Origin of the sequence: Micromonospora sp. DT63 (assembly GCF_049841615.1) — a bacterium.
Lineage (GTDB): Bacteria > Actinomycetota > Actinomycetes > Mycobacteriales > Micromonosporaceae > Micromonospora.
Genome location: NZ_JBNCKQ010000006.1, coordinates 224,278 through 280,001, shown reverse-complemented (window position 1 = coordinate 280,001; position 55,724 = coordinate 224,278). Strand labels below are relative to the sequence as shown.

Annotated in this window: 52 protein-coding genes (1 of these 52 running past the window's edge); 27 read left to right on the top strand and 25 right to left on the bottom strand. The window is 72.6% G+C overall.

The features are described 5' to 3' along the window. Positions 1-432, bottom strand: partial view of a TetR-like C-terminal domain-containing protein gene (locus ACLQ27_RS22700; RefSeq protein WP_357575663.1) — the 5' portion only. 138 nt of this gene lie to the left of the window's left edge; the window shows 432 of its 570 coding nt (coding positions 1-432); it begins with the start codon at positions 430-432; the stop codon falls past the left edge of the window. Between the two features lie 60 nt (positions 433-492). Between ACLQ27_RS22700 and ACLQ27_RS22695 the strand changes: the two genes are divergently transcribed. Continuing rightward, positions 493-984, top strand: coding sequence for an FBP domain-containing protein (locus ACLQ27_RS22695; protein ID WP_234588386.1), 492 nt, complete (start codon positions 493-495; stop codon positions 982-984). Positions 985-1,270: 286 nt separating this feature from the next. Here ACLQ27_RS22695 and ACLQ27_RS22690 read toward each other — a convergent pair whose 3' ends face one another. Beyond that, positions 1,271-1,804, bottom strand: a complete 534-nt coding sequence (locus ACLQ27_RS22690) for a GNAT family N-acetyltransferase (protein ID WP_234588387.1) — start codon at positions 1,802-1,804, stop codon at positions 1,271-1,273. A gap of 157 nt (positions 1,805-1,961) precedes the next feature. Here ACLQ27_RS22690 and ACLQ27_RS22685 point away from each other — a divergent pair, with 157 nt between their 5' ends. Next, the gene (locus tag ACLQ27_RS22685; protein ID WP_357497444.1) at positions 1,962-2,444 is read left to right on the top strand and encodes a MarR family winged helix-turn-helix transcriptional regulator; all 483 of its coding nucleotides are present in this window, start codon (positions 1,962-1,964) and stop codon (positions 2,442-2,444) included. A gap of 11 nt (positions 2,445-2,455) precedes the next feature. Continuing rightward, a complete protein-coding gene (locus ACLQ27_RS22680; protein ID WP_357575664.1) occupies positions 2,456-3,442 on the top strand; it encodes a pirin family protein in 987 nt (328 codons plus the stop codon). Between the two features lie 60 nt (positions 3,443-3,502). Here ACLQ27_RS22680 and ACLQ27_RS22675 read toward each other — a convergent pair whose 3' ends face one another. Beyond that, the gene (locus ACLQ27_RS22675; RefSeq protein ID WP_255787601.1) at positions 3,503-3,631 is read right to left on the bottom strand and encodes a hypothetical protein; all 129 of its coding nucleotides are present in this window, start codon (positions 3,629-3,631) and stop codon (positions 3,503-3,505) included. A 132-nt stretch (positions 3,632-3,763) separates the two neighbouring features. On the opposite strand from ACLQ27_RS22675, the gene ACLQ27_RS22670 reads away from it, so the two are divergent. Continuing rightward, positions 3,764-5,353, top strand: a complete 1,590-nt coding sequence (locus ACLQ27_RS22670) for a phospholipase D family protein (RefSeq protein ID WP_357497440.1) — start codon at positions 3,764-3,766, stop codon at positions 5,351-5,353. Here the strand turns inward: ACLQ27_RS22670 and ACLQ27_RS22665 are convergent. After that, positions 5,302-6,057 carry a hypothetical protein gene (locus ACLQ27_RS22665; RefSeq protein ID WP_234588390.1) on the bottom strand — a complete coding sequence of 252 codons (756 nt, stop codon included), beginning with the start codon at positions 6,055-6,057 and terminating at the stop codon, positions 5,302-5,304. The genes ACLQ27_RS22670 and ACLQ27_RS22665 overlap by 52 nt on opposite strands. Positions 6,058-6,435: 378 nt before the next feature. Between ACLQ27_RS22665 and ACLQ27_RS22660 the strand changes: the two genes are divergently transcribed. Next, complete coding sequence (locus ACLQ27_RS22660; protein WP_007458025.1) at positions 6,436-7,269, top strand: SigB/SigF/SigG family RNA polymerase sigma factor; 834 nt, start codon at positions 6,436-6,438, stop codon at positions 7,267-7,269. A 112-nt stretch (positions 7,270-7,381) separates the two neighbouring features. Here the strand turns inward: ACLQ27_RS22660 and ACLQ27_RS22655 are convergent, their stop codons facing one another. The 3 genes from ACLQ27_RS22655 to ACLQ27_RS22645 are packed head-to-tail and all read right to left on the bottom strand — an operon-like array spanning position 7,382 to position 10,170. Continuing rightward, the gene (locus tag ACLQ27_RS22655) at positions 7,382-7,972 is read right to left on the bottom strand and encodes a GNAT family N-acetyltransferase (protein ID WP_357575665.1); all 591 of its coding nucleotides are present in this window, start codon (positions 7,970-7,972) and stop codon (positions 7,382-7,384) included. Continuing rightward, positions 7,969-9,495: an APC family permease gene (locus ACLQ27_RS22650; RefSeq protein WP_357497435.1), complete on the bottom strand. Its 1,527-nt coding sequence runs from the start codon at positions 9,493-9,495 to the stop codon at positions 7,969-7,971. The genes ACLQ27_RS22655 and ACLQ27_RS22650 overlap by 4 nt, the downstream gene beginning before the upstream one ends. 48 nt (positions 9,496-9,543) lie before the next feature. Next, a complete protein-coding gene (locus ACLQ27_RS22645; RefSeq protein ID WP_234588405.1) occupies positions 9,544-10,170 on the bottom strand; it encodes a GOLPH3/VPS74 family protein in 627 nt (208 codons plus the stop codon). 184 nt (positions 10,171-10,354) lie between these two features. On the opposite strand from ACLQ27_RS22645, the gene ACLQ27_RS22640 reads away from it, so the two are divergent. The 3 genes from ACLQ27_RS22640 to hrpB are packed head-to-tail and all read left to right on the top strand — an operon-like array spanning position 10,355 to position 13,969. Continuing rightward, positions 10,355-11,179 (top strand): helix-turn-helix domain-containing protein, encoded by an 825-nt coding sequence (locus ACLQ27_RS22640; RefSeq protein WP_425868708.1) that lies wholly within the window; start codon positions 10,355-10,357, stop codon positions 11,177-11,179. A gap of 41 nt (positions 11,180-11,220) precedes the next feature. Continuing rightward, positions 11,221-11,421 carry a DUF397 domain-containing protein gene (locus tag ACLQ27_RS22635; RefSeq protein ID WP_425868517.1) on the top strand — a complete coding sequence of 67 codons (201 nt, stop codon included), beginning with the start codon at positions 11,221-11,223 and terminating at the stop codon, positions 11,419-11,421. A 28-nt stretch (positions 11,422-11,449) separates the two neighbouring features. Beyond that, on the top strand, positions 11,450-13,969 hold the full coding sequence (gene hrpB / locus ACLQ27_RS22630; RefSeq protein WP_425868706.1) for an ATP-dependent helicase HrpB: 2,520 nt from the start codon (positions 11,450-11,452) through the stop codon (positions 13,967-13,969). Between the two features lie 6 nt (positions 13,970-13,975). On the opposite strand, the gene ACLQ27_RS22625 is transcribed toward hrpB, so the two are convergent. Continuing rightward, positions 13,976-14,701, bottom strand: a complete 726-nt coding sequence (locus ACLQ27_RS22625; protein WP_234587811.1) for a PP2C family protein-serine/threonine phosphatase — start codon at positions 14,699-14,701, stop codon at positions 13,976-13,978. 273 nt (positions 14,702-14,974) lie between these two features. Between ACLQ27_RS22625 and ACLQ27_RS22620 the strand changes: the two genes are divergently transcribed. The 5 genes from ACLQ27_RS22620 to ACLQ27_RS22600 all read left to right on the top strand — a co-directional run bounded on the left by ACLQ27_RS22620 (position 14,975) and on the right by ACLQ27_RS22600 (position 21,189). Then, positions 14,975-17,584: a glycoside hydrolase family 9 protein gene (locus tag ACLQ27_RS22620; RefSeq protein WP_425868514.1), complete on the top strand. Its 2,610-nt coding sequence runs from the start codon at positions 14,975-14,977 to the stop codon at positions 17,582-17,584. Positions 17,585-17,660: 76 nt separating this feature from the next. After that, a complete protein-coding gene (locus ACLQ27_RS22615; protein ID WP_357497427.1) occupies positions 17,661-17,924 on the top strand; it encodes a hypothetical protein in 264 nt (87 codons plus the stop codon). Positions 17,925-18,210: 286 nt separating this feature from the next. After that, positions 18,211-19,461 (top strand): DUF222 domain-containing protein, encoded by a 1,251-nt coding sequence (locus ACLQ27_RS22610; protein WP_425868512.1) that lies wholly within the window; start codon positions 18,211-18,213, stop codon positions 19,459-19,461. 127 nt (positions 19,462-19,588) lie between these two features. Then, the gene (locus tag ACLQ27_RS22605) at positions 19,589-19,729 is read left to right on the top strand and encodes a hypothetical protein (protein WP_234587815.1); all 141 of its coding nucleotides are present in this window, start codon (positions 19,589-19,591) and stop codon (positions 19,727-19,729) included. Beyond that, on the top strand, positions 19,729-21,189 hold the full coding sequence (locus ACLQ27_RS22600; RefSeq protein ID WP_425868511.1) for an MFS transporter: 1,461 nt from the start codon (positions 19,729-19,731) through the stop codon (positions 21,187-21,189). Before ACLQ27_RS22605 ends, ACLQ27_RS22600 begins: the two co-directional genes overlap by 1 nt. Positions 21,190-21,249: 60 nt before the next feature. On the opposite strand, the gene ACLQ27_RS22595 is transcribed toward ACLQ27_RS22600, so the two are convergent. Genes ACLQ27_RS22595 through ACLQ27_RS22575 form a run of 5 tightly spaced genes read right to left on the bottom strand, consistent with a single transcriptional unit; the run spans position 21,250 to position 25,825 of the window. Further along, positions 21,250-21,507, bottom strand: coding sequence for a UBP-type zinc finger domain-containing protein (locus ACLQ27_RS22595; RefSeq protein WP_234587817.1), 258 nt, complete (start codon positions 21,505-21,507; stop codon positions 21,250-21,252). Continuing rightward, the gene (locus tag ACLQ27_RS22590; RefSeq protein WP_357497419.1) at positions 21,504-23,078 is read right to left on the bottom strand and encodes a Na+/H+ antiporter; all 1,575 of its coding nucleotides are present in this window, start codon (positions 23,076-23,078) and stop codon (positions 21,504-21,506) included. Before ACLQ27_RS22590 ends, ACLQ27_RS22595 begins: the two co-directional genes overlap by 4 nt. A 37-nt stretch (positions 23,079-23,115) precedes the next feature. Next, positions 23,116-24,081, bottom strand: a complete 966-nt coding sequence (locus ACLQ27_RS22585; RefSeq protein ID WP_234587821.1) for a TIGR03885 family FMN-dependent LLM class oxidoreductase — start codon at positions 24,079-24,081, stop codon at positions 23,116-23,118. Between the two features lie 52 nt (positions 24,082-24,133). Further along, complete coding sequence (locus tag ACLQ27_RS22580; protein ID WP_425868508.1) at positions 24,134-25,549, bottom strand: NADP-dependent succinic semialdehyde dehydrogenase; 1,416 nt, start codon at positions 25,547-25,549, stop codon at positions 24,134-24,136. A gap of 12 nt (positions 25,550-25,561) precedes the next feature. Further along, positions 25,562-25,825, bottom strand: coding sequence for a DUF6343 family protein (locus ACLQ27_RS22575; RefSeq protein ID WP_354858297.1), 264 nt, complete (start codon positions 25,823-25,825; stop codon positions 25,562-25,564). A 187-nt stretch (positions 25,826-26,012) separates the two neighbouring features. Between ACLQ27_RS22575 and ACLQ27_RS22570 the strand changes: the two genes are divergently transcribed. Then, entirely contained in the window at positions 26,013-26,864 is an 852-nt protein-coding gene (locus tag ACLQ27_RS22570; RefSeq protein ID WP_357497415.1) for a GDSL-type esterase/lipase family protein, read from the top strand. Positions 26,865-26,880: 16 nt separating this feature from the next. On the opposite strand, the gene ACLQ27_RS22565 is transcribed toward ACLQ27_RS22570, so the two are convergent. The 3 genes from ACLQ27_RS22565 to ACLQ27_RS22555 form a co-directional block, all read right to left on the bottom strand. Beyond that, complete coding sequence (locus ACLQ27_RS22565; RefSeq protein WP_357497413.1) at positions 26,881-27,636, bottom strand: EcsC family protein; 756 nt, start codon at positions 27,634-27,636, stop codon at positions 26,881-26,883. A 46-nt stretch (positions 27,637-27,682) separates the two neighbouring features. Then, on the bottom strand, positions 27,683-27,829 hold the full coding sequence (locus ACLQ27_RS22560; protein WP_007457988.1) for a hypothetical protein: 147 nt from the start codon (positions 27,827-27,829) through the stop codon (positions 27,683-27,685). Between the two features lie 106 nt (positions 27,830-27,935). Beyond that, positions 27,936-28,781 (bottom strand): peptidase M23, encoded by an 846-nt coding sequence (locus tag ACLQ27_RS22555; protein WP_357497411.1) that lies wholly within the window; start codon positions 28,779-28,781, stop codon positions 27,936-27,938. A gap of 401 nt (positions 28,782-29,182) precedes the next feature. Here ACLQ27_RS22555 and ACLQ27_RS22550 point away from each other — a divergent pair, with 401 nt between their 5' ends. From ACLQ27_RS22550 to ACLQ27_RS22535, 4 genes are all read left to right on the top strand, one after another. Further along, complete coding sequence (locus ACLQ27_RS22550; protein ID WP_234587836.1) at positions 29,183-30,103, top strand: proteasome assembly chaperone family protein; 921 nt, start codon at positions 29,183-29,185, stop codon at positions 30,101-30,103. Between the two features lie 37 nt (positions 30,104-30,140). Beyond that, positions 30,141-30,938: an exodeoxyribonuclease III gene (locus ACLQ27_RS22545; RefSeq protein WP_357497408.1), complete on the top strand. Its 798-nt coding sequence runs from the start codon at positions 30,141-30,143 to the stop codon at positions 30,936-30,938. Between the two features lie 48 nt (positions 30,939-30,986). Then, entirely contained in the window at positions 30,987-31,304 is a 318-nt protein-coding gene (locus tag ACLQ27_RS22540; protein ID WP_234587840.1) for an antibiotic biosynthesis monooxygenase family protein, read from the top strand. A gap of 71 nt (positions 31,305-31,375) precedes the next feature. Then, positions 31,376-32,251 (top strand): alpha/beta fold hydrolase, encoded by an 876-nt coding sequence (locus tag ACLQ27_RS22535; RefSeq protein WP_425868505.1) that lies wholly within the window; start codon positions 31,376-31,378, stop codon positions 32,249-32,251. A 144-nt stretch (positions 32,252-32,395) separates the two neighbouring features. Here the strand turns inward: ACLQ27_RS22535 and ACLQ27_RS22530 are convergent, their stop codons facing one another. Both ACLQ27_RS22530 and ACLQ27_RS22525 read right to left on the bottom strand, forming a co-directional pair. Further along, complete coding sequence (locus ACLQ27_RS22530; protein ID WP_425868503.1) at positions 32,396-32,992, bottom strand: class F sortase; 597 nt, start codon at positions 32,990-32,992, stop codon at positions 32,396-32,398. A 283-nt stretch (positions 32,993-33,275) separates the two neighbouring features. After that, complete coding sequence (locus ACLQ27_RS22525) at positions 33,276-33,959, bottom strand: hypothetical protein (RefSeq protein WP_425868704.1); 684 nt, start codon at positions 33,957-33,959, stop codon at positions 33,276-33,278. Between the two features lie 130 nt (positions 33,960-34,089). Between ACLQ27_RS22525 and trmB the strand changes: the two genes are divergently transcribed. The 4 genes from trmB (at position 34,090) to ACLQ27_RS22505 (ending at position 39,298) form a co-directional block, all read left to right on the top strand. Then, a complete protein-coding gene (gene trmB, locus ACLQ27_RS22520; protein WP_425868501.1) occupies positions 34,090-34,791 on the top strand; it encodes a tRNA (guanosine(46)-N7)-methyltransferase TrmB in 702 nt (233 codons plus the stop codon). A gap of 76 nt (positions 34,792-34,867) precedes the next feature. Then, positions 34,868-37,381 (top strand): DEAD/DEAH box helicase, encoded by a 2,514-nt coding sequence (locus ACLQ27_RS22515; RefSeq protein ID WP_357497400.1) that lies wholly within the window; start codon positions 34,868-34,870, stop codon positions 37,379-37,381. A 141-nt stretch (positions 37,382-37,522) separates the two neighbouring features. Beyond that, positions 37,523-38,167, top strand: coding sequence for a hypothetical protein (locus ACLQ27_RS22510; RefSeq protein ID WP_357497398.1), 645 nt, complete (start codon positions 37,523-37,525; stop codon positions 38,165-38,167). 228 nt (positions 38,168-38,395) lie between these two features. Next, positions 38,396-39,298, top strand: a complete 903-nt coding sequence (locus ACLQ27_RS22505; protein WP_425868500.1) for a hypothetical protein — start codon at positions 38,396-38,398, stop codon at positions 39,296-39,298. Between the two features lie 104 nt (positions 39,299-39,402). Here ACLQ27_RS22505 and ACLQ27_RS22500 read toward each other — a convergent pair whose 3' ends face one another. Genes ACLQ27_RS22500 through ACLQ27_RS22480 form a run of 5 tightly spaced genes read right to left on the bottom strand, consistent with a single transcriptional unit; the run spans position 39,403 to position 45,489 of the window. Then, a complete protein-coding gene (locus tag ACLQ27_RS22500; RefSeq protein ID WP_234587856.1) occupies positions 39,403-40,350 on the bottom strand; it encodes an ABC transporter substrate-binding protein in 948 nt (315 codons plus the stop codon). Beyond that, on the bottom strand, positions 40,350-41,336 hold the full coding sequence (locus ACLQ27_RS22495; protein WP_425868498.1) for an ABC transporter ATP-binding protein: 987 nt from the start codon (positions 41,334-41,336) through the stop codon (positions 40,350-40,352). The genes ACLQ27_RS22500 and ACLQ27_RS22495 overlap by 1 nt, the downstream gene beginning before the upstream one ends. Positions 41,337-41,356: 20 nt before the next feature. Beyond that, positions 41,357-42,454 (bottom strand): FecCD family ABC transporter permease, encoded by a 1,098-nt coding sequence (locus ACLQ27_RS22490; RefSeq protein ID WP_425868497.1) that lies wholly within the window; start codon positions 42,452-42,454, stop codon positions 41,357-41,359. Continuing rightward, positions 42,451-43,497, bottom strand: coding sequence for a FecCD family ABC transporter permease (locus tag ACLQ27_RS22485; RefSeq protein ID WP_425868496.1), 1,047 nt, complete (start codon positions 43,495-43,497; stop codon positions 42,451-42,453). The genes ACLQ27_RS22490 and ACLQ27_RS22485 overlap by 4 nt, the downstream gene beginning before the upstream one ends. 60 nt (positions 43,498-43,557) lie before the next feature. Continuing rightward, entirely contained in the window at positions 43,558-45,489 is a 1,932-nt protein-coding gene (locus tag ACLQ27_RS22480; protein WP_425868495.1) for a multicopper oxidase family protein, read from the bottom strand. Between the two features lie 130 nt (positions 45,490-45,619). Between ACLQ27_RS22480 and ACLQ27_RS22475 the strand changes: the two genes are divergently transcribed. Beyond that, positions 45,620-45,979, top strand: a complete 360-nt coding sequence (locus ACLQ27_RS22475; RefSeq protein ID WP_234587861.1) for a YciI family protein — start codon at positions 45,620-45,622, stop codon at positions 45,977-45,979. Positions 45,980-46,028: 49 nt separating this feature from the next. Here ACLQ27_RS22475 and ACLQ27_RS22470 read toward each other — a convergent pair whose 3' ends face one another. After that, complete coding sequence (locus ACLQ27_RS22470) at positions 46,029-46,397, bottom strand: cytidine deaminase (RefSeq protein ID WP_357497384.1); 369 nt, start codon at positions 46,395-46,397, stop codon at positions 46,029-46,031. 121 nt (positions 46,398-46,518) lie between these two features. On the opposite strand from ACLQ27_RS22470, the gene hrpA reads away from it, so the two are divergent. After that, positions 46,519-50,589, top strand: coding sequence for an ATP-dependent RNA helicase HrpA (gene hrpA, locus ACLQ27_RS22465; RefSeq protein ID WP_425868494.1), 4,071 nt, complete (start codon positions 46,519-46,521; stop codon positions 50,587-50,589). A 35-nt stretch (positions 50,590-50,624) separates the two neighbouring features. Here the strand turns inward: hrpA and ACLQ27_RS22460 are convergent, their stop codons facing one another. After that, the gene (locus ACLQ27_RS22460; protein ID WP_234587864.1) at positions 50,625-51,557 is read right to left on the bottom strand and encodes a LysR family transcriptional regulator; all 933 of its coding nucleotides are present in this window, start codon (positions 51,555-51,557) and stop codon (positions 50,625-50,627) included. Positions 51,558-51,640: 83 nt separating this feature from the next. Between ACLQ27_RS22460 and ACLQ27_RS22455 the strand changes: the two genes are divergently transcribed. Genes ACLQ27_RS22455 through ACLQ27_RS22445 form a run of 3 tightly spaced genes read left to right on the top strand, consistent with a single transcriptional unit; the run spans position 51,641 to position 55,024 of the window. Next, on the top strand, positions 51,641-52,324 hold the full coding sequence (locus ACLQ27_RS22455; RefSeq protein WP_357497380.1) for a succinate dehydrogenase cytochrome b subunit: 684 nt from the start codon (positions 51,641-51,643) through the stop codon (positions 52,322-52,324). 1 nt (position 52,325) lies between these two features. Then, complete coding sequence (locus tag ACLQ27_RS22450; protein WP_357497378.1) at positions 52,326-54,263, top strand: fumarate reductase/succinate dehydrogenase flavoprotein subunit; 1,938 nt, start codon at positions 52,326-52,328, stop codon at positions 54,261-54,263. Beyond that, positions 54,260-55,024: a succinate dehydrogenase/fumarate reductase iron-sulfur subunit gene (locus ACLQ27_RS22445; RefSeq protein WP_357497376.1), complete on the top strand. Its 765-nt coding sequence runs from the start codon at positions 54,260-54,262 to the stop codon at positions 55,022-55,024. Before ACLQ27_RS22450 ends, ACLQ27_RS22445 begins: the two co-directional genes overlap by 4 nt. Positions 55,025-55,724 lie beyond the last annotated feature (700 nt).

Sequence of the window (55,724 nt, the reverse complement as noted above, 5' to 3'; positions counted from 1 at the left end):
CATCCGGACGGCGTCGGTCTGGTCCGGCTCGGAGAGCCGGTAGCCGCGCAGGATCGCCCGGGTCATCTCGGCGTGCCGGACGCCCGCGCTCGCGGCGGCCGTCTCGGGGTCGAGGTCGATCTGCATCGCGGCGTAGCGACCCGGGTGCCGCGTCGCGTAGTCCCGGTACGCGTTGGCGAAGGCGACCAGCGCGTCCTTGCCGGCCCGGCCGGCGAGCGCGTCGGCGACCCGGTCGGCCAGCTCGGCGAGTGCCAGCAGCGCGATCCTGACCCGCAGGTCGTGTGCGCTCCTGATGTGGAAGTACAGGCTCGCGTCCTTCACGCCGAAGTGCCGCGCGAGCGCGGCGACTGTCACGTTCTCGACGCCCACCTCGTCGGCCAGGTCGGCCGCCGCCAGGGCCAGCCGCTCGACGGTCACTCCGGCACGTGCCACGCACCACACCCCAAAACTAGTCTCGTTAATCGCTTGCCTAGGAGAGCTAGGCTACTACCTATGTTAGCCCTCACCGAATCCGCCATCCGCGCCTCCTTCGTCAACTGCACTCAGGGCGAGGCGAAGCGGCTGGCCATACCGAACGATCTTGAAATGCGCCCCTGGGACGACCTGGACTTCCTCGGCTGGCGGGACGTCGCCGCGCCGCAGCGGGCCTACCTGATCGCCGAGGCCGACGAGGGCCTCGTCGGGGTCGCGCTGCGGGTGGCACCCCAGCAGGCCGGGCGGGTCCGGCGCAGCATGTGTTCCTTCTGCCTGACCACCCACACCGGCGACGGCGTGTCGTTGATGACGGCCCGCAAGGCCGGCCGGGACGGCCGGCAGGGCAACTCCGTGGGCGCGTACGTCTGCTCCGACCTGGCCTGCTCGCTCTACCTGCGCGGCAAGAAGAGGGACGCCGGGCGGCGGATCGAAGAGACCATCACCCTGGCCGAGAAGATCGACCGCACCACCGGTCACCTCACGGCGTTCCTGCGCCGGGTCACCGAGTGACGGCCGGCCGGCCCGCCTGCCTGCCTGCCTGAGCCGGTTGGCTCGGCCGGCCTGCCTGAGCGGGTTGGCTCGGCCGGCCGGTCCCGAGCCGGGGCCGCCCGGGTGGGTGCGCTCCTGTCGAGCTGCCCCATATCTGGGCCGGCCGTCGAAGACGCCGCCGCACAGCCCCGCCCGGAGATGCCCGCCCCATGTCTGGGGCAGCTCGACAGGCAGCGAGGTGAAGGTGCCAACCCCCTGACCCCGGCCGCCGCCCGACCTGGGCCGCTTTCCGACGGGCGTCGGCCGGCTAGCGGTCGGTGGCCAGGCGGGCGTGCAGGTGCTCGTCGTAGCGGCGGCCGTCGCCGTACTGGTACGACTCGCGCAGCGTCCCCTCGGCGAGATAGCCGGCCCGCTCGGCGACCCGGCAGGACGCCGCGTTGGCCACCGCGTGGCACAGCTCGACCCGGTGCAGCCGAAGGTCGTCGAACGCCCACTCGGTGAGCCGGACGACGGCTCGCGTCGCCACCTGACGCCCGCGCGCCGCCGGCATCGTCCAGTAGCCGATGGAGGCGTCGCCGTGGTGGATGTGGTGCAGCGACACCGAGCCGAGCAGCTGGCCGTCGGCGGCGTCGGTCACCGCCATGGAGGCGTGGTCGCCGCCGGACCAGTCGGCCCGGCGACGCACCCAGAGCAGGGCGGCGTGGTCGTCGACCGGGCCGCCGCCCTGCGGGTTCCACTGGGCGATGTCGGGGTCGCGCAGGGCGTCGCGCACCGCCGGGGCGTCCGCCTCCCGCCACGGGCGCAACAGCAGGTCGGCGGCGGCGAGCTCCACGTGTTCCACGAGGCCGCAGTCTGGCACAGAACGCCCCGGCACCGCCGCCCGATTGACCCGCGCTTTCTTCAAAACTGCACCAAGGGCGCCACCAACCGGACAGACGTGACGCAGGCAACGCGCAATAGCACTAGTTAAATTTTGAACTAGTGCTACCGTGGTGGACGTGACAGAGAGCCTGGACAGCACCCGAGCGGCCGCCTGGCGTGCCTACATCGAGGCCAGCCAGCGCCTGTTCACCCAGCTGGAAGACGACCTGCGCACCGACAGCGACCTCACCTTCGCCGACTACCACGTGCTGGTCCTGCTCTCCGAGGCACCGGGGCAACGACTGCGGATGGGCGAGCTGGCCGGCCGGCTGGTCTTCTCCCCCAGCCGCCTGACGTACCAGATCTCCTCGATGCAACGGCGCGGCCTGGTCAGCAAGGAGGCCTGCCCGGACGACCGGCGCGGCAGCGAAGCCGTCCTCACCGCCGCCGGGCTGCTCACCCTGTCCGAAGCCGCACCCCACCACCTGGCGTCGGTGCGTACCCACCTGATGGATGACCTCGACGACGCCGAGGTCGCCTGCCTCACCCGGGTCTTCGACCGGCTCGGCCGCCGCCTGCGGGCGACCCGGACCACGTCGAGCACCCACGCCACACGTTAAGGAGCCCCCCGATGCCCGCGATCACCGTTGACAACGTCCTCGTCCTGCCCCGCCTGCCCCAGCTCGACGAGACCACCAGCTTCCGCAAGGTCCGCACGGTGACCACCGCGCCCAGCGGCTTCGAGGGCGAGGGCTTCCCGGTCCGCCGGGCCTTCGCCGGGGTGTCGACGACCGACCTGGACCCGTTCATCCACCTCGACCAGATGGGCGAGGTGGACTACGCGCCGGGCGAGCCCAAGGGCACCCCGTGGCACCCGCACCGCGGCTTCGAGACCGTCACCTACATCATCGACGGCGTCTTCGACCACCAGGACTCGCAGGGCGGCGGCGGCACCATCACCGACGGCGACACCCAGTGGATGACGGCCGGCAGCGGCCTGCTGCACATCGAGGCGCCGCCGGAGCACCTGGTGCTCAGCGGCGGGCTCTTCCACGGCACGCAGCTCTGGGTCAACCTGCCCCGCGCGGCGAAGATGAACCCGCCCCGCTACCAGGACATCCGCGGCCGGGAGTCGGCCCTGCTCACCACGCCCGACGGCGGCGCGCTGATCCGGGTCATCGCCGGTGAGGTGGCCGGGCACCGCGGCCCGGGGTCGACGTTCACGCCGATCACCATCACCCACGTCACCGTGCAGCCGGGCGCGCAGGTCGACCTGCCCTGGAACCCCGACTTCAACGCGCTGGTGTACGTGCTCGGCGGGCGCGGCACCGTCGGCGTCGAGCGCCGGCCGGTCCGCACCGGTCAGCTCGCGGTGCACGGTCCGGGCGACGCGCTGCGCATCAGCGCGGACCCCACGCAGGACAGCAACACGCCGGCGCTGGACCTCTACATCATGGGTGGTCAGCCCATCCGGGAGCCGGTGGCACAGTACGGCCCGTTCGTGATGAACACCCGCGACGAGCTGCTCCAGGCGTTCGAGGACTTCAAGGCCGGCCGGCTCGGCGTCATCCCCACCGAGCGGGTGCCGCACACCGACGGCCAGGGCCCGCGTCCCTGACCCGGACCGACCGCTGAAACCGGCGCCGGCGCCCCGTCTCCCCGGGGCGCCGGCGCCGCCTCACGAGACCGCGAAAATCCCCGCGACGCCCAGAATCACCATCAGCAACACCGCTACCAGCGCACCCCGTTCGCTCTCCACCGCCGGCTCGCGGTACTCGGTCACGGGGTTCGTCGTCTCGCGGGGCATGGTGTGGCCTCCTCGGCTGTTGTCACGTGCTCGCGTTGGGCGTCATCCAGGTCACCGGTCGGTCGGCCTGGCATGCGGACCCGCGTCGGGGGTCCTACCGTGAGGACGTTGTCGACCTCCGGGGGGCTGGACGTGCCGTTACAGGACTGGTTCCTCACCGCACAGGAACGCGCCAACCCGGTCTCTGGGTTACCCGTCTGGACCAGGGGAAACCTCGCCGAGCCGTTGATTCACGGCGCGGCGTACTTCGACCGGCTGGTCGAGGAGGTGGAGGCGCTGACCGCCGGTGACCACCTCTTCTTCACCGACTGGCGGGGCGACCCGGACCAGCGGTTGCGCCCCGACGGCCCCACCGTGGCCCAGCTCTTCGCCCAGGCCGCGCAGCGCGGCGTGGTGGTCAAGGGGCTGATCTGGCGCTCACACCTCGACGCGATGGCCTACAGCGAGGCGGAGAACCGCAACCTCAGTGAGACGGTCTCCGCGGCCGGCGGCGAGGTGCTGCTCGACCAGCGGGTCCGCCGCGGCGGCTCGCACCACCAGAAGCTGGTGGTGTTGCGGCACCCGAACGCCCCGGAGCGGGACATCGCGTTCGCCGGCGGGATCGACCTGTGCCACAGCCGGCGCGACGACGCCGCGCACGGCGGCGACCCGCAGGCGGTGCAGATGTCCTCCCGGTACGGGTCGAACCCGCCCTGGCACGACGTGCAGCTCGCGGTGCGCGGCCCGGTGGTCGGCGCGCTGGACACCCTGTTCCGGGAGCGCTGGACCGACCCGATGCCGCTGGACTCGGAGAATCCGATGGCGTACGCGCGGGACCGGCTGCGCGGCGCGGACCTGCGGCCGGACCCGCTGCCGGAGCAGCCCGCCGACCCGCCCGAGTGCGGGCCGCACCAGATCCAGGTGCTGCGCACCTACCCCGCCGTCCGGCCGCGCTACTCCTTCGCGCCCGACGGCGAGCGGACGGTGGCCCGGGGCTACACCAAGGCGGTCCACCGCGCGCGACGGCTCATCTACCTGGAGGACCAGTACCTCTGGTCGACCGAGGTGGCCAACCTGTTCGCCCAGGCGCTGCGGGAGAATCCCGAGCTGCACCTGGTCGCCGTGGTGCCCCGGCACCCGGACGTGGACGGCCGGCTGGCCCTGCCACCCAACATGGTCGGCCGGGAGCAGGCGCTGTCGCTGTGCGAGCGCGCCGCGCCGGACCGGGTGCACGTGTTCGACGTGGAGAACCACGCCGGCACCCCGGTGTACGTGCACGCGAAGGTCTGCGTGGTCGACGACGTCTGGGCCAGCGTCGGCAGCGACAACTTCAACCGCCGTTCCTGGACGCACGACAGCGAGTTGTCCTGCGCGGTGCTCGACGACACGCGCGACGAGCGGACCCCCACCGACCCGGCGGGTCTCGGCGACGGAGCCCGCGTCTACGCCCGGGACCTGCGGCTGCGGCTCTGGCGCGAGCACCTGGACCGGGACCCGGACGGCGCGGACGACGCCGACCTGCTCGACCCGGCCGACGCCGTGGCGGCCATCACGGCCGCGGCCGACGAACTGCAACTGTGGTACGACGGCGGCCAGGTCGGCGATCGTCCACCCGGCCGGCTGCGCCCGCACCGCCCCGAGCGGCTGCCCTGGTACACCCGCACGTGGGCGCTGCCGGTGTACCGGCTGGTCTACGACCCCGACGGCAGGCCGCTGCGAGCCAGGCTGGCCGGCACCTGGTGAGTCTGCCGGGCCGGCTCGGGAGGGCCGGCCGCGCCGGGGTGCACGGTCAGCCCGCCGGGGTAGGCGAACGAGGAGCGCGGCGAGAAGTAGCCGAAGCCGATGGTCAGCGGGTTGGCGGGGCGCAGCGCGTACATCGGGTGTCGGGGTTGCAGGAACTCCACCGACTCGATCTCGAACGGCGCGACCGGCTCGGCCACGAACGGGTAGACCGAGCTGAGTAGTTGGCCGTCGCGGCACGTGAAGTAGCGGTGGTGGCCGCTGCTGATCACGTGGCCGGTCTCCCCCACCCGACACCGGGCGCGGATCAGCGGCGCACCCTCCGCCTCGGTCTCGGAGAGCAGCGCCTCGCCGCTCACCTCGATCCTGGTCCGGCCGGCGAGCACCGGGGCGCCCCGCGCCGCGGCGTACTCGCGGACCAGTCGGCTGGAGGCCACGTAGTGGGTCCACCAGCCGCCCGGGTTGAGCCCGCCGGGCGCGTCCACGCCGGCGAGTGAGACGCCGAGGTACGTCAACGAGTAGGCGCCGAAGCCGGAGGTCTGCGTCTCGTCCTCGACGACGTACTGGTTGAGGAACACCTGCCGGTCCGCGCGGGGGCGCAGCCCGGCGGGGACGAGGGCGGCGACCGCGTCGGGATCCGCCGGCAACCAGCTGAAGTAAAGGGTGCGACTGTTCACGACGAGCTGGGGAGCGGCTGGATCGAGCATGGTGCCTCCGAACCGGGTGTCTACCAGCGACGCTACGGCCGGTCCCGCCGACGGGACAACGACGGATAGTCGACAGTGCTGCCCAGTTGTCGGATTTCATGTTGACCGGTCGGCGGGGGATGCGACACCGACCGGTCGGGCCGGATGGGATGACCGGGTGCCGCAGGATCGCCCGTTAAACGGGTAAGAGACCTCACAAACTCTTCGCCAGCCGCTGCTTTTGGACGTTTTGTGGTCCGACGCGCCTTAAGTACATCAACCTTTCGGCTAGATTTCCGGGAGCCGATCAGGCTAAGGTGAGTCCCGAACGGCCCATTCGAAGCTAAACCAAAGCGTCACGTCTTTTTGTCCGCGGACGAGGTGCAGGGAGGACCACCCATGACCGCGCCAACGATCACCGAGCAGGCGAGCACCACCGCTGCCGAGCAGACGAGCACCACCAAGCTGGACCCGCGGGCGCTCACCGACAGCGCCGCCGACCTGCTCAACGCCATGGCCGCACTGCCCGCCAACCACCCGTCGCGCGCCGCTCTGCGGGACCGCGCGATCGAGGCCTGGCTGCCGCTGGCCAACCACCTCGCCCACCGCTACAGCGGGCGGGGCGAGCCGACCGACGACCTGGCGCAGACCGCCGCCGTCGGCCTCATCAAGGCCATCGACAAGTTCGACCCGTCCCGCGGTGTCGACTTCGCCGGCTACGCGATCCCCACCATCATCGGCGAGCTCAAGCGGCACTTCCGCGACCGCACCTGGGACATCCGGGTGCCGCGTCGCCTCCAGGAGCTGCGACTGGCCATCTCCGACGCCAACAGCTCGCTGCTGCAGACCCTCGGCCGCTCGCCGACGGTCGCCGACATCGCCGCCCACCTCAAGCTCACCGAGGAAGAGGTCCTGGAAGGCCTGGAGGGCGCCCGCGCGTACAACGCGGTGTCGCTGTCCACCCCGACCGGCGACGGCGACCGGGCCACCGAGCTGGGTGACATGCTCGGCGGCGAGGACAACGAGTTCGAGCTGGCCGAGCTGCGGGTCGCCCTCGGCCCCGCGCTGGCCACGCTCGACGAGCGTGAGCAGAAGATCCTCACCCTGCGGTTCTACGGCAACCTGACCCAGTCGCAGATCGCCGACCAGATCGGCGTTTCGCAGATGCACGTCTCCCGGCTGCTGGCCCGGGCGCTGACCAAGCTGCGCGGCCAGCTCGACGGCACGTACTAGGCACCACACGACGAAGGGCCGGGTCAGCGTGGACCCGGCCCTTCGTCGTGCGTCGGGACCGGCGCACCGGCCGGGCCGTTCCCCCCGAGGGGCAGCGGCCCGGCCGGCCCCGTCAGCGGCCTGCGGGCTCCCGCCACATCGGCCAGAACGGCGTGCCGTCGGGCACCCGGAAGGGCTCGCCGGCCCGGTAACCGTGCCGCGCGTACAGGTCCCGGCTGCGCGGGCTGCTCGCCTCCAGGTAGGCCGGCATGGCGTTGGCGTCCAGCCAGGCGTGGTGGTGCCTCATAAGCGCGGTGCCCAACCCCTGTCCCTGCCGTCCCGGCTGCACGGCCAGGAAGGCCATGTGGTGATGGTCCGGGTGCGGGTGGTTCGCCGCGAACAACTCGTCGAGATGCTGGAACCGGTCGGTCCACTCGCCGCAGGCCGCGGCGAGCCGGGCGTCGTAGTCCGGCGGCGGCGGGGCCGGCTCACCGACCGACGGCAACCAGACCGCGACACCGGCCCGGTCCGCGGTGGCGTGCACGAACCCGTGCCGCATCGCGTGGTCGACCAGGATCTCGAAGTCCCCGGCCAGCACGGCCTCGCGCTTGCTCGCGTCGGGGACCAGCCAGGAGGTCACCTCCAGGGCGATGAACGCCTCGGCGATCCGGTTGGCGACCAGCTCCGTGTCCTGCGGCCCGAGCCGTTCGATGGGCAGGCTCATCGGGACACCTCCGCGGCGGTCGGCGTCGTCGCCTGCTGCTCCCCCGACCGCACGGCCGCCGCGGCGCTCGCCGCGCCGAGACCGATCCGGGCGTACGTGTCCGGGCGGTTGTTACGCAGCAGCAACGCCCAGGCGACGCCCAGCGCGGCCGCCACCGGGTAGACGGCGGGCAGTGCCCAGCGCAGGTTGGAGTCGGGTGCGACGCCGAGCAGGTTGGCGAAGTTCGACACGGCCAACCAGATGATCACGACGAGCGCGATGGTGGCCAGGCCGGGCGCGATGGCCCGCCGCCAGAGCGTCTCGTCACCGCCGAAGCGGGCGAAGTAGGCGATCACCGCCACCGAGGTGGTGGCGATCAACAGCAACACGCCGAAGCCGCCGCTGGTGCCGACCCAGAAGAACAGCTTGACCACCGGGTCCCAGCCGTTGACGGTGTAGAGCAGGATGACCAGCAGGCCGAGGGCGCTCTGTGCCAGCGACGCGGCCCGCGGCGAGCCGGTCCGCGGCGAGGTCTGCCCGAACACCGCCGGCAGCACCCGCTCCCGGCCCAACGCGAACGTGTAGCGGGCCGTGGTGTTGTGGAAGGAGATCATCGCGGCCAGCAGCGAGGTCAGGAAGAGCACCTGGCCGATGGTGACGGCGGTGTCCCCGAGCTGGGCGCCGGCCAGGTTGAAGATCAGCCCGACGCTCTGCTCACCGGCCTCGGCGACGATCTTGTCCGGGCCGACCGCGACGGTCATGGTCCAGGAGGAGAGCGCGTACAGCGCGGCGACGATCGCCACCGAGAGGTAGGTGGCGAGTGGCACCGTCCGCTTCGGGTCCTTGCTCTCCTCGCTGAACACGACGGCGGACTCGAAGCCGACGAAGCCGAGGATGGCCAGCACCAGCACCGCGCCCACCCCGGGCACGAAGAGGTTGTCCGGCGAGAACCCGGCGAAGCTGACCTCGCCGCCGGCCGGGTTGCCGAGCTGGCCCAGGTCGAAGATCAGGACCACGACGATCTCGGCGACCAGCAGCGCCGCCAGCACCAGGCCGTTGATGTCCACGCGGAGCAGGCCGAGCAGGCCGACCAGCGCCCAAGCCACCAGGGCGACGATCGACCAGTGCGGGTGCCCGCCGAAGATCCGGTCGAGCACCGGCTCGGCCGCGACGCCGATGGTGCCGTAGAGCCCGACCTGGAGCGCGTTGTACGCGATCAGCGCCACCCAGGCGGCGCCGACACCTGCCGGTCGGCCGAGGCCCCGGGAGATGTAGGCGTAGAAGGCGCCGGCGTTCTCGACCCGGCGGGACATCGCCACGTAGCCGACCGAGAACAGGGCGAGCACCGCGGCGACCACGAGGAAGGCCAGCGGGATGCCGGTCACGCCGATGACGCCGTAGCCGGTGGTGACGACGCCGGCCACCACGGTCAGCGGCGCGGCTGCGGACAGGACGAAGAAGATGACCGAGGGGACGCCGAGACGTCCCCTCGCGAGGGCTTCGGAGACGTTGCTGGGTCGGTCGACTGTCGATGTCGATGGCATACGACTACTCCGGTTGTCGAGGGGAGGGGTTGGGGTTACCGGGGGGGATCAGGGGATGCCGCGCAGCACGGCTGCGCCGACGGCGGCCTCGGTGTGCCCGACAAGCTCCTTCAGGGGCGCCGGCAGCGCGGGGATGAGAACGCTGAGCCGGTGGTGGGCGCGGGGGCCGGCGCTCCACAGCACCTCGCGGGTCAGTCCGGCGGCCACGACCAGGCCGAGCAGCAGCGCGTCCGGCACGCTCGGCGGGTCGGGGCGTTCCAGCAGGGCCCGCAGCCGGGTGGCCGGCCAGGCCACGGCGTTGAGGTCGATCGGCAGGTAGCTGACCGAGGTGCGCAGCAGCCGTCGGCTCTCCTGGCGGCGCAGCACCCCGGCGCGGGCGAGCCGCTCGCCCACCGAGGTCGTCGCGCTCTGCGCCAGGAAGCTGAGCCAGACGTTGACCTCCCGGTGCTGCGACTCACCGATCAACTGGTCGAGCACGGTGTGCGCCAGCGCGTCGGCGGGTGGGCGCCGGTCGATGACGGTGACCTGTCCACCGGAGACGGTGATGTGCCCGTAGAGGGTCAGCTCACCGAGGAGGCCGGCGGCGAGGCCGAGGCCGGTCGCCGCGGGGTGGAGCTTGGCCTTGCCGCGGGTGTCGTTGTGGGCGATGAGGAAGAACTCGTCGGCGATGAGCAAACGGTCCTCCCGCTCAGCTGTGTCCACAGTGTCTGCGCCCGGAAAAGGATGCACCGACAGCTACTGCAACGCAACTCCCAGATTTGAAAGTTGCACTCCGTGCTGGCGCGACCTGCGGATCTTGTCGTGACAGACTCGGACGGTGACCGCCGCTTCCACCATCCGGCCCACCGCCAGCCCCACCGTGCGCCGTCGGCGCATCGCTCGCGAGCTCCGCCAGCTCCGGGAACGGGCGGGCATGACCCTCGACGTGGCGGCCCGTCAACTCGACATGTCCAAGAGCAACCTGTCCCGGATCGAGAACGCGCAGATCGGCATCAAGCCCCGCGACGTGCGGGCGGCGCTCGCCCTGTACCAGGTCACCGGCGCGGACGCCGAGGCACTGATCGAGATCGCCCGGGGCGCGCAGCAACGCGGCTGGTGGCAGAACTACAGCGACGTGCTGCCGGAGTGGTTCGAGTTCTACGTCGGACTGGAGGCCGAGGCGGCGACGCTGCGCACGTACGAGGCCGAGTCGGTGCCCGGGCTGCTGCAGACCGAGGCGTATGCCCGGGCGATCTTCCGCCGCACCGCCGGCGAGGACGGCCTGGAGCGCAAGGTCGCGGCCCGGCTGCGCCGCCAGGAGGTGCTGCACTGCGACGACCCGGTCGAATTGTCGGTGGTCCTCAACGAGGCCGTGCTGTTGCGCCCGGTCGGCGGCCCCGCCGTGATGGCCGAGCAACTGGTCCACATGAGCCACATCGCACAGTTACCCAATGTGACAATTCAGGTACTGCCGTTCGCGGCCGGCGAGCATCCGGCGATGACCACCCCGTACGTGATCCTCAACTTCGCCGACGCCGCCGACGCGTCAGTGGTTTACCTGGATAACCTGACGATGGGCCTGGCTCTGGAGGATGCCGATCATGTGCTCGGGTATAGCCTTCTGCACGAGGAGCTGTGCCGGATGGCACTCGATCCGGGGGCGTCGCTGACCCACCTCAAGGAGGCTTCTCGTAACTTTGCGTGACCGCGTCTGCGGCACGCCGACGCAGACGAGAGGTACCACGGATGACGGCGCTCGACCTGACCCGGGCGGACTGGCGCACCAGCACGCGCAGCAGTGGCAACGGCAACTGCGTGGAGGTCGCGACAGTCGACGGTCGGATCGCCGTCCGGGACAGCAAGGACCGCTCCGGCCCGGTGCTGGCGTTCGGCTCGGCCGCCTGGGTGTCGTTCCTGCACGGTCTCGGCGAGGTCCGCCGGGGCTGAGTCTCCGGCACCGGTGCGAGACTGGGCCGTGCTCTCCGACGTAACAGCGGACCTGCCGGTCCGTCCGGCGTTGCCGGCGCTGCTGACCGCGCTCGACGCGGCCGGCGCCGCGGTGCTGGTGGCCCCGCCGGGCACCGGCAAGACCACTCTCGCGCCGTTGGCGGTGGCTGACCGGGTCGACGGCCGGGTGGTGATCGCCCAACCCCGACGGGTGGCGGCGCGTGCCGCGGCCCGGCGGATGGCCGAACTGCTCGGCGAGCGCGTCGGCGAGCGGGTCGGCTACGCCGTACGCGGCGAGCGTCGGGTCGGTCCGGCCACCCGGATCGAGGTGGTCACCACCGGCCTGCTGGTCCGCCGGCTGCACCACGACCCGGAGCTGCCCGGCACGGGTGCGGTGCTGCTCGACGAGTGTCACGAGCGGCAGCTCGACGCCGATCTCGCACTGGCGTTCACGGTGGAGGCCCGAGCCACCCTCCGGCCGGACCTGTGGCTGCTCGCGATGTCCGCCACGCCGGACACCGACCGGTTCGCCGCGCTGCTGGGCGGGACCACCGCCGCACCGGTGGTCCGGGCCGAGTCGGCGCTGCAGCCGGTACGGCGGATCTGGGCGCCGACGGCGCGGCCGGTCGCGCCGTCGGGGGCCGGGCCGGTGGACCGTGCCCTGCTCGACCACGTGGCCGCCACGGTCCGGCGGGCGCTGCGCGAGCACGACGGCGACGTGCTGGTGTTCCTCCCCGGGGCCGGTGAGATCGCCGCGGTCGCCGGCCGGCTCGGCGACCTGCGGGACACCGTCGACCTCCTGCCGTTGCACGGTCGCCAGCGCGCCGCCGAGCAGGACGCGGCCCTGCGACCCCGCGGCCCGGACGGCCGGCGGCGCGTGGTGCTGTCCACCGCGCTGGCCGAGACGAGCCTCACCGTGCCGGGCGTACGGGTGGTGGTGGACGCCGGACTCTCCCGGGTGCCCCGCATCGATCTGGCCCGTGGGCTGGGCGCGCTGATCACCGTGCCGGTCTCGCGGGCCGCCGCCACCCAGCGGGCCGGCCGGGCCGGCCGGGAGGCCCCGGGGTACGTCTACCGCTGCTGGTCCGAGGCGACCCACGAGCGGCTGCCCGCCCGGCCGGAGCCGGAGATCGCGACGGCGGACCTGACCGGGTTCGCGTTGGAGCTGGCCGCCTGGGGGCGCCCGGACGGCGTCGGGCTGGCGCTGCCCGATCCACCGCCGGCCGCGGCGATGGCGGTGGCCCGGGACACCCTCGAGACGCTGGGCGCGGTCGATCCGACGGGCCGGATCACCGGGCGGGGCCGGGTGATCGCCTCGGCCGGGGCGCACCCGCGACTGGCCCGTGCGCTGCTCGACGGCGCCGGTCGGGTCGGCGCGGACCGCGCCGCCGAGGTGGTGGCCCTGCTCGCCGAGGAGAGCGCGGCCGGCCCGGGCGACGACCTGGTGGCCGGCTGGCGTCGGCTACGCGCCGGGACCGACGCGGGCGCCACAGCCCGCTGGCGCACCGAGGTACGCCGGTTACGCGCCGCGCTGCCCGCCGGTGGGCGGGCCGCCTCGGGCGGACTCACCGACGATCTCGCCGCGGGGTTGCTGGTCGGCCTCGCGTACCCGGAGCGGCTGGCCCGGGTGCGCAGCGCGGGCGGGTCCGCGTACCTCATGACGGGCGGGACCGCCGCGGAGCTGGCGGTCGGGTCGGGGCTGGCCGGGTCCGACTGGCTCGCGGTGGCCGTCGCGGACCGCCGCCCGGGCACGCCGTCGGCGCGGATCCGCCGGGCCACCCCCCTGGACGAGGCGACCGCCCGGGAGGCCGCCGGCCCGCTGCTGTCCACGCGCCGCGAGGTGGGCTGGTCCGACGGGGACGTGGTCGCCCGGGAGGTGACCCGGCTGGGCGCGATCGAGCTGGTGGCGCGGCGGCTGGACCGCCCGGACCGGGCGGAGGTGGCGGCGGCGCTGCTGACCGGCCTGCGCCAGGAAGGGCTGGGGCTGCTGCCGTGGACGCCGGCGGCACGGGGGCTGCGCGAGCGGATGGCGTTCTGCCGGCACCACCTCGGCGACGAGTGGCCCGACGTCGGCGACGAGGCGCTGCTCGCGGCCGCGCCGACGTGGCTGGGGCCGGAACTGGCCGCCGCCCGCCGACGCGCCGACCTGAGCCGGGTGGACGTGACGTCGGCGCTACGCCGGCTGCTGCCATGGGCGCAGGCCGCGCGCCTCGACGAGCTCGCGCCGGAACGCATCGAGGTGCCCAGCGGCTCGCGGATCCGGGTGGACTACGCCGACCCGGCGGCGCCGGTGCTGGCGGTCAAGCTCCAGGAGACGTTCGGCTGGCCGGCCGCCCCGCGCATCGGCGGTGGCCGGGTGCCGGTGCTGCTGCACCTGCTCTCCCCCGCCGGCCGACCGGTGGCGGTCACCGCGGATCTCGCCTCGTTCTGGCGTACCGGCTATGCGCAGGTCCGCTCGGAGCTGCGCGGTCGCTATCCCCGCCATCCGTGGCCGGAGGACCCGGGCACGGCGACGCCCACCCGGCGTGCCGCGCCGCGTCGGCGCTGAGGAGGGCTACTCCTCGACGACGTCGGCCACCACCACTGTGACGTTGTCCGGCCCGCCGGCGTGCAGCGCCAGGTCGATCAGCTTGCCGGCGCAGGCGGACCGGTCCGGGTAGCCGGTGAGCACCTCCGCCAGGGTGTCCGGGCGGACGACGTTGGAGAGGCCGTCGCTGCACAGCAGCCAGCGGTCGCCGGCCCGGGGCACCATCGTCGCGTACGACGGTGAGACGTCCTCGCCCTGCAACGCCTGGGTGACGACAGCCCGGCGCGGGTGGCTGCTCGCCTGGTCCGCGGTGATGACGCCCTGGTCGACGAGCATCTGGACGAAGGTGTCGTCGCGGGTGACCTGCTTGAGCACACCCTCGCGGAACAGGTAGGCCCGCGAGTCACCGACGTGGGCGAGGGCCAGGCAGCTGCCGGTACGCGCGAAGAGCAGGGCGGTCAGCGTGGTGCCCATGCCCTGGCGCTCGGGGTCGTCGGCGACCGCCTGCCGGATGCGGGCGGTGGCCAGCGCGATGCCGTCCTGCAGGGCCGCCACCAGAGCGTCCTCGGGTGTCTCCACGTCCAGCGGAGCGACCGCGTCGATGGTGAGCGAGCTGGCCAGGTCACCGGCGGCCATTCCGCCCATGCCGTCGGCGACGGCGACGAGCCAGGTGCCGGCGTGCAGGGCGTCCTGGTTTCCGCTGCGGATCAGCCCACGGTCGCTCGTTCCCACGGAACGCAGCTTCAGGGTCATGGGAGGCAGCCTGCCAGGCGAAGGGCGCAGTTGTCTCTAGGAGATCAGGACGACGGGGCGTGGCGCGGTCAATCTCACGTTGCCCGGCCGACGCGACGACGGTGCGCGACCGGACCGGCCGCCCTCGTCGCGCGCCAGAACCCATCCAGTCAGATCAATTGACACGGCGATCCGCCACTGGAAACATCGAGCCGATACTTGGGAGCGCTCCCAGGTTTTGCCGCACCACCGCACACCATCACCGTTCCTCTTCCCGTCCCGGAAGGACTCCCCGTGACGCCATCCCGACGCCGCCTCCTCCTGGCCGCGGCGACCACCCTGGCCCTCACCGGCGCGGGCGCCGGCGCGGCCCACGCCGACCCTCCACCGGACGCCCCCGAGCAGATCGACAACGGCGACTTCAGCGCCGGTGTGAGCCCCTGGTTCTCCTTCGGCACCGGCGCCCTCGCGGTCACCGACGGCCGGCTCTGCACCACAGTCCCCGGCGGGCTGGCCAACCCCTGGGACGCCGGCATCGGCCAGGACGGGGTGCCGCTGATCGCGGGCGCCGAATACACCCTCGGCTTCGCCGTCTCCGCCACCCCCGGCGCGGCGGTCAAGGCCGTGCTGCAGCTCGGCAGCGCCCCGTACACGACGTACGCCGCCGTGGACGCCACCGCGACCGGCACCGCCCAGCGGGTCGAGCAGACCTTCACCGTCCCGGACGACAACCCGAACGCCCAGCTGATCTTCCAGGTCGGCGGCAGCGCGCAGGCGCAGACCATCTGCCTGGACGACGTCTCGCTGCGCGGCGGCGAGCCGCCCGCGCCGTACGAGCCGGACACCGGGCCGCGGGTGCGGGTCAACCAGGTCGGCTACCTGCCCGGCGGCCCGAAGAACGCCACAGTGGTCACCGAGGCCACCGCGGCGCTGCCCTGGCAGCTGCGCTCGGCCGCCGGCGCGGTCCTGGCCAGCGGCACGACCACCACGCGCGGCGTCGACGCCGCCTCCGGGCAGAACGTGCAGACCGTCGACTTCTCCAGCTACCGCACGCCCGGCAGCGGGCTGACCCTGACCGTCGACGGCGAGACCAGCCACCCGTTCGACATCTCCGGCACCCTCTACGACCGGCTGCGCGCCGACTCGCTGCAGTTCTTCTACGCCCAGCGCAGCGGCATCGCCATCGACGGTGACCTGATCGGCGACGAGTACGCTCGCCCCGCCGGTCACCTCGACGTGGCCCCCAACAAGGGCGACACCAACGTGCCCTGCCAGCCCGGCGTCTGCGACTACTCGCTCGACGTGCGCGGCGGCTGGTACGACGCCGGCGACCACGGCAAGTACGTGGTCAACGGCGGCATCGCCACCTACCAGCTGCTCAACACGTTCGAGCGGACCAAGACGGCGGCCACCGCCGACGGCGGCGCGGGGCTGGCCGACGGCTCGCTGCGGGTGCCCGAGCGCGGCAACGGCGTGCCGGACATCCTCGACGAGGCCCGCTGGGAGCTGGAGTTCCTGCTGCGCATGCAGGTGCCGGCCGGCAAGCCCCTCGCCGGCATGGTCCACCACAAGATCCACGACCAGAACTGGACCGGCCTGCCGCTCGCCCCGCAGGACGACCCGCAGCCACGTGAGCTGCACCCGCCGTCGACCGCGGCCACCCTCAACCTGGCCGCCACCGCCGCCCAGTGCGCGCGGCTGTTCGCCAGCTACGACGCGGCGTTCGCCGGCCGCTGCGCCACTGCCGCGAAGACGGCCTACGCCGCTGCCAAGGCCCATCCCGCGGTGTACGCCAGCCCCAACGACGGCACCGGCGGCGGCGCGTACGACGACGGCAACGTCACCGACGAGTTCTACTGGGCAGCCGTCGAGCTGTACCTGAGCACCGGGGAGCAGTCCTACCTGACCGATCTGAGCGCCTCGCCGCACCACACCGGCGACGTGTTCGACCCTCGGGGCTTCGGTTGGCAGAGCGTCGCGGCGCTCGGCCGCCTCGACCTGGCCACCGTGCCGAACGGCCTGCCGGCCGCCGAACTGACCCGGGTCCGCGCCTCGGTCACCGGTGCCGCCGACGCGTACCTGGCCGAGCTGCGCCGGCAGGCGTACGGACTGCCGATGCCCGGTGACGCCGCCAGCTACTTCTGGGGCGGCAACAGCAGCATCATCAACAACGCCATCGTGCTGGCCACCGCCTTCGACCTGACCCGCAACGCCACCTACCGCGACGGCGCCGTCCAGGCGATGGACTACATCCTCGGCCGCAACGCCCTGAACATCTCGTACGTCACCGGCTGGGGCGAGCACAACGCCCAGAACCAGCACAGCCGGATCTTCGGCCACCAGCTCAACCCCGACCTGCCCCGCCCGCCCGACGGCTCCCTCGCCGGTGGCGCGAACGCGGCCCTGCAGGATCCGTTCGCGGCGCAGCTGCTCGCCGGCTGCAAGCCGATGTTCTGCTACGTCGACGACATCAACTCTTACTCGACCAACGAGGTCGCGATCAACTGGAACTCGGCGTTGGCCTGGATCTCCTCGTTCCTGGCCGACCAGGACGAGGCCGGCGCGGTGCCGGCCTCCACCTGCTCGGTGAGCTACGCCAACTACGGCGCCTGGGAGGGTGGCACCGGCTTCACGGGGCAGCTGACCGTGCGCAACACCGGCGCCACCGCCGTCAACGGCTGGACCGTACGGTTCGCGTTCACCGGTGACCAGCGCGTCCGGGAGGCATGGCTGGCGAAGGTCACCCAGGCCGGGGCGACGGTGACGGCACGCAACGAGTCGTACAACGCCAAGATCGCGCCCGGCGGCACTGTGACGTTCGGCTTCAACGCCACGACCAACGGCGGCGCCAACCCCAAGCCGGGTCTGGTCACCGTCAACGGAAACCCCTGCTCGCTGTCCTGAGCAGGCACGGCTGGTGGCCGCCCTCCCCCCGGGCGGCCACCAGCTCGGCTGGACCCGCGTACCTACCATCACGAACATGGATGGACGAACGTGGCTCCTGACCGGGGCGGCGGCAGCCGTGGTGCTGGCCGTCCTGGCGCTCTTCGCACTGCGGCGCAGTCGCCGGGCCCGGACCGACGGACCCGAGGAGACGATGCGCCGAGCGCGCCAGGCGATCCGGGCCAGCGGGTACGAGCAGCGCCGCCAGCGCCGTGGCAGTCTGCGCGGCAAGGGGTACGGCGGCGACGACAACCAGGCCTACAACAGCGGCGTCGCCAGCGACTCCGGCGGCACGCCCTGACACCCGCTTCCACAGTCGATGTGACGGGCAGCGGCATCGGACGGCAGAACGGCCCGCACCCGGCAGGTGCGGGCCGTTTCAGCGTGCCTCAGGGTCTGCGTCTCGCGCCCGGTGCGGTCGGTGCTCACGGCCACCCGGCCGCAGACGACTGCGCGGCACGGGCGCGCTGACCCACGGCACAACCGGGGCGCTGCAGCCAGGCGCTGCGGATCGCGCAGGTCGAGCTGCCGGACGCGCTGCGGATCGTGGCACGAAGGTTGTCGTACACCTGTTCTATTCTCGGTCCATGGTGGAGGAGTTGACGCAGGCTGAGGCGGCGGTCGCCGCGTGCGTCGACGCCCCGGCCTGGGCACTCATCGAGCCCGACCTCGTCGCGGCACTCGACACCGCCCACCGGCTCGAGCAGCGCCTGGCGGCCGTGCAGCTGGCCCTGGTGCGTGAGCTGGACGGTCGCGGCACGGCCCAGGCCCAGGGCGCGTCCTCGACGGCCGTCTGGTTGCGTGACCGGCTACGACTCACCGTCTCCGCCGCCCGCCGGCTGGTCGGCCTCGCCGGCTCGCTGGACGCCGGAGCGCCGGGGGTGCGCGCCGCGCTGGCCAGCGGCGACATCAGCGTGGAGCAGGCCCGCGTCATCGACGACACGGTCCGCACCGTGCACAACGCCGCAGGCGCCGAGGCCGCCGACAAGGCCGTCGGCGTGCTGGTCGGGTGGGCCGGGCAGTTCGAGCCGACCGTCCTGCGCAAGCTGGGCACGCGGATCCTCGACCACGTCGCCCCGGAAGTCGCCGACGCCGCCGCCCGGGCCGCGTTGGAGGCCGAGGCCCGCCGCTGCGACCGGGACCGGCACGTCACACTGTCCGAGTTGTCGGACGGCCGACTGCGGCTCAGCGGCACCCTGGACGCCGAGGCCGGCGGCCTGCTCCGCGCCGCGATCGACCCGCTGACCGCGCCATCCGGCCCGGACGACGCGCGCACTCCCGGGCAACGCCGCCACGACGCGCTCGCCGACCTCTGCCGCCTCACCCTGCGCACCGGCGAGCTACCCGAACACGGCGGCGAGCCCGCACAGATCGTCGTCACCACCAGCTTCGACACGCTGGCCCGGCAGCTCGACGCCGGCACCCTCGACACCGGCCCCCGTCTCACCCCGGAGACGGTCCGCCGCCTCGCCTGCGACGCCGCCATCCTGCCCGCCGTCCTCAGCAGCACCAGCCAGACCCTCGACGTCGGCCGACAACGCCGCCTCATCACCGGCCCACTCCGCCGCGCCCTCGTCCTGCGCGACCGCGGCTGCGCCTTCCCCGGCTGCGACCGCCCACCCCGCTGGTGCGACGCCCACCACATCCACCACTGGGCCGACGGCGGCAACACCAGCCTGACCAACGCCGTGCTCCTCTGCGGCCACCACCACCGACACATCCACCACGGCGACTGGACCATCCGCCCCGGCAACGACGGCCACCCCGACTTCATCCCACCCGCCTGGCTCGACCCCGAACAGATCCCCCGCCGCAACGTCTACCACCAGCGGACGTGACCAGAGCCCACCCCGACCAGGCACGAAGAGCCCGGCCCCGGAGCTCCTGCCACCGCGGCGTGCGGTGTGACGGGCGTCGCGTCGTTCGGGACCGCCAACTCCGCCCGGCCTGCCTAGCGTCGCCACCATGACTGTCAACGGCGACACGTTCGAACGGGCCACCGGGAGCAACCGGGCCACGCACCGCGCCCAGGTCACCGACGGCGATCTCGCCACCCCCGGCGACCGGGTCATCGACTTCGCCTCGGCCGTGGTCATCGCCCGCTGATGCGGGGCGTCTCGCCGCTGCCGCCGTCCGGGCGGCTGCGCACGCTCTCCCTCGCGACGTTGGCGAACACCGTCGGCTCGGGACTGTGGCTGACCGGCGCCGCCATCTATCTCACCCGGGACGTGGGGCTCTCGGCCGCGCAGGTGGGCGTCGGGCTCAGCGTCGCGGGGCTGGTCGGTCTGACCGCCAGCGTGCCACTCGGCGGTCTGGCCGACCGACGTGACCCACGTACGCTGCGGGCCGTCCTCCAGGTGCTCCAGGCGGTCGTCGCGGCAACGTACCTGCTGGTCGGCTCGTTTGCGGTGTTCCTCGTCGTCGCGGTGCTCGACCTGCTGCTGGCCTCGGGCAACCTCGCGGTCCGCGCCGCGCTGGTCGCCGCCGTCGCCGGCCCGCAGGGCCGGGTGCACGCCTTCGCCACGCTACGGGCGGTGGCGAACCTGGGCATCGGGGTCGGGGCGGGTCTGGCCGGGTTCGCGCTGGCCGCCGACACGCACCTGGCGTACCAGATCCTGGTGGCCGGCAACGCGGCCACTTATCTGGTGTCGGCGGCGCTGCTGTTGCGGCTGCCGGCCTGTCCCCCAACCGCGCAGCGCCGGGCCGCGCCGGCCCCCACCGCGCAGCCCTCGTCCGCGCGGCCCTCGGTGCCGGCCTCGACCGAGCAGCCATCGACCGCGCTGGCCCCGACCGAGGCGGCCCCGACCGCGCTGGCCCCGACGGCCGCTGCCCACCGTGGGCGGCCGCTGCGTGACGGCCGCTTCCTCGCGGTGAGCGGCGCGTCGGCGGTACTCGCCCTGCATCAGACGATGCTCACACTGGTGGTGCCGCTCTGGGCGGTGACAGTGGTCGGAGCGTCCCCGCCGGTCGTGTCGGCGGTACTGCTGACGAACACGGTGCTCACCGTCCTGCTGGCGGTGCGGTTGAGCCGGGGCGCGGACACCGCCGCTCCCGCGGCGCGGACGATGCGCCGGGCCGGCCTGGTGCTGGCCGCCGCGATGCTGCTGTACGCGGCCACGGCCCGCCTGCCCACCACTGCGGCCGTCGCACTGCTGCTGGTCGCCACCGTCGTCTACACCGCCGGTGACCTGTGGCACTCCGCTGGCGGAGCGGGACTCGCCTACGATCTCGCTCCGCCGGGCGCGGTGGGCGCCTACCAGGGAGCGGACGGCATGCTGGCCGGTCTGGCCCGTGCCGTCGGCCCGGCCCTGTTGACGCTCGTGGTGCTCGACGGCGGGATGCCCGGCTGGGTGGCCGTCGGTGCGCTCTTCGCCGCGGTGGGTCTGGCCAGCCCCGCGCTCACCCGCTGGGCCCTCGCCGGCCGCCCCGCGACGCCGCCCCCGGCAACGCCGGACCGCGCTGGCCGGGTAAGCGGTGGCCAGCCTCCCGGCCGCCGCGACGCCGTGCCGGACCAGCCGGTGAACGATGCCGGCCGCCTCGCGACGCCGCCCCGGACCGGCCGGTGAACGGTGACCGGCCGATCCTGCGATGGGCAGGACCGGCCGGTCAGCGGCATTCGGACCCGGTCAGCCGATCTCCTCGTCGACGAAGCACCAGCGCCAGGCCTCGCCCGGCTGCGCCGAGCGGATCACCGGGTGGCCGGTGGACGCGAAGTGCTTGCTCGCGTGCTGGTTCGGCGACGAGTCGCAGCAGCCGACCTGGCCGCAGCTCAGGCAGGTACGCAGGTGCACCCAGTAGGTGTCGCCGCTGGCGACGCAGTCGGCGCACTCGTCGGGGGTGCGCGGTTCGGCAGTGCCGGCCTCGGTCAGGTGCTGACAACTCACTGCTCGACCTCCTGCCGCAGCAACGACTCTTCCAGGTCCAGGTCACGATAGGCCCGCACCAGCACCTCCTCAGGAATTCGACCGGCGTCCCGGGCGGCCCGGAACACGTCCCGCTCGGCGTCGATCATCTCTTGTCGCAGCCGACCGTACGCCTGCGACGGGGTTTCCCGCTCGTCGCCGCCGAGCCGTTCCCAGGCCATGTTGGTGCGGTCCTCCTGCACCCGGCGCAGCCGATCCACCACGGATCCCGGCGCGCTCTCGGCCAGCTCCTCCAACCGGTCCCGTGCGGCCCGGCTGGCCTGCTGCTGCACTCCGGCGGCCGACAACGCGTCCTGCACCGGGTCGTCCTGGGGGAGCTTCAACCGTCGGGCGACCAGCGGCAGCGTCGCGCCCTGACCGACCAGGGTGACCACGATCACCGCGAAGGCCAACCAGATGAACAGGGCCCGGGGGTACGCCTCGTCGTCGGCCAGGGTCAGCGGGAGGGCCAGGGCGGCGGCGAGCGTCACCACGCCCCGCATTCCGGCCCAGCCGATGATGATCGGGACCTTCGGTGACGGGGCCGCATCCCGGCGGCGGATCCGGGGGACCAACCGGGCCAGGTAGGTGGCGGGGAAGAGCCAGACGAAGCGGGTCAGGAAGACGGTGGCGAGCACCCCGAAGGTGATCAGGACGAGTGAGCCGGTGGGCTCGTCGAGCTCGCGCAGCACCTCCCGCAGTTGCAGCCCGACCAGGAGGAAGACCAGTCCTTCCAGCAGGAACCGGACCAGCCGCCAGAACGCGCCGACCTGCAACCGGGACGCCGCCGACAGCAGTTGCGGCAGTTTGTGCCCGAGCACCAGACCGGTGACGACCACCGCGACCACGCCGGAGGCGTGCAGGTGCTCGGCGGTGAACACCACAGCGAACGGGATGATCAACGACAGGGCGTTGTCCAGCAGCGGGTCGCTGATCCGCCGGTGCAGGAAGCCGAACACCAGCGCCCCGAGCGCCCCGATCAGGATGCCGCCGCCGGTGGACCGCAGCACTTCGAGGGCGATCCGGTCGGTGCCGACGGCCGTGCCGATGGAGGCCATTGTCGCGACCCGCAGCAGCACCAGTGCGGTGGCGTCGTTGACCAGGCTCTCCCCCTCCAGGATCGTGACCACCCGGCGGGGCAGGCCGACGCGGCGCGCGACGGCCGTGGCGGCCACGGCGTCCGGCGGTGCGACCACCGCGCCGAGGGCCAGGCAGATCGCGAACGGGACCTGCGGCAGCAGCAGGTGCAGCACGACGCCCACCGCGAACGCGGTGAACAGCACCAGGCCCACGGCGAGCAGCAGGATCGGCCGGATGTTGTTCTTGAACGCCGGCACCGACGTGTCCAGCGCGGCGACGTACAGCAGCGGCGGCAGGATGCCGATCAGCACCAGCTCCGGTTCGAGCTCGATGTGCGGGAAGCCCGGCACGAACGAGAGCGCCAGGCCGAGCACGACCAACACGATCGGCGCGAGCAGGCCGAGCCGGCGGGCCAGCGCCGCGCCGAGGGTGGCGATCGCCAGAAAGACGACGACCGGAAACAGGCTTTCCATGGGGTACGAGCCTAGGGGTCGGGCGAGCGACGCCCGATCAGCCCGCCGAGCGCAGCTTGGGCAGCACCTCCGCGCCGAACGCGTCGATGAACCCGCGCTGCTCCTGCCCCACGTGGTGCAGGGCGATCTGGTCGAAGCCGAGCGCCGCGTACTCCTGGAGCCAGCCCACGTGCCGGCCCAGGTCGGCGGAGATGTTCACCACCTGGGCGATCCGCTCGGGCGGCACGTCGGCCGAGACCACGTCGAAGTGTTCGACGGTCTCCAGGTCCCAGCAGACCGGAGGGGTGAAGACGTTGCTGCGCCACTGGTCGTACGCGAGCGCCTCGGCCTGCGCCTGCTCCGGCGCCCAGGAGACATGCACCTGCAGGTGCAGTGGACCGCGCCCGCCGGCGTCCCGGTACGCGTCGATCATCTCGCGCAGGTGCTCCACAGGCGCGTTCACGGTGATCAGCCCGTCGGCCCACTCGGCGCACCAGCGGGCGGTGGCCACGCTGACGGCCGCGCCGACCAGCGCGGGCGGCTCTTCGGGGCGGGTCCACAGGCGGGCCCGGTCCACCCGGACCAGACCGTCGTGGCTGACCTCCTCGCCGGCCAGCAGTGCCCGGATCACGTCCACGCACTCGCGCAGCCGGGCGGCGCGGACATCCTTGCGCGGCCACGGGTCGCCGGTGATGTGCTCGTTGCTGGCCTCGCCGGTGCCGAGGGCCGCCCAGAACCGGCCCGGGTACATCGCGCCGAGGGTGCCGATCGCCTGCGCGATGATCGCCGGGTGGTAGCGCTGACCGGGGGCGTTGACCACTCCGAACGACATGCCGGTGGCCTGCAACGCGGCGCCCAGCCAGGACCAGGCGAAGCCGGACTCACCCTGCCGGGTGCTCCACGGGGAGAAGTGGTCGGAGCACATGGCGGCGTCGAAGCCGGCTCGCTCGGCGTGCATCACCGCCTCCAGCAGGGCGCGGGGTGGGATCTGCTCGTGGGAGGCGTGGAATCCGAACGACGTCATGGGCGCACTTCCTACCCATGACGCCGTCCGGTGATGCATACCGCGCGGGAAGCTACTCGGCGTGCGCGCCGGCACCGGCCGACGCGGCTCCCTCACCCACCCAGACCGTCTTGATGTTGCAGAACTCCCGCATGCCCAGCTCGGACAGCTCCCGGCCGTAGCCGGAGTTCTTCACGCCGCCGAACGGCAGCTCCGGGTAGGAGGTGGTCATCCCGTTGATGAAGACGTTGCCGGCGTCCAGGTCGGTGGCGAAGCGCTCCTGCTCGGCCGCGTCCCGCGTCCAGGCGTTGGACCCGAGGCCGAAGCTGGTGCCGTTGGCCACCTCGATCGCCTCGGCGTACGAGGACACCCGGTACAGGCCGGCGACCGGCCCGAAGACCTCCTCGGACCACATCCGCATCTGCGGGGTGAGGTCGGTGACCACCGTCGGCAGGTAGAACCACCCGTCGCCGGTGGGCAGCTCGCCGCCGCAGAGCACCGTGGCGCCGTTGTCCGCCGCGTCGCGCACCTGTGCGTGCACCTCGTCGCGACCGCGTTCGCTGGCCAGCGGACCCACGTCGGTGTCCGGGTCCATCGGGTCGCCGACGCGCAGCGCGGCCATGTTGGCGGCGAACTTCTCGGCGAAGGCGTCGAAGACGTCGGTGTGCACGATGAACCGCTTGGCGGCGATGCAGGACTGGCCGTTGTTCTGGCAGCGGGCCGTGGTGGCCACCTCGGCGGCAGCGTCGATGTCGGCCGAGGGCATCACCACGAACGGGTCGCTGCCGCCCAGCTCCAGCACTGTCTTCTTGAGCTCACGGCCGGCGATCTGGGCGATGGAACGCCCGGCCGCCTCGCTGCCGGTGAGGGTGGCGGCGCGGACCCGGGGGTCGGCGAGGATCCGCTCGACGGCGTCCGAGCCCACCAGCACTGTGGTGAACGCCCCCTCGGGGAAGCCGGCGCGACGGAACACGTCCTCCAGCAGCAGCGCCGTCTGCGGCACGTTCGAGGCGTGCTTGAGCAGGCCGGTGTTGCCGGCCATCAGCGCCGGCGCGGCGAAGCGCATCACCTGCCACAGCGGGAAGTTCCACGGCATCACCGCGAGCACCACGCCGATCGGCTGGTAACGGATGAACGCCCGGGTCGCCTTCACGGCGGCGGCGTCGGCCGGCTGGTCGGCGAGGAACGCGGGCGCCTTGTCGGCGTAGAAGCGGGCGGCGGTGGCGCACTTGGTCACCTCGGCCTGCGCCGCGACGTACGTCTTGCCCATCTCCGTGGTCATGATCCGGGCGATCTCGTCGCGCTCGGCGTCCAGCAGGTCGGCGGCGGCGTTCATCCACCGGGCGCGCTGGTCGACGCCTGTGCCGCGCAGCTGCTGGTACGCGAGGTCGGTGCGCTCGATGGCGGCGTCGAGCTGTTCGGTGGACATCGCCTCGTAGGTCTTGAGCACCTGTCCGGTGGCGGGGTTGGTGGTGGCGATGTGGGGCATCTCGTCCTCCTGTCACTCGAACAGCGAGTGTCGTACGCCTGGCTCCTCGCGGCGGCGAGCGGCGCGGCGGCGCTGGATCACGACCAGGTCGACCACGGCGACGACTGCGAAGATCGCGCAGAGCACGCCGAGCCAGGCGAGCCCCGCCCAGAACGCCAGCACCGCGAACAGCACCATGATCACCAACCCGAAGCCGGCGAGGGTGAGCCGGAGGTTCAGCGCGCTGTACGCGTGGCCGACCGTGCCACGGGCACGCCGGGGCTGCGATCTCGTCATACCTCCTGACCTACCCCCGATCGGCGCCGTTAACCGGCAGCCATCGGCCGCGCTGGTGGCGCTTATAGCACTCCCGCAGCGCGTTCGACGGCACTCGGCCACATACCCGACAGCAACTTCCCGCCCGACCACGTCCAGCGCATACAGTTACCGCGCTGTCGCTCTGTGCTGCTAGACGGGGGATGTCATGCCTCGACGCTGGGTTGCCGCCCTGGCCTGTCTCGCCGCGCTTGTGGCGCTGGCCTGCGAGGGAGGCACGTCGGCCTCCCCCCGTCCGACGAAGAGCGCACCGTCGTCCGGCGGGCCTGGCGGCATCGCCGCGCTCGGCGACTCGATCAGCACCGGCTTCGCCTCCTGCCTGGTGCTCACCTCCTGCGAGCGCAACTCCTGGTCGACCGGGGACGGCCTGCGGGTGCAGAGCCACTACCGGCGGCTGCTCGACCAGAATTCCGCGATCCGCGGCAAGGCGTACAACCACGCCCGGCCCGGCGCCCGTGCCGACGCCCTCGAAGGCCAGGCGCAGGCGGCCGTACGCGACCGGGCCGACTACATCACCGTGCTGATCGGCGCCAACGACATCTGCCGGGGCGGGGTGGACGCGATGACCCCGGTGACGCAGTTCCGGGCCGACGTCGACAGGGGTCTGCGGGTGCTGCGGACCGGCCGGCCGAAGGCCCGGGTGCTGGTGGTGAGCATCCCCGACCTCTACCGGCTCTGGGAGGTGGGGCACGGCGACGCGCGGGCGGCACGCGCGTGGCGGCGGGGCATCTGCCCGGCGCTGCTGGCCAACGCGACGTCGACGGCGCCCGCCGACAAGGCCCGCCGGGCCGCCGTGCGGGCCCGGATCGACGCGTACAACGCGCAGTTGGTGGCGGCCTGCCGGGCGTACGGCTCGCGCTGCCGGCACGACGGGGGTGCGGCGCACAAGGTCCGCTTCACCCTGGACCTGCTCAACCCGCTGGACTGGTTCCACCCCAACGCCACCGGTCAGGGTCGGCTGGCCGAGGTGACGTGGCGCTCGTCCGGCCTGGCCGACTGAACCACCCGAGGGTGGTTCAGGAGCGGCGAGGCTCCGGGACGGCGGTGCCGCGCCGGCCGTAGAGCGCCCGGGAGCGCTCGGCGAGGTCCTTGGTGGCGGACGAGTTGGCCCAGGTGCCGAGCACTATCGCCGCACCCGGGACGATCTTGGCGACGAGTCGCTTGGCCGCCCGGACGCCGGCCATCTGGGCCAGCCGGACGCCGAGCTGCAACATCACCCGCCCGAGCGGGCGCTGGCCGCCCAGGCCGAAGAGCGCGTCGGCGCGTTCCCGGCCGGCGGCCACCCCGAGCGCCAGGCGCGCACTCTCGGCGACCTTGTGCACCCGCTGGAGCACGAGCAGATCGGTGGCCCGGTCGCTGTGCAGCGGGTCGACGTCGTACGCGGCGGCGATGTGCAGGACCATGCGCGCCTGGGTCCAGGCCAGCACGCCGACGTCGAGGACGGCCCCGGGCAGCCCGGCCGCTCCGGAGACCGCCCCGGACAGGCGAGCCAGGTTGACGAACTTGCGGGCCGCCTGGTCGGCGAGGACGTCGGACGAGACACCGGGGTGCTCGCTGCGGGCGCGGGCGGCCCACTGCGCGGCCTCCGGCCCGAGCCGGCGCACCGCCTCCAGGGCGAGGTGCTCCGGGGCGTACTGCGGATCGTCGCGCATCCGGTCCCAGAGTCGGGCCGGCGGCCCCTCGGGCGCGGCCACCGGCACGGCCGGCAGGCCGGCCGATGGCTCGGGCGTGGACGCGGCGGGCTGACCGCCGGCGGGCGGGGTGTCGGTCACCGGGTCTCCCCAGGGGTGGGTACGGGCAGGATGGCCGGTGGCGCGGTCAGCGGCGGCGGTTGGACAGTCGCGCCGCCAACCCCTTGAGCTTCTGCTGGTTGTCGGGCTTGGCCAGCTCGCGCCGACCCCGGTCCACCAGCTGCTGACCCTTGGGCGATCTCAGGAAGGTGCTGATCCGCTGCATCAAAGACATAACGTCCTCCTGTCGGTGATCCCTCAGTCATGTGTACCCCGAACCCGCAACGGATGTACCCGGGACGCGACAGGCTCAACCCTCACCGTCCACAGTGGTCGGTAGGCTACCGCCCGGCCGGCACGATGGCGTCGACGACCCGGGTGGCCCGCCACTCGTGCTGCTGGTAGTGCTCGGGGTACGCGGAGACCTGCACCGCCTGCGCGGCGTCGGTGAGCCGCATCTGCTGCCAGCCGGGCACCTGCTCCAGCGCGCTGAGGAACTGCCGGGTGGCGAACTCGGGGTCCATCAGCCGGCCGACCGGGCCCCAGCCGCTGCTGGAGCGCTGCTGGAACAGACCGACCGAGTCGTGGTCCCAGCCGACGCCCTGGTGCGGGTAGTTCTGCGACTCCGGCAGCACGCCGCTGGCGACGTTGTAGAGGTTGCTCTCCTGCATGGCTGTCGCCACCGCGATGACCAGGCCACGGCGCGGGACGCCCATCTTGCGTCCGGTGCGGACGATCGCCTCGGCGTTCTCCATCTGGTCGTCGCTCAGGCCGACGACCGGCGCCGGGTCGGTCGGCTGAGCCGAGGCGACCTTGCGGGCACGCGCGGTGGTGTCCGGGTCGGCGGAGGTAGCCGAGGCGGACGGGGTGGCAGAGGGGGTGGCGGCACGGTCGAGAGAGCGGGAAGCGCTCTGCTGCTCGGCGCGCTGCGCCAGCTCGGTGCTGCTGTCGGCACGCGTCGCCGCGCCGGCGGTCTCGTCGCGGACCTGTGCGACAGCGGCCAGACCGAGGCAGCAGACCACGCCGGCGGCGAGGGCCACCTGGGCGCGGCGCCGACCGGTCAGGTCGCGGGCGTACGCCCGAAGCCGACTCGCGGCGGTTGTCCGTTCGGCTGAGGTGCCTTCCTCCGTTTCGGTAGTGGGGCTGCTCGGGGCGTACGGGTCGTCGAGGGTGCCGTCGTCACGCATCAACCGAGGCTAGGCAGGCGGAAACCCCGATCACGCACAGTGATCACGTGGCCCTCGCCACAGAATCAGGGTCTCCGGGTGGACGAGCGGGGCGGCTCGACCCGCCCGGGGAACGGACCTCGCGTACCGGAGAAAACCGGCGCGGCACGTGGGCCGGCACGGACGGCGACAGGGACGGACATCGGGCCGCGAGGACCGACATGATCGACAAACTCGGCCTTTGGGCCGAACCGCCCATCGGCCGAACGACGTAATCGGGTGGTTCGTCCGATCACGCCCAGCCGACGGTCGACGGATCGCCCGACGCAGGAATGCGCCAGGATGGCGGGTACGTTGCCCGAATCGGGTGCCGTCCACCGTGTCGGCATCCGCGTAGGCACATTTCAGGGAGGTCCGCACCGGTGCTCGACCCACACGAGCTCTATCAGCTCACCGACGATCTGCCCGACCTCGGGCAACCGGTCCTGGTCCAGGCCCTGACCGGGTTCGTGGACGCCGGCAACGCCAGCCGGCTGGCCCGCGAGCAGCTGCTCACGTCGCTCGAGGGCCGGCCGATCGCCACCTTCGACGTGGACCAGCTCTTCGACTACCGCTCCCGGCGACCGGTGATGACCTTCGTCGAGGACCACTGGGAGAGCTTCGACGCCCCCAAGCTGGAGCTGCACCTGCTGAACGACGACGACGAGACACCCTTTCTGCTGCTCACCGGCCCCGAGCCGGACCTGCAGTGGGAGCGGTTCACCGCCGCCGTCGCGGGGCTCGCCGCCCGCTTGGACGTACGCCTCACCGTCGGGCTCAACTCGATCCCGATGGCGGTGCCGCACACCCGGCCGACCGGCGTGACCGCCCACGCCACCCGTCCGGAGTTGATCAGCGGGTACGAGCCCTGGCTGCAACGGGTCCAGGTGCCCGGCAGCGTCGGTCACCTGCTGGAGTTCCGCCTCGGCCAGCAGGGCCGCGACGCGCTCGGGTTCGCCGCGCACGTGCCGCACTACGTGGCGCAGACCGAGTATCCGGCCGCTGCCGAGGTGCTCCTGAGCGCGGTGTCGCGCAGCACGGGGCTGCTGCTGCCCGGCGACGGGCTGCGCTCGGCCGCCGAGGTGGTCCGGGTGGAGATCGACCGGCAGGTCGCCCAGACCGAGGACGCCGCAGCCCTCGTCCAGGCCCTGGAGGAGCAGTACGACGCGTTCGCCCGCGGTCGCGGCGAGCGGAACCTGCTCGCCCCCGACGCCGGCCCGCTGCCCACCGCGGACGAGCTCGGCGCGGAGCTGGAACGGTTCCTGGCCGAACAGACCCGTCCCGGCGACACCCCGGGCAGCTGACCCGGCGACACGGCAGCGGATGCGGCAGGGTGGAGACATGCGCCTGGCGACCTGGAACGTGAACTCGGTGAAGGCCCGGCTGCCCCGGCTGTTGGAGTGGCTGGCCGGCACCGGGCCCGACGTCGTCTGCCTGCAGGAGACGAAGTGCCCGGACGGCGCCTTCCCGGTGGCCGAGGTGGGCGAGCTGGGCTACACCGTGGCCAGCCACAGCGACGGCCGCTGGAACGGGGTGGCGATCCTGTCCCGGGTCGGCCTGGACGACGTCCGCGTCGGCTTCGCGGGTGAGCCGGGCTTTCCCGCACCGGAGGCCCGCGCGATCTCCGCCACCTGCGACGGGCTGCGGGTCTGGTCGGTGTACGTGCCCAACGGCCGCACGCCGGACGACCCGCACTACGCGTACAAGCTGGCCTGGTTCGCGGCGCTGCGCGACGCGTTGGAGGCGGAGCTGGCCGGCGGCCCGCCGTTGGCCGTCTGCGGCGACTTCAACGTCGCACCGACCGACGCCGACGTCTGGGACCCGGCAGTGTTCACCCACTCCACGCATGTCACCCCGGCCGAGCGGGCCGCCCTGGCCGCGCTGCGCGACCTCGGGCTCAGCGACGTGGTGCCGACCCCGATGAAGGGGCCACACCCGTTCACCTACTGGGACTACCGCGCCGGGATGTTCCACCAGAACAAGGGCATGCGGATCGACCTGGTGTACGCCTCGGCCCCGTTCACGCGGGCGGTCCGCTCGGCGTACGTGGACCGGGAGGCCCGCAAGGGTAAGGGCCCCTCCGATCACGCCCCGATCGTGGTCGACGCCGATCTGGTCCCCGCCGTCGAGGCGTTCTGAGCGCCGGCGCTCCCGCGGGAGGGCGCCGGCGCTGGCTAGGGTGGGCAGATGGCAGTCGTGAAGATCAACGCAATCGAGGTTCCGCCGGGCGCGGGCGCCGAGTTGGAGAAGCGGTTCGCGGCTCGGGCGGGCGCGGTGGAGAACTCCCCCGGCTTCCTCGGCTTCGAACTGCTCCGCCCGGTGGCTGGGGAGACCCGCTACTTCGTCTACACGAGGTGGGAGAGCGAGGAGGCGTACCAGGCCTGGGCCTCCGGCCCCTCCCGCGAGGCCCACGCCGCCGCCCCCGGCGACAAGCCCCGCCCGCCGGTGTCCAGCGGCGCCAGCCTCCTGGAATTCGAGGTCGCCCTGCACGTCCCTGCGCCCTGACCCACCTGCCGACGATCCTGGGCTCGTCGGAACCCCGCCCGGGCGGTGACCTGCGCTGATAGCGTCCGGCCATGTTCGACGGGTTCGAAGAGTTCGACATCCCCACGTCCGGCGCGACGATCCACGGACGCCGGGGCGGCAGCGGGCCACCCGTGCTGCTCCTGCACGGCATCCCGGAGACGCACCTCATGTGGCACACGGTGGCGCCCCGGCTCGCCGAGCACTTCACGGTCGTCGCCACCGACCTGCGCGGCTGGGGAGACAGCGGCACACCGCCGAGCACCGCCGATCACGAGCCGTACAGCATGCGCGCCATCGCCCGTGACCAGATCGAGGTGATGCGGCGCCTGGGTCATGACCGGTTCCACCTGGTCGGCCATGATCGCGGGGCCCGGTGCGCGTACCGTCTCGCGCTGGACGAACCGGACGCCGTCACCCGGCTGGCGGTCATGGACGTCGTGCCGGTCGGGGACGTCTACAACCGCGCCGACAAGGCGTTCAGCCTCTCCTACTGGGTCTGGTCCTTCCTGGCGGCGCCGGCGCCGGTGCCCGAGCAGTTCATCGGCGCGGCGCCCGCCGTGCTCGTCGACTACATGCTCGGCACCTGGCCCACGGTGAAGGACGCCTTCCCTGCCGAGGTGCGGGCGGCGTACGTCAGGCAGTTCAGCGACCCTGACACCGTCCACGCGATCTGCGAGGAGTTTCGCGCGGCCGCGACCCTGGACTACCAGCAGGACGAGGCGGACCGCGGCAACCGGAAGATCCTCTGCCCGCTGCTGTTTCTCTGGAGCCAGGAGGGTCAGGTCGCGAAGCTCTACGACGACCCGATCGCGATCTGGCGGGAGTGGGCCGACGACGTACGCGGCGGGCCCGTGCCGGTCGGGCACTTCATCCCGGAGGAGGCCCCCGACGAGACGGTTCGCCAGCTCCTGGACTTCCTGCGCTGACGCGGCCCGGCCGTACTGCTTGATCCACTCGGGTTCGGCGAAACCGGTCTGTCCGGGTCAGCCGGACACCGCGACTTCAAGGATTCCGAGTCGATCAAGCGCCAGGGTTCGTCCGAGCAGGCGGGCGGGCGGGCCGGGTCCGTCTCACGGCTTGCGCGACGACTGGAGGGTGGCGAACGCGATCACGTTGTCGGCGTAGCCGGTGCGACCGCCGATGAACTGGCCGCCGCAGGTGATCAGCCGCAGACCGGCGGGGCCGTCGTGGCCGTAGATCCGCTCGGCGGGCAGCCGGTCCTTCGGGAAGTGCTCGACGGTGTCGATCTTGAACACCACCGTCGATCGGTCCGCCCGGGCCACCTCGATCAGGTCACCGGGCTTGAGCTTGCCCAGGTCGTAGAAGACCGACGGGCCGCTCTTGGTGTCCACGTGCCCGACGATGACCGCCGGACCGGGCTCGCCGGGCGTCGGCCCACGGTCGTACCAGCCGGTCTCGTTGTGCCGTTCCAACGGCGGTACGGCGATCGTGCCGTCTCGCGCCTGCCCGACGGGCGCCACCGGCGCCTCCACCTTGATCGCCGGGACGGTGAGCCGCACCGGGCGACTGGCCGACAACCCGACCGTCTCGCTGCGCGGTGGGCGGTCACCGCCCGCCGGGGTCCAGTCGAGCGGGCCGACCGAGCGGCCCAGCCCAGCCCCGGTGGCGAAGACCCCCGCCAGCACCAGCACCACAGCCAGCGGCACCGACCAGGGGCTACGGCCCGACGGACGGCTGCGCCGAGGAGCGACGGCGGTCGGCGGCCGGCTCGCGACCGGTGGTCTTTCGGAGGCCGGTGGTCTTTCGGCGACCGGCGGCCGCTCGGCAGCGACTCGCGAATCGCGCGCCGGACGCGAGCCAGCGGGCGGACGCGAGCCAGCGGTCGGCGCCGCGCCGTCGGGTGCCCACGAACCGGCGGGCGGGCCCGAGCCCGTGGGCGGGCGGGAGCCGGCGGGGGGTGGCGTGGGGCGGAAGATCTCCATGGCGGGCTCAGTGGCGCGCGACGCCACGGACGGCGCGGGGCCGACGCAGGGCCACCACGGCGAGGATCAGCCCGGTGATGGTGAGCGCCGCACCGCCGGGCAACAGCAGCTTGCCGGTCATCCCCCCGGAGGTGCCGCCGAAGCCGGTGGCCGGGCCCCGGCTGGGCTGGGGGGACGGCACCTTCTTGACCACCTGGAGCATCGTCGACGCGGTCTCGCCGTCGCGGCACTCCAACTTGACCCGGTAGTTGCCGGGACGGGTGCGCTCGCGCACCATCGGCGCGGCGGTGAGCACGCCGCGCTGCGGTTGCACGCCGATGGCGCCGAACGCGTCGGAGACGACTGTGGCGCCCACCGAGTTGTCCCGACAGCTGGCCCGGATGCCGACCAGGTAGCCGGGCTGCACCGTGCTGGGGCTCACCTCGACGAAGACGTCCACCGGGGCGGGCTGCGGTGCGCCCCCGGGTTGGCTCTCGGGCTGACCCCCGGGCGCCGGCGCGGCGAACACGAGCGGGCCGGCGACGGGCACGAGACCGGCGGAGACGAGGGCAGCCGGCGCGGCGAGCACCGACGCGGCGGCCACGGGACCGCCGGCGGCGGGTGCGGCGTGTGCGGGGGCGGCGGCCAGCAGGGGGCCGGCGAGCACGGTCACCACCGACAGGGTCACGCCGCCGCGGGTCACTGCCACGATGCCCCCTCTCGACGCCGTAGGACCGCGCCGGGCAGCGGACCGCCCGGCCTGCCGTACCAGATCGATCCTCTCATTACCTGTCGCACATCACATCCGATCCGCGGACGACGTCGCGTACGCTCGGGTCGCTGTGACCACCACCGACCCTGACCCCGCCGCCGCCCCGCCCGCGGGCCGGACGATCCGCACCTTCCACCCCCGACGGGGCCGGATGAGCGGCCGCCAGACCGACGCGCTGGAGCGGCTCTGGTCGACCTACGGCCGGGACGTGTCGGGCGAGCCCGTCGACCTGACCGCCCTGTTCGGCCGCCGGGCCCCGGTGGTGCTGGAGATCGGCTCGGGGATGGGCGACAGCACCGCCGCGATGGCCGCCGCCGACCCGGATCGAGATTATCTGGCGGTCGAGGTGCACACGCCGGGAATCGCGAACCTGCTCGACCTGGTGGACCGCGGTGGCCTCGGCAACGTACGGGTGGCCGAGGGCGACGCGTTGGAGCTGGTCAGCGGCCTGCCCGAGGGTGTCCTGGACGCCGTACACATCTTCTTTCCCGACCCCTGGCCCAAGGCCCGCCACCACAAGCGGCGGATCATCCAGCCGGCGCACGTGGCGCTGCTGCGCTCCCGGCTGGTTCCCGGCGGGACGCTGCACTGCGCGACCGACTGGGCCGAGTACGCCGAGGCGATGCGGGAGACCCTGGACGCCGACCCGGAGCTGGTCGACGCGTACGGCGGCTTCGCGCCGCGTCCGGCGCACCGCCCGGTGACGAAGTTCGAGCGGCGGGCGATCACCGCGGGGCGGCCGGTCGCCGACCTGATTTACCGCCGACGGTGACGAGCCGGCCCGGACGGGTGCCCGCCGGAGGTCGGGTTGGCGCGCGGGGGCATGATCCAGGCACCATGGACGGGATATGACGCTCACCGCCGCGCTGCCGACAAGCGCCGACCCCGACACCCTCTTCGACGCGTTCGCCAGTTGGGCGAAGGAGCGCGGCCTCGACCTCTACCCCCATCAGGAGGAGGCGGTCATCGAGATCGTCTCCGGCGCCAACCTGATCATGAACACGCCCACCGGCTCGGGCAAGAGCCTGGTGGCGATCGCGGCGCACTTCGCGGCGCTCGCGGACAGCCGGACGACCTTCTACACCGCGCCGATCAAGGCCCTGGTGTCGGAGAAGTTCTTCGCGCTCTGCGAGGTCTTCGGCGCCGAGAACGTCGGCATGCTCACCGGCGACGCCAGCGTCAACGCCGACGCCCCGATCATCTGCTGCACCGCGGAGATCCTGGCCAACCTGGCGCTACGCGAGGGCGCCAAGGCCGACGTCGGCCAGGTGATCATGGATGAGTTCCACTTCTACGCCGAGCCCGACCGGGGCTGGGCCTGGCAGGTGCCGATCATCGAGCTGCCGCAGGCCCAGTTCGTCCTGATGTCCGCCACCCTCGGGGACACCACCCGGTTCGTCGACGACCTGACCCGACGCACCGGGCGGCCGACAGCCGTCGTGCGCTCGGCGGAGCGGCCGGTCCCGCTGATCTTCTCGTACGCGATGACGCCGCTGCACGAGACGCTCGAAGAGCTGCTGGAGACCAAGCAGGCCCCGGTGTACGTCGTGCACTTCACCCAGGCCGCCGCGCTGGAACGCGCCCAGGCGCTGATGAGCGTGAACGTCTGCACCCGCGCCGAGAAGGACATGATCGCCCAGGCGATCGGCGGATTCCGGTTCACCTCCGGCTTCGGCAAGACGCTGTCCCGGTTGGTCCGGCACGGCATCGGCGTGCACCACGCCGGCATGCTGCCCAAGTACCGCAGGCTCGTGGAGACCCTCGCCCAGGCCGGCCTGCTCAAGGTCATCTGCGGCACCGACACCCTCGGCGTCGGCATCAACGTGCCGATCCGCACCGTGCTCTTCACCGGCCTGTCCAAGTACGACGGGGTACGGACCCGGCTGCTCAAGAACCGCGAGTTCCACCAGATCGCCGGGCGGGCCGGCCGGGCCGGCTACGACACCATCGGCCGGGTCGTGGTGCAGGCCCCCGAGCACGTCATCGACAACGAGAAGGCCCTCGCCAAGGCCGGCGACGACCCCAAGAAGCGCCGCAAGGTGGTCCGCAAGAAGCCGCCGGAGGGCTCGATCGGCTGGGGTCAGCCCACCTTCGACCGCCTCGTCGACGCCGAGCCGGAGCCGCTGACCTCCAGTTTCCAGGTCAGCCACTCGATGCTGCTCAACGTCATCGGCCGCCCCGGGGACGCGTTCACGGCGATGCGGCACCTGCTCACCGACAACCACGAGGAGCCGGCCGCCCAGCGCCGGCACATCCGCCGGGCCATCGCCATCTACCGGGCGCTGCGCGCCGGCGGGGTGGTCGAGGAGCTGCCCGAGCCGGACGAGACGGGCCGGCGGATCCGCCTCACCGTCGACCTCCAGCTCGACTTCGCCCTCAACCAGCCGCTCTCCCCCCTCGCCCTGGCCACCATCGAGCTGCTCGACGCCGAGTCCCCGTCGTACGCGCTCGACGTGCTCAGCGTGATCGAGTCGATCCTCGACGACCCCCGGCAGATCCTCTCCGCACAGCAGTTCAAGGCCCGCGGCGAGGCCGTCGCCGCGATGAAGGCCGAGGGAATCGAGTACGAGGCACGCCTCGAACTGCTCGACGAGGTGACCCACCCGAAGCCCCTGGCCGAGCTGCTGGAGGCCGCGTACGAGATGTACCGGCAGGGCCACCCGTGGGTCGCCGACCACCAGCTCTCCCCCAAGGCCGTGGTCCGCGACATGTACGAGCGGGCCATGACCTTCACCGAGTACGTGCAGTTCTACGGGCTGACCCGTTCGGAAGGGCTGGTCCTGCGCTATCTGGCCGACGCGTACAAGACGCTGCGCCAGACCGTGCCCGAGGACGCCAAGACCGAGGAGCTGATCGACCTCATCGAGTGGTTGGGCGAGCTGGTCCGCCAGGTCGACTCCAGCCTCATCGACGAGTGGGAGCGGCTGCGCAACCCGTCCGACGTGGCCGAGGTGGCCCAGGCGCACGCCTCGCTGAGCGACCGGCCACCCGCGGTGACCCGCAACGCGCGGGCGTTCCGGGTGCTGGTGCGCAACGCGCTGTTCCGCCGCGTCGAGCTGGCCGCGCTGCGCCGCTGGGACCTGCTCGCCGAGCTGGACGCCGAGGACGGCTGGGACTACGACGCGTGGGCCGACGCCCTCGCGCCGTACTTCGAGGCGTACGACTCGATAGGCGTCGGGCCGGACGCCCGCGGCCCGGCGCTGCTGATGATCGAGCAGGGCCGGGAGCGGTGGACCGTCCGGCAGATCTTCGACGACCCGGACGGCGACCACGACTGGGGTATCAGCGCGGAGATCGACCTCGTCGCCTCGGACGAGGTCGGGGCGGCGGTCGTCCGGATCACGGACGTCGGCCAGCTCTAGCCACCGTTTCGACAGGGGGTCGTCCGCACGCCGGGCGGCCCCCTTTGTCGCGTCTTCCGCACCTCCGTTTTCACTGGGCGATGTCAGGGGTGTCGATTAGAATGTATGTACTAATACCGCTCCTGAACTGGGAGGACGCCCGTGACCGCGCCCGCCTCCACGCCCCTCACGCCGTACGCCACGTTGCTCGGTTTCACCCGCTACGTCGACCGCACCGGCCCCACCAAGGCGACCTTCGTGGGCGGGCTGCGCAAGCAGCGCGCCAGCCGGTCCGGCTTCAACCCGCACGGCCAGTTCGTCAAGGCGCTCAAGGCCGACATCGCCTTCCACACCGGCGGCACCCACCTGGCCGGGGTGGCCGACATCGTCAAGCCACGGTGGCGCCCGCTCTACCAGGCCCTGGTGCCCGGTGCCACGGCCTGGCTGCACTCCCTCGGCGATCCGGCCGCCATCGACCTCGCCCAGACCCGCGACGCCCTGGCCATGCTGGGTGACCTGCCCGTCAAGATCAACCCCCATTTCGGGGTACGCCACGCCGACGGCCGCGCCGAAGCGGTCCGCCTGCACTTCGACGAGGCCCCACCGAGCGAGGAGTCGGTGCTCGCCACCCTGCACCTGATGGCCCGTCACATGGACGCGGTCCTCCCGCACGCCGAGCCGGTCCTGGTCGACGTCCGCCGGGGCCAGGCCCACCGCACACCCGCCGACGCCAAGCCCGACCAGATCGAACGATGGCTCTCCGGCGAAGCCGCCGCCTTCCGCGCCATCTGGTCCACAGCCGCCTAACCCCGACCACCGCCTCCGTCTCACCCACCCGCGCGGCCACCCGTCGCCCGCCGCGCCCGGCAAGATCGCGCTCGATCCAGGATGTAGTGGCCTCCTCTCGACGGGGAGGCCACTACATCCATGTTCGAGCGCGATCATGCGGACAACGATGCGCACCGACGCCGGCCCGGTGACGGTGGTTATCCACAGGGGCAGCGTGGTGCGCGCGGATTCGACCAGCCTGAAGCCATGCCGAAAGCTCCTCGTCGGCCGCCGCAGTTGCGGGGTCGGGTCTTCCGTGGCTCGACCGCCGTCTCGCGAGGCCTGCTGACCCGCAACGACCTCCGCAGCTCGGCGTGGCGACCGCTCTTTCGGGACGTCTACGCCGATGCCCAGGTCACCGTCACCCACACCATCAGATGCGCCGCTGTCGGACGCTGGTTGGTCCCGCCCGGCGCCGCCATCGCGGGGCGTGCTGCCGCCGCCCTCTACGGCTGCGCACAGCCGATCGCGAACGAGCCGGTCGACGTCCTCGTTCCCGCCGCCACCCGAATCGGCCCGAGCGCCGGCATCCGGGTCCACCACGCGGAGATCGACTCCGGCGACACCGTGGACCGGGCCGGGATCACGGTGACCAGCCCGGCGCGTACCTGTTGGGACCTGGCCCGTTGGCTCGACGTGATCGAGGCGGTGGTCGTCATCGACGCCATGCTGGCGAGCCGGCTGACGACCACGCCAGCCCTGCGCGAGTACGCGCTGAGCCGGGCCGGACGACGCGGCTGGCGGTCGCTGCTACGCGCAGTCGACCTGGCCGACGCGGGCGCGGAGTCCCCTCAGGAGTCGCGCACCCGGGTACGGCTGGTGGTCGCCGGGCTGCCGCGACCGGAGACGCAGTGGGTCGTGGCCGAGCAGGGCCGGTTCGTGGCCCGACTGGACCTGGCCTGGCCGCAGTTCAAGGTCGCCGTGGAGTACGACGGGCTCTGGCACGACGATCCCGAGCAGTTTCACCGGGACCGCCGACGCCTCAACCGACTGCTCGGCAGCGACTGGATCGTGCTCCACCTGACCGCCAAACGCCTCCGGGACGACTTCGACGGGTTCCTCGCCGAGGTCCGAGCCGCGTTGCGAACCCGCTCGCGCTTTCCTCGGTGACGGTGATCGCGCTCGAACATGGAAGTAGTGGCCTCCCCGTCGAGGGAGGCCACTACTTCATGGATCGAGCACGATCATGGCCGGCGCGCGGGGTGCGCGGCTGGTCAGGCGGCCGGGAGGTACTTGGCCAGGTCGTCGAGGATCTTGTTGGCGGCGCCGACGCCGATGCCGGTCATCCAGACCTCGTCGGAGACCGGGTACGCCTTGCCGGCCTTGACCGCGCCGAGGCCCTTCCAGAGGGTGCCGCCCGCCACCTTGGCCTGCTCGGCGGCGGCCTTGTCGCCGTACGCGGTCACGAAGATGACGTCGCCGTCGACCTCGTTGATCCGCTCGGGGCTGACCAGGTCGAAGCGCTTGTCCTCCTTGTTGGCCAGCATCTGCCGCTCGGGGCGGCCGAGGCCGGTGTCGCCGACGACGATGCCGGAGAAGGAGTCCGGGCCGTACACCCGGATGTTGCCCGGGATGAAGCGCACGATCGACACCTTGCGGGCGGCGGGGTCACCGAGGGTGGCGCCGAAGTCCTTGGCCCGCTTCTCGTACGCGCCGAGCAGGTCCTTGGCCTGCTGTTCGCGGCCGAGCGCCTTGCCGTCGAGCAGGAAGTTGTCCTTCCAGGTGATGCCCACCTTGTCGGTGAACACGGTGGGCGCGATGGCGGCCAGCTCGTCGTAGAACTTCTCCTGGCGGAACTTGCTGCCGAGGATGAGGTCCGGCTTGAGCGCGTTGATCGCCTCCAGGTCGGGCTCGGTGAGCACCCCGACCTCCTTGATGCCGGTGAGCTTGTCCGCACCGAAGTACGTCGGCCAGCTCTTCGCCTCACCTGCGGTGGCCGCGCCGACGGGGGTGATGCCCAGCGAGAGCGCCGTGTCGATCTTGTCGGTGTCGAGCACGACGACGCGCTTGGGGTCGGCCGGGACCTTGGTGGTGCCCATGGCGTGGGTGATCTCCCGGGTCTCCCCGGTGGCGGAGCCGGCGACCGGGTCGCTCTCACCGCAGGCGGTGAGGCCGGCCCCGAGGGCGACGGCCGCGGCGAGAGCGGCGACGAGACGACGCATCAGAGTCCTTTCGAGGGGTACGTGCCGGCGAGCGGGTTGACCGCGTCGCCGGTGGCGGGTCGGGCGTCCGGTACGGACGCCGTCGACGATTCGGGGTCGCCCACCGCAGCTGACCCGGTGGCCGGGCTAGCGGAGCCGCCGGCCGGAGAATCCGCGCCGGCAGCAGGCGTGGCCGGATCGGCGGCGGGAGCAGCGGCCGGGGCGGCGTGGCCGCCGGTGTGGGCGGGCACCACGAGCGGGGCTCCGGTCACCGGGCAGGGGACGACGACGCAGGCCAGCCCGAAGACATCCCGGACCAGGTCCGCGGTGAGGATCTCCCGGGGCGGCCCGGCGGCCACCACCGCGCCGGCGCGCATCGCGATCAGGTGGTCGGCGTAGCGGGCAGCCTGGTTGAGGTCGTGCAGCACGGCGACCACGGTGCGGCCCCGCTCGACGCGCAACCGGTGCAGCAGGTCCAGCACCTCCACCTGGTGGGCCAGGTCGAGGAAGGTGGTCGGTTCGTCCAGCAGCAGGGCGTCGGTGTCCTGGGCGAGGGTCATGGCGATCCACACGCGTTGCCGCTGGCCGCCGGAGAGGCTGTCCACGGGCCGGTCGGCCAGGTCGGCCACGTCGGCCAGGCTCATCGCCTCGTCCACCGCCGCGGCGTCGGTGGACGACCACTGCCGCCACCACCGCTGGTACGGCTGCCGGCCGCGCCCGACCAGGTCGGCCACCGTGACGCCCTCGGGTACGAGCGGGCTCTGCGGCAGGACGCCGAGCCGGCGGGCCACGTCGCGGGTGGGCAGGTCACGGATGGCGGTGCCGTCCAGCAGGACCGTGCCGCGTCGCGGGGTGAGCAGGCGGGCCATCGTGCGCAGCAGGGTGGACTTGCCGCAGGCGTTGGGGCCGACGATGACGGTGAACGCGTCGGTCGGCAGGTCCAGGGTGAGCCCGTCGAGCACGGTCCTGTCGTCGTAGCCGACGACCAGGTCGCGGGTGGAGAGCATCACACGACTCCTTGAGGGCGTCACGACGACCGCCGCCGTCCACGAAGCAACAGGAAGATCAGGTACGGGCCGCCGATCGCGGCGGTCAGCACACCGGCCGGCAGTTGGGTGGGTGCGAACAGCCGTCGGCCGGCCAGGTCGGCAAGCACCAGCAGCAGCGCGCCGAGCAGCGCGGCGCAGACCAGCGGGGGCCGTTCGGCGCGGACCAGCCGGCGGGCCAGTTGGGGTGCGACGAGCGCCACGAAGTCGACGGCGCCGACCTGGGCGGTGACCATCGCGGCGACGAGCACGCCGGTGCCGGCCAGCCCGATCCGGCGGGCCACGGGACGCAGCCCGACGCCCCGCGCGGTGTCGTCGTCCAGGGCGGTGCTGTTCAGCGCCCAGCCGGCCCAGGCCAGCACCGGCAGCAGCACCAGCATTGTGCCGGCGATCCAGGCGGCCTCGGTCCAGCCCTTGCCGGCGAGGGTGCCGATCAGCCAGATCTGCGCCCGCAGCCCGTCGATCGGGTCGGCGGTGAGCATGACCACCTCGGTGAGCGCCCGGAAGGCGAACGCGACAGCCACGCCGGCGAGGACGAACCGCTGCGCGGCCAGCCCGTGCCGGGCGCCGAGGGCGAACAGCAGCACTGCCGCCAGCAGGCCGCCGACCAGCGCGCTCGGCGCCACCAGCACCGCCGCCGCACCGCTGGTCAGCGCCACTGTCGCGGCGAGGCCGGCGCCCTGGGTGATGCCGATGACGTCCGGGCTCGCGAGGGGGTTGCGCGCCACGCTCTGGATCAGCGTGCCGGCCACTCCGAAGGCCGCCCCGGCCACCGCGGCCAGCACGATCCGGGGCAACCGCAGATCAAAGACGACGAGGTCGTACGGGGTGCCCGCGCCGGAGAGCGCCCGCAGCACGTCGGCCGGGGCGACGTACGGGGTGCCGAGGGAGAGGCTGAGCAGCATCGCGAGCAGGAGCAGCACGGTCAGCACGGCGGCGACCAGCACCGCCCGGCGGCGGATCTGCAGGCTGACCGGGCCGAGCAGCAGCAGCGACCGCCCCGGCAGTCGGGCCGAGCCGCCACCGGGCGAGGCGGCGGGGCCTGCCGGGCCGGGGACCGGGCGCTGGGTGGTCGTCACGCGGTCACCACCCGGGCGCGGCGGACCAGCAGGGCCAGCAGCGGCGCACCGATCAGGGCGGTGATGATCCCGGCCGGTATCTCGCCGGGCGGGGCGACGAGCCGGCCGACGACGTCGGCGCCGAGCAGCAGCGCGGGCCCGAGCAGGGCGGAGACGGCGAGGGTCCAGCGGTGGTCCGCGCCGACCAGGGCACGGGCCAGGTGCGGCACGGCCAGTCCGACGAAGGCGACCGGCCCGGCGGCGGCCACCGCGGCGCCGGTCAGCAGCACCGCGGCGAGGCCACCGGTGAGGCGGACCAGCCCGATGCGGTGGCCCAGGCCGCGGGCCACGTCGTCGCCGAGGGCCAGCGCGTCCAGGCCGCGGGCCACCAGGACCGCCAGCAGCAACCCGACGAGAACGAAGGGCAGCACCTGGGCGGTGACGCCGAGGTCCCGGCCGGCCAGCCCGCCGACGACCCAGAACCGGTACTCCTCGAAGGTGCGGGCGTCGATGCTGAGCAGCGCGTACACCCCGGAGGCGAGGCTGGCGTCGAGCGCCGCGCCGACCAGCGCGAGGGTGACCGGACTCGCGCCCTCGCGGGCCCGGCTGGCGATGGCGAAGACCAGCAGCCCGGCGACCAGCGCCCCGGCGATGCCGAACCAGACGTAGCCGGCGAGCGTGCCGACGCCGAAGACGGAGATGGCGAGCACCACGCCGAACGACGCGCCGGCGCTGATGCCGAGGATGCGGGGCTCGGCGAGGGGGTTGCGGGTGAGCGCCTGGAACAGCACCCCGGCCACGGCGAGGGCGAGCCCGACAGCGAGGCCCAGGGTGGTACGCGGAATGCGCAGTTCCCGGACGATCGTGCTCGCGTCGCTGCCGTCCGGCGCGACGAGGGCGTGCCACACGGCACCGACACCGAGTGGCCGGCTGCCCAGCGCGAAGCTCGCCAGCACGGCGAGCAGCAGCACCAGTGCCGCCCCGACGGTGACGGCCACCCGCCGGCCGGTACGGGTACCGGACCGGTTGCGGGCCGGCGTCGGCCGGTCGACGAGGGTGGTCACGAGTCTCCTGCACGTTCGAGCTTAGGTTCGCCTAACCTTAGCCGACCTGCAGAAAGTGACCTAACCGGCGTCGGTCGATGCCGACCCGGACGTGTCCGGGTCGCGTGCCGTGCTGCCGTCCCCGGTCGCCGCACCGCCGCCCGGCAGCACGTCCAGTGGCCGCATCATCTCGTTGTCCTCGTGCTCCAGGAGGTGACAGTGCCAGGCGTAGCGGCCGGGCAGGTCGAAGCGCGCCTTGATCCGGGTCACCTCCCACGGGTACGCGAGCACCGTGTCCATCCGCCCCCGTTCCCCCGGAGCCGGCGGCACCCGGCCCGAATGCCCGCGGCCGAGCACCTCGAACTGGGCCTGGTGCAGGTGGATCGGATGGACCAGGCGGGTGAAGTTGCGCAGTTCCCACACCTCGGTGGCGCCGAGGGTCGGCTGCTCGGTCGCCGGATCGCTCCAGCGCATGGGCCGAGGACGGCCCCGCTCGTCGAGGGTGCCGAGCAGCATCGTCATCGACCCCGACGAGCCGGACATGCGCTCGTTGAGGGACAACCGCCGAACCCGCTGGGCCGCTGGCAGCCCAGGATGTGCCGGCAGCCGCAGCTGCTCCGGCGGCACGCTCGGGTCCGGGCCGGTCGCCTCGGTGACCACGAAGCGCAGCACCTGCCCGGTGGATCGCGGATCGGCCGGCGGGAAGTCGACCCCGGGCCGGCCACCGCGGTACGCCCAGTCGGGTCCCTCGTTGACGAGGTACAGCTCGGTACCGGCGGGCACGTCGGTGAAGTCGACGATGGCGTCGACCCGCTGGGCGGGGCCGAGGCCCACGCGTTCGTGCGACACCGGCTCGGGCAGGAACCCGCCGTCGCTGCCGATCTGCCAGATCGGCAGCACCGGGCGGGCCGGCCGCGCCGTGGCGTGGGCAGCCACGCTCAGCAGCAGAAAACGATTGTTCGAGGCGTTGAGCAGGCGGAACCGGTAGCGCCGCCGCTGCACCGTGAGGCTGGGCCAGGTGCGACCGTTGACCACGATTGTGGAGCCGGCGCCGTGCCACGAGCGCTCCCCCGGGTAGAGCAACTCGCCGTCGGCGGTGAAGCTCCGATCCTGGATCATCAGCGGAATATCGCGGTAGCGGACGTCCGGAGGGTCGTCGTGGGCCGGCCCCGGGCCGGGTAGGACCCCGTCCGGCAGGTCGTCGCCGCCGAGCAGGTAGAAGCCGGCCGGTCCGGCGTAGACGTTCTGGGCGGTCACCCCCAACGTGTGGTCGTGGTACCAGAGGGTGCCCGGCGCCTGGTCGTTGGCGTACTCGAAGGTGGCCGAGCCCGGCGCCCAGCGCAGACCGGAACGCTCGGCGAAGCGGGACCGGAACTCGTCGTACACGCTTCCGCAGACGGCGAAGTCGGACGGCAGATCGCGCGCCACCGGCAGGTACCACGCCTCGGCGTGCCCGTCGCTCTCCTGCGGGCTGTGTGCACCGTGCAGATGCACCACCTGGGGCACCGGCCCGCGGTATCCGCGCGGGTCGCCGTCGCGACGGCCGTGCTGGTCCCGGTTGGCGTTTCCGCCGGCGGGGTTGGCCCAGTGCAGGGTGGGATCGACCGGCAGCAGGTGCGGCAGAAAGTCGCCCCGGCCGTCGACGAGCTGGTTGACCCAGGTCACGCGCACCGGGTGGTTCACCCGCGCCACGATGCTGGGCGCCGGGTAGCCGAAGCTGCCGGGGTGGGCCGTCGAGCCGTAACCCCACACCGTCGTACGCGGCCACGAAGGCGGCAGGATCTGCTGGCGGAACTGTCGTACGCCGATGACGTACGTGTCCCGCTCCGGACCGGTCGCCACGGCCGGCATCGCCGGTGGGATCCGCAACGGCGCGACGTACTTCGGGATGTCGGCGGCGTCCAACGACGCCACTCCGGCGAGCGCGCGGCCCGCGGCCGTGGAGCCCGCCGGGACCAGTACCGCCGCGCCACCGGCGGCACCGGCGGCAAGCAGCCCTCGTCTGGTGACCATGCCACACCTCCCATTCGCATCCCATTCCCCGATAAGAGAATGAGTTTCGCGGAAGGGAACAAGTGCGACAGAACACCGATGCCACCCGTAAGAGGGACATCCGGCCCCGATCGCGCCATAGGGTGTGAGCATGCGATTCGACAGGCACACGGTCGTCCTCCTGATCCGGCCGTCGGATCCGCCGGACCTGCCACTGGAGGCGATCGACCGGGTGCAGAGCGCCCACCTCGCCCATCAGGCGGGGTTCGTGGAGCAGGGGCTGGTGCTGGCGGCCGGGCCGTTCCTGGACGCCGACGACGGGCAACTGCGGGGCTTCGTCGTGTTCTCGATCTCGCCGGAGGAGGTACGCGCGCTCTACGCCGACGATCCGGCCGTCCGCGCCGGCCTGCTCGTCGCACGGGTGACGAGTTGGATGGTGCCCGAGGGCAACGTGCGGTTCGAGAGCGTGCCGATGCCCCGGTCGATGCTGGAGGCGGCCTCCGGCGACTGAAGCCGGCGAATCGGAACCCTCGACGGTCAGCCGAGCGGGCTCTTGACGGTCAGCCGGGCAGGCCCTCGATCGGGACCACCCGCAGGTCGTCCACCTCGCCGACGATCACCCGCAGCGACGGAAAGTAGGCACCGAGCACCTGAGCGCACCTGTCGCACGGCTCGATGACCGCGCGGCCCCGGTCGGTGACCGTGACGATCGTCTCCAGCTCGGTCACGCCCTGCGTGGCGGCGGTGCCGATCACGACCAGTTCCGCGCAGGTGTCGCCGCTGTCGTGCTGGATGTTCACGCCGGAGAACACCCGCCCGTCGGCGGTCCGGGCGGCCGACGCACCGGTGTGGCGCTGGCTGCGGCACCGCAGCTTGGCGACCGCCGTGGCGGCCTGCACCAACGCCCGGTCGGTGTCCCGCAGCTCCATCCCGGCCCCCCAGCGCTCGACGTCGGCCGCAACTCTAGACGGCCGTGGACGCGCTGCCGCACCGCTTGAGGCGGTAACCCAGGGGCGATCCGCCGCCGCGCTGCCTATCCTTGGGCACGACATGCAGAATCCAGCCGCCTCCGCCGCGACCGATCCCGTCCGCGAGCTGCACCGCCGCCTCACTCCCCTGATGTTCCGCGACCAACGCCGGCTCCAGCGGCGCCTCGACGGTGCCCGCAAGCTGCGCGACCCGCAGCGCCGGGAGGCGGCGCTTACCGAGATCACCGCCGAGCTGACCCGGGCCGAGCAACGGCTGGCCGCCCGACGGGCGGCGGTGCCGGTGATCACGTACCCGGCCGGGTTGCCGGTCAGTGACCGCAAGGACGACATCGCGGCCGCCATCCGTGATCATCAGGTGGTGATCGTGGCCGGCGAGACCGGCTCCGGCAAGACCACCCAGATCCCCAAGATCTGCCTGGAGCTGGGGCGCGGCGTCAACGGCCTGATCGGGCACACCCAGCCCCGGCGGCTGGCCGCCCGCACGGTGGCCGATCGCATCGCCGACGAGCTGGGCACCGAGCTGGGCGACGTGGTCGGCTACAAGGTGCGCTTCACCGACCAGGTCAGCGACCGCAGCCTGGTCAAGCTGATGACCGACGGCATCCTGCTGGCCGAGTTGCAGACCGACCGGATGCTGCGCCAGTACGACACGTTGATCATCGACGAGGCGCACGAGCGCAGCCTCAACATCGACTTCATCCTCGGGTACCTGCGGGAGCTGCTGCCCCGCCGACCCGACCTCAAGGTGATCATCACCTCGGCGACCATCGAGACCGACCGCTTCGCCCGGCACTTCGCCGGGCCGCCCACGGCCGACGAGCCGCAGGGCGTACCCGCGCCAGTGGTCGAGGTCTCCGGGCGCACCTACCCGGTCGAGGTGCGCTACCGGCCGCTGGTCGAGGTGGCCGAGGGCGACGAGGACGGTGACGGCGACGAGGACAACGTCCGCGACCAGATCCAGGCGATCGGCGACGCCGTCGAGGAGTTGGCCGCCGAGGGGCCCGGCGACATCCTGGTCTTCCTCAGCGGCGAGCGGGAGATCCGGGACACCGCCGACGCGCTGGGCAAGCTGGTGCAGTCCAAGCGGTCCCTGCTCGGCACCGAGATCCTGCCGCTGTACGCGCGGCTGTCCAGCGCCGAGCAGCACCGGGTCTTCGCCGCGCACAGCTCGCGCCGGGTGGTGCTCGCCACCAACGTGGCGGAGACCTCGCTGACAGTGCCCGGCATCAAGTACGTGGTGGACCCGGGCACCGCCCGGATCTCCCGCTACTCCAGCCGGCTCAAGGTGCAGCGGCTGCCCATCGAGCCGGTCTCCCAGGCGTCGGCCAACCAGCGCAAGGGCCGCTGCGGGCGTACGTCCGACGGCATCTGCATCCGCCTCTACGACGAGCAGGACTTCCTGTCCCGCCCCGAGTTCACCGACCCGGAGATCCTGCGCACCAACCTGGCGTCGGTCATCCTCCAGATGACCGCGATCGGGCTCGGCGACCTGGCCGCGTTCCCGTTCATCGACCCGCCGGACAGGCGCAACATCACCGACGGCGTCAACCTGCTGCACGAGCTGGGCGCGCTGGACCCGACCGAGGCCGACCCGGGCAAGCGGCTCACCGCGCTGGGCCGGCGGCTGGCCCAGTTGCCGGTCGACCCGCGGCTGGCCCGCATGGTGGTCGAGGGCGAACGAAACGGTTGCGCGACCGAGGTGCTGGTGATCGCCGCCGCGCTGTCCATCCAGGACCCGCGCGAGCGGCCGGCGGAGAAGCAGGCCCAGGCCGACCAGGCGCACGCCCGGTTCGCCGACAAGGAGTCGGACTTCGTCGCGTACCTCAACCTGTGGCGCTACCTACGCGAGCAGCAGCGGGAATTCTCCTCCAGCGCGTTCCGGCGGATGTGCAAGGCGGAGTACCTGAACTACCTGCGAATCCGCGAGTGGCAGGACATCGTCAGCCAGTTGCGCCAGGTGCTGCGTACCCCTTCCGAGGGCGACCGGCGGGGTGGGCGACCGGCGCGCGACACCTCGGACGACGCGGACGTCGGCCGGGGTGCGGGCCGGCGCGGCGGCGCGGACCTGCCGGAGGAGATCGACACCCCGAAGGTGCACCAGTCGTTGCTGCCGGGCCTGCTGTCGCACATCGGCCTGAAGGACGCCCAGAAGCACGAGTACCTGGGCGCGCGGGGCGCGAAGTTCGCGCTCTTTCCCGGCTCGGCGTTGTTCAAGAAGCCGCCGCGCTGGGTGATGGCCGCCGAGCTGGTGGAGACCTCCCGGCTGTGGGGCCGCATCGCCGGCCGGGTCGAGCCGGAGTGGGTCGAGCCGCTCGCGCAGCACCTGGTCAAGCGCAGCTACAGCGAGCCGCACTGGGAGAAGAAGCAGGCCGCGGTGATGGCCTACGAGAAGGTCACCCTGTACGGCGTTCCCCTGGTCACCTCCCGCAAGGTCAACTTCGGGCGGATCGACCCGGCGCTGAGCCGGGAGCTGTTCATCCGGCACGCCCTCGTCGAGGGCGACTGGCAGACCCACCACCGGTTCTGGGCGGACAACAAGCGCCTGCTCGCCGAGATCGAGGAGCTGGAGAGCCGCGCCCGACGCCGCGACATCCTGGTCGACGACGAGACCATCTTCGGTTTCTACGACCAGCGGATCCCCGCCGACGTGGTCTCCGGCCGGCACTTCGACACCTGGTGGAAGACGACCCGCCGGGACCAGCCCGACCTGCTCACCTTCACCCGCGACGTGCTGGTCAACGACGGTCGGGCCGGGGTGGACGAGAACGACTACCCCGACGAGTGGCAGGCCGACGGGGTGAGTCTGCCGCTGACCTACCGCTTCGAGCCGGGCACGCCGACCGACGGCGTCACCGTGGACATCCCGCTGCCGCTGCTCAACCAGGTGCCGGCCGAGAGCTTCGACTGGCAGGTGCCGGGGCTGCGCGAGGAGACGGTGATCTCGCTGATCCGGACGCTGCCCAAGGCGATCCGCCGCAACTTCGTCCCCGTGCCGGACTACGCGCGGGCCGCGCTCGCCGCGATCACACCCGGCGAGGAGCCGTTGCTGGACGCGCTCACCCGCCAACTGCGGCGGATGACAGGCGTCAGCGTGCCCCGCGACGCCTGGGAGCCGGGCAAGCTGCCGGCCCACCTGCGGGTCACCTTCCGGGTGCTCGACGCCGACGAGAAGCCGGTCGCCGAGGGCAAGGACCTGCCGGCCCTGCAACGTCAGCTCCGTCAGGAGGTCCGCCAGGTGGTGGCGGCCGCCGCACCGGAGGTCGCCCGGACGGGGCTGCGCGAGTGGAGCATCGGCACGCTGCCCCGGACGATCGAGCAGGTACGCGCGGGTTACGCGGTGACCGCGTACCCGGCGCTCGTCGACGAGGGCGCGACGGTCGGGGTGAAGGTGTTCGACTCCCCCGCCGAGGCGGAGGCGGCGCACTGGGCGGGCACCCGTCGGCTGCTGCGGCTCACCGTGCCGTCCCCGGCCCGGTTCCTGCAGGGCCGGCTGAGCAACGAGGCGAAGCTGGCGCTGAGTCGCAACCCGCACGGCGGTGTGCAGCAACTGATCGAGGACGCGGCGGGCGCGGCCATCGACCGGCTGATCGGCGAGGCCGGTGGGCCGGCGTGGGACGCCGAGGGCTTCGCCGCGCTGCGGGAGAAGGTCCGCGCCGACCTGGTCGACACGGTGGTCGAGGTGATGGACCGGGTGCGCAAGGTGCTCGCCGCAGCCTACGCGGTCGAGCAGCGGCTCGGCGCGACGCGCAACCTGGCCGTGGTGGCGGCGCTCGCCGACATCCGCAAGCAGCTCGCCGGGCTGGTGCACGCCGGTTTCATCACCGAGACCGGGTACGCCCGCCTGCCCGACCTGCTGCGCTACCTGACCGCCATCGAGCGCCGGCTGGACCGCCTGGGCGGCAACCCCCAGCGGGACCGCCAGCAGCAGGACCGGATCGCGGTGGTGCAGAAGGAGTACGACGACCTGCTCACCAACCTGCCCCCGGCCCGCCGCCAGGAGACAGCCGTCCGGCAGATCCGCTGGATGATCGAGGAGTTGCGGGTGAACGTGTTCGCGCAGGCGCTGGGCACCCCGTATCCCGTCTCCGAGCAGCGGATCTACCGGGCCATGGACGAGGCCGAGGGCCGCTGACCCGGCCGGCGCGGCTCTGGCCCTGGCCGGGCCCGTCAGGTCAGCGGTTCCACGCCGGGCGGCAGCTCGCCACGGTCGATCGCCGACTGGATGTAGTCGAGCAGGATCCGCCGCAGTTCCCGACCGGCGTGGGTCGGCACGATGTCGCGGCGGCGGGCCACCGCGATGGTCCGCCGCACCCCGGGCGGGGCGAGGGGGGTGATCCGCACCCCGGGGCGGCGGGCCAGCACGATGCCCGGCACCAGCGCGATGCCCAGTCCTGCCTCGACGAAGCTGAGCACCGCGTCCATCTCGCCGCCGTCCACCGCGAAGCTCGGTTCGAAGCCCGCCTCGCGGCACGCCTGGATGGTGGCGTCGCGCAGGTCGTAGCCCTCCCGGAACATCACCATCGGCTGGTCGCGCAGGTCGGTGATGCGCAGCTCGCCGGTCGTCGACGCGGTGGGCACCTCCCCCACCGAGGCCACCACCAGGCTCTCCCGCAGGATCGGGTCGACCCGCAGACCCGGGTCCGCGCCCTGGGCCGGCATGATGATCAGGGCCAGGTCGAGGTCGCCGCGCAGCAGGTCCCGCACGAGATCCTGGGAGCCGCCCTCCTCGACGCGCAGGTCGACGGTGGGATGCGCGTCGCGGAACCGACGCAGCACCGGCGGTGCGAGCGAGGTGGCAAGGCTCGGGGTCGCACCGAGCCGGACGCGACCCCGCCGGAGCCCGACCAGCTCCTGCACCTCCCGGGTCGCGGTCTCCACGTCGGCGAGGATCCGGGTGGCCAGCGGCAGGAGCACCTCACCCGCCGCGGTGAGGGCGATGTTGCCCCTTACCCGCTCGAACAGCGGTGCCCCGAGGTCGGTCTCCAGAGCGTGAATTTGCTTACTGAGAGAAGGCTGAGTGATGCCGACGATGTCGGCGGCTTGGGTGAAATGTCGTACTTCGGCCACCGCAACGAAGTACCGGAGCTGATGGAGCTGCATCTACATAGCCTAAGGCTATTAACACTACGAGTTTGATGCATTGGACGACTGATCGAAGTGCTCCTAGCGTCGGTCCCGTGGTAATGACGAAAACTCGGTCGCCCATCCGCTCGAACGTCGGCCTCAAGGCCGTCATGGCGGTGACGGGCATCCTGCTGGTGCTGTTCCTGATCGCCCACATGCTCGGGAACCTGAAGGTGTTCACGGGGGAGACCTCGTTCGACCACTACGCGCACTGGCTGCGCGACATCGGTAAGCCGCTGCTGCCCGGTGTCTGGTTTCTGTGGATCCTGCGCACCGTCCTCGTGGTGGCCGTCGTCGCCCACATCTGGGCCGCCACCGTGCTGGCGATGCGCGCCCGCGCCGCCCGCCCGGTCAAGTACGCCCACCGCAAGAAGGTTCGGGGCAGCTACGCGGCCCGCACCATGCGCTGGGGCGGCGTGATCATCCTGCTGTTCGTGATCTACCACCTCCTGGACCTGACCACCGGCACGCTCAACCCGGTCGGGACCGAGGGCAAGCCGTACGGCAACGTCGTCGCCGACTTCGCGCCGGAGCGCTGGTACGTCACGCTCTTCTACACCCTGGCGATCGTCACGCTCGGCTTCCACCTGCGCCACGGCGCGTTCAGCGCGTTCCGCAGCCTCGGCCAGCAGACACCCCGGGGCGAGCGCCGGGCGCGCAACGCCGCGCTCGTCTTCGCCGTGGTGCTCTGCGCCGGATACCTGGTGGTCCCGTTCGCCGTTCTCACCGGATTGGTGTCCTGACATGGAACTCTTCACCGAGGGCGACCCGATCGCCGACACGAAGGCTCCCGCCGGCCCGATCGAGAAGCGCTGGGAGACCCGGCGCTTCGAGGCCAAGCTGGTCAACCCGGCCAACCGCCGCAAGATGACGGTGATCGTGGTCGGCACCGGCCTGGCCGGCGGTTCGGCCGCGGCGACGCTGGCCGAGCAGGGCTACCACGTCAAGTCCTACTGCTACCAGGACAGCCCGCGCCGGGCGCACTCGATCGCCGCGCAGGGCGGCATCAACGCCGCGAAGAACTACCGCAACGACGGCGACTCGGTGCACCGGCTGTTCTACGACACCGTCAAGGGCGGCGACTTCCGCTCCCGGGAGTCGAACGTGCACCGCCTGGCCGAGGTGTCGGTCAACATCATCGACCAGTGCGTCGCCCAGGGCGTGCCGTTCGCCCGCGAGTACGGCGGCCTGCTGGACACCCGCTCCTTCGGCGGCGCCCAGGTGCAGCGCACCTTCTACGCCCGGGGGCAGACGGGCCAGCAGCTGCTGCTCGGCGCGTACCAGGCCCTGGAGCGGCAGATCGGCCTGGGCAACGTCGAGATGAACGCCCGGCACGAGATGCTGGAGCTGGTCCTCGTCGACGGCAAGGCCCGCGGCATCGTCGTCCGCGACCTGGTCACCGGCGAGATCAGCACGGAGATGGCCGACGCGGTGGTGCTCGCCTCCGGCGGCTACGGCAACGTCTTCTACCTCTCCACCAACGCCAAGGGCTGCAACGTCACCGCCACCTGGCGGGCGCACCGCAAGGGCGCGTACTTCGCCAACCCCTGCTACACGCAGATCCACCCGACCTGCATCCCCGTCTCCGGCGACCACCAGTCGAAGCTGACCCTGATGAGCGAGTCGCTGCGCAACGACGGCCGGGTCTGGGTGCCGAAGAACAAGGGCGACGACCGCAACCCGCGCGACATTCCCGAGGACGAGCGGGACTACTACCTGGAGCGGATCTACCCCTCCTTCGGCAACCTGGTCCCCCGCGACATCGCCTCCCGCGCCGCGAAGAACGTGTGCGACGAGGGCCGGGGCGTCGGGCCCACCAAGCTCGGTGTCTACCTCGACTTCGCCGACGCGATCGACCGGCTGGGCCGCAAGGCCATCGAGGCCAAGTACGGCAACCTCTTCGAGATGTACGAGCGGATCACCGGCGAGGACCCGTACGAGGTGCCGATGCGGATCTACCCCGCCGTGCACTACACGATGGGCGGCCTGTGGGTCGACTACGACCTCCAGTCGAGCATCCCGGGCCTGTTCGTGATCGGCGAGGCGAACTTCTCCGACCACGGCGCGAACCGCCTCGGCGCCTCGGCGCTGATGCAGGGCCTCGCCGACGGCTACTTCGTGCTGCCGACCACGATCGCCAACTACCTGGCCTCGGGCCCCCTCGACAAGGTCGACGCCAGCCACCCGGCGGCGGTCGAGGCGCGTACCGACGTCGAGGACCGCATCCAGCGGCTGCTGGCGGTCAACGGCGACCGGACCGTCGACTCGTTCCACCGCGAGCTGGGCCAGATCATGTGGGAGCACTGCGGCATGGAGCGCAGTGAGGCCGGGTTGCGCAAGGCGATCGGCGAGATCCGCGACCTGCGCGACGCGTTCTGGCAGCGGGTCAAGGTGTCCGGCACGGGCGAGGAGCTGAACCAGTCGCTGGAGAAGGCCGGCCGGGTGGCCGACTTCTTCGAGCTGGCCGAGCTGATGTGCATCGACGCCCTGCACCGCGAGGAGTCCTGCGGAGGGCACTTCCGGGCCGAGCACCAGACCCCCGACGGCGAGGCGCAGCGCGACGACGACCGGTTCGCGTACGTGGCGGCCTGGGAGTTCACCGCCACCGGTGAGCCCTCGGTGCTGCACAAGGAAGACCTGAAGTTCGAATACGTCCACCCCACGCAGCGGAGCTACAAGTGAACCTGACCCTGCGCATCTGGCGCCAGAAGGGCCCTGAGGACAAGGGTCGGATGGTGACCTACCCGGTCAACGACGTGTCCCCGGACATGTCGTTCCTGGAGATGCTCGACGTACTCAACGAGCGGCTGATCCTCGACGGCGAGGACCCGGTGGCGTTCGACCACGACTGCCGCGAAGGCATCTGCGGCATGTGCGGCCTGATGATCAACGGTGACGCGCACGGGCCGCAGCGCGGCACCACGGCCTGCCAGCTGCACATGCGGCAGTTCACCGACGGCGAGACGATCGACATCGAACCGTGGCGGGCCAGCGCCTTCCCGGTCATCAAGGACCTGGTGGTCAACCGGGGCGCCTTCGACAAGATCATCGCCGCCGGCGGCTACATCACCGCGCCGACCGGCAGCGCGCCCGAGGCGCACTCCACCCCGGTCGCCAAGGCCAACGCGGACGCCGCCTTCGAGTCGGCGGCCTGCATCGGCTGCGGCGCGTGCGTGGCGGCCTGCCCGAACGGCTCGGGCATGCTCTTCACCGCCGCCAAGCTCACCCAGCTCTCGCTGCTGCCGCAGGGCCAGCCGGAGCGCTACACCCGGGTGATCGGCATGGTCGACGCGCACGACGAGGCAGGCTTCGGTGGCTGCACGAACGCGGGCGAGTGCACGGTGGCCTGCCCGAAGGGCATCCCGCTGAACACGATCGGCCGGCTCAACCGCGACTACCTCGCGGCCACCACGAAGGGCGCCGGCAACACCCCCGGCTCCTGACCACCGCCCGGCCACTCCTGGCCACCCCGGACCGCCGTGCCCCGAACCTCGGGCACGGCGGTCCGGCGTACGGTCGACGCCCGCCGACGCAGCGACCGCCCTGGTCCGGCCCGGGCGACCCCCTGCCGCCGACCCCGACCCGCGGGCATCGCCGATCAGACGTCCGGTCGGCGCCCGCCGACGCAGCGACCGATCCAGCCCCGGCCCCGCCCCCGGCCGGGACCTTGGCCTGGCCCGAGCGCATGATCCACTCCATTTCGCCGATGTGGCGGTGTCCGAGGCGCTCGAATACCGCCGCATCGGCGAAATGGAGTCGATCATGTCGGCGCACCCCCGGTGTTCGTGCCGCTTCGCCCAGCACGGTGGACAAAAAGGGTGAATGTTCGCGACTCTCGCCGCTTCCGGAGGCCTTGACCGGGGAGCACGACCTGATCAACTCGGCATCCAGGAAGTCGGCCTGTCCCGGCACCCACGACACCCCGACTTCCGGAAACCCGAGTCGATCAAGGAGGGCCACCGCCCAGCACAGGCCACGAACCGGCCGCGCCAGCCCCCGAAGGCACCGACGGCGACCATCGCGGGCTGGGGGCGACCGTGCCCGGCGCAGGGATCAAGCCAGCCCCCCCCGCGCCCGGGCCCCGGGCCCCCCCCCCCCCCCACCCACCCCCCGCCACCCCCGGCCCCGGGCCCCCCCGCCCCC

Excerpts from the sequence above, each read along its gene's own strand:
- ACLQ27_RS22605 (WP_234587815.1), top strand. The coding sequence starts at position 19,589 with ATGACTGTCAACGGCGACACGTTCGAACGGGCCACCGGGAGCAACCGG.
- ACLQ27_RS22455 (WP_357497380.1), top strand. The coding sequence starts at position 51,641 with ATGACGAAAACTCGGTCGCCCATCCGCTCGAACGTCGGCCTCAAGGCC.
- ACLQ27_RS22470 (WP_357497384.1), bottom strand. The coding sequence starts at position 46,397 with ATGGAGCTGCGGGACACCGACCGGGCGTTGGTGCAGGCCGCCACGGCG.
- ACLQ27_RS22695 (WP_234588386.1), top strand. The coding sequence starts at position 493 with ATGTTAGCCCTCACCGAATCCGCCATCCGCGCCTCCTTCGTCAACTGC.
- ACLQ27_RS22505 (WP_425868500.1), top strand. The coding sequence starts at position 38,396 with ATGCCGAAAGCTCCTCGTCGGCCGCCGCAGTTGCGGGGTCGGGTCTTC.
- ACLQ27_RS22560 (WP_007457988.1), bottom strand. The coding sequence starts at position 27,829 with ATGTCTTTGATGCAGCGGATCAGCACCTTCCTGAGATCGCCCAAGGGT.
- ACLQ27_RS22625 (WP_234587811.1), bottom strand. The coding sequence starts at position 14,701 with ATGACCCTGAAGCTGCGTTCCGTGGGAACGAGCGACCGTGGGCTGATC.
- ACLQ27_RS22615 (WP_357497427.1), top strand. The coding sequence starts at position 17,661 with ATGGATGGACGAACGTGGCTCCTGACCGGGGCGGCGGCAGCCGTGGTG.
- ACLQ27_RS22515 (WP_357497400.1), top strand. The coding sequence starts at position 34,868 with ATGACGCTCACCGCCGCGCTGCCGACAAGCGCCGACCCCGACACCCTC.
- ACLQ27_RS22540 (WP_234587840.1), top strand. The coding sequence starts at position 30,987 with ATGGCAGTCGTGAAGATCAACGCAATCGAGGTTCCGCCGGGCGCGGGC.
- ACLQ27_RS22555 (WP_357497411.1), bottom strand. The coding sequence starts at position 28,781 with ATGCGTGACGACGGCACCCTCGACGACCCGTACGCCCCGAGCAGCCCC.
- ACLQ27_RS22600 (WP_425868511.1), top strand. The coding sequence starts at position 19,729 with ATGCGGGGCGTCTCGCCGCTGCCGCCGTCCGGGCGGCTGCGCACGCTC.
- ACLQ27_RS22495 (WP_425868498.1), bottom strand. The coding sequence starts at position 41,336 with ATGCTCTCCACCCGCGACCTGGTCGTCGGCTACGACGACAGGACCGTG.
- ACLQ27_RS22675 (WP_255787601.1), bottom strand. The coding sequence starts at position 3,631 with ATGCCCCGCGAGACGACGAACCCCGTGACCGAGTACCGCGAGCCGGCG.
- ACLQ27_RS22660 (WP_007458025.1), top strand. The coding sequence starts at position 6,436 with ATGACCGCGCCAACGATCACCGAGCAGGCGAGCACCACCGCTGCCGAG.
- ACLQ27_RS22650 (WP_357497435.1), bottom strand. The coding sequence starts at position 9,495 with ATGCCATCGACATCGACAGTCGACCGACCCAGCAACGTCTCCGAAGCC.
- ACLQ27_RS22635 (WP_425868517.1), top strand. The coding sequence starts at position 11,221 with ATGACGGCGCTCGACCTGACCCGGGCGGACTGGCGCACCAGCACGCGC.
- ACLQ27_RS22610 (WP_425868512.1), top strand. The coding sequence starts at position 18,211 with ATGGTGGAGGAGTTGACGCAGGCTGAGGCGGCGGTCGCCGCGTGCGTC.
- ACLQ27_RS22480 (WP_425868495.1), bottom strand. The coding sequence starts at position 45,489 with ATGGTCACCAGACGAGGGCTGCTTGCCGCCGGTGCCGCCGGTGGCGCG.
- ACLQ27_RS22680 (WP_357575664.1), top strand. The coding sequence starts at position 2,456 with ATGCCCGCGATCACCGTTGACAACGTCCTCGTCCTGCCCCGCCTGCCC.
- ACLQ27_RS22580 (WP_425868508.1), bottom strand. The coding sequence starts at position 25,549 with ATGCCCCACATCGCCACCACCAACCCCGCCACCGGACAGGTGCTCAAG.
- ACLQ27_RS22500 (WP_234587856.1), bottom strand. The coding sequence starts at position 40,350 with ATGCGTCGTCTCGTCGCCGCTCTCGCCGCGGCCGTCGCCCTCGGGGCC.
- ACLQ27_RS22535 (WP_425868505.1), top strand. The coding sequence starts at position 31,376 with ATGTTCGACGGGTTCGAAGAGTTCGACATCCCCACGTCCGGCGCGACG.
- ACLQ27_RS22475 (WP_234587861.1), top strand. The coding sequence starts at position 45,620 with ATGCGATTCGACAGGCACACGGTCGTCCTCCTGATCCGGCCGTCGGAT.
- ACLQ27_RS22575 (WP_354858297.1), bottom strand. The coding sequence starts at position 25,825 with ATGACGAGATCGCAGCCCCGGCGTGCCCGTGGCACGGTCGGCCACGCG.
- ACLQ27_RS22590 (WP_357497419.1), bottom strand. The coding sequence starts at position 23,078 with ATGGAAAGCCTGTTTCCGGTCGTCGTCTTTCTGGCGATCGCCACCCTC.
- ACLQ27_RS22665 (WP_234588390.1), bottom strand. The coding sequence starts at position 6,057 with ATGCTCGATCCAGCCGCTCCCCAGCTCGTCGTGAACAGTCGCACCCTT.
- hrpA (WP_425868494.1), top strand. The coding sequence starts at position 46,519 with ATGCAGAATCCAGCCGCCTCCGCCGCGACCGATCCCGTCCGCGAGCTG.
- ACLQ27_RS22460 (WP_234587864.1), bottom strand. The coding sequence starts at position 51,557 with ATGCAGCTCCATCAGCTCCGGTACTTCGTTGCGGTGGCCGAAGTACGA.
- ACLQ27_RS22655 (WP_357575665.1), bottom strand. The coding sequence starts at position 7,972 with ATGAGCCTGCCCATCGAACGGCTCGGGCCGCAGGACACGGAGCTGGTC.
- ACLQ27_RS22545 (WP_357497408.1), top strand. The coding sequence starts at position 30,141 with ATGCGCCTGGCGACCTGGAACGTGAACTCGGTGAAGGCCCGGCTGCCC.
- ACLQ27_RS22450 (WP_357497378.1), top strand. The coding sequence starts at position 52,326 with ATGGAACTCTTCACCGAGGGCGACCCGATCGCCGACACGAAGGCTCCC.
- ACLQ27_RS22585 (WP_234587821.1), bottom strand. The coding sequence starts at position 24,081 with ATGACGTCGTTCGGATTCCACGCCTCCCACGAGCAGATCCCACCCCGC.
- ACLQ27_RS22570 (WP_357497415.1), top strand. The coding sequence starts at position 26,013 with ATGCCTCGACGCTGGGTTGCCGCCCTGGCCTGTCTCGCCGCGCTTGTG.